The organism is Arthrobacter sp. ISL-85 (assembly GCF_018613675.1).
Taxonomy (GTDB): Bacteria; Actinomycetota; Actinomycetes; order Actinomycetales; family Micrococcaceae; genus Arthrobacter.
The window spans coordinates 57,672-115,342 of record NZ_JAGGPQ010000006.1; the positions used below are offsets into that span (position 1 = coordinate 57,672).

Sequence of the window (57,671 nt, forward strand, 5' to 3'; positions counted from 1 at the left end):
GAAGCATCACCGGAAATCTGGCAGGACGAACTCAGGCTCGCCCGCGAACTCGGGCTGCGCGTCTCCGTGCACACCGGCGCCTACGCCCGCAACGCCAAAGCAGCCGCAGTCCAGCAATACGCCGACGCAGGGCTCCTGGGACCGGACATGACCTTCGTGCACTGCAACCACCTCACCGCCCAGGAACTGAAACTCATCGCCGACAACGGAGGAACCGTTTCCCTCGGCATCCACTGCGAAATGAACTCCACCGGCGTCGGTGAAATCCCCTTCCACCGGCTGCTCCAGACTGGGATCCGCCCCTCACTCAGCGGCGACACCGAAACCAAATGCACCGGAGACATGTTCACCCAAATGCGCATGCTCTGGGCCTACCACCGCTCCACCCTCACCAGGATCGGGCCCGAACGAGCCGCGCAAGTGCCTACCGTGACGATGCGCGACATCCTGGCCTACGCCACCATCGAAGGCGCAAAAGCCATCGGCCAGGAAACCGAAATCGGCTCCCTGACCCCCGGGAAACGCGCCGACATGCTGCTCATCGACACCAACGCGCTCAACCTCGGCCCCGTCCAGGACCCAGCAGCATCCATCGTCCTCGCCGCCCACGAAGGCAACGTCCGGCACGTGCTCGTCGGAGGAACCTTCGTCAAACGCAACGGCGCCCTCACCGGGGTCAACGCCGAGGCACTGCTCCAGGAAGGACGACGTTCCCAACAGAACCTGCTCGAACGCGCTAACAGCCGCAAGTCTCTGGCCGGAATCTGAAGCCCATTGCGCAAGGAAGTCCGGAGCTGGCGTTACTTGGCGCGAGGAGACACCGTCGTAGTCCTAACCAAAGACAAGCACCACCCCCGTGTCGCTGGGAAAGTTGACGAGATCTCCGATGACGGCTCATTCCTATGGCTAATCCAGGACAACGGTGCCGGCCGTCGGCTCGTTCATCGGTTAGAGGCCTCCACAACCCTTCTCGACGCCGAAAGCCTCTCACCGCAAAGGCTAAGCCCGAAAACAGGGACTGCTCCGGGAAAGTAGGTTGGCGAACCGCTGCCTGCGAGAGGTGTTCGGACCGAAATGAAAACCCAGAGGTGCTTCATGGGTCACGCGAACCGGAGCTGAAACGAGGTCCCGCCAAACGGCGGGGACCTCGTTTCTCTATCCGGGCTTCTCTATCCGGGCTTGTTTCGTGGGTCGTTACCAAGGAGCAGCGGCATCCTTTGCGCTGATCTTGCCGTCCTCGCCGTGGATGTTCAATTCACCGCTAAGCCGGGATCTGCAGCTGGACAAAAGTTCGCCGCGCCGGGCTCAAGCTGCTCCAATCAATTACTTCTGCTTGCTGGCAAGAAGGGCCGATAATCGTGGTTCCGTCAGCAAGGAGGGACGTCGAGATCGCTAATCCGTAAGGCTTCGGCCACACGACGTCGTCGTGGGCCAGCGTCAGGTTAGGGCGGAATTCCGCTTTATTGACGGCGGCTCATGACGTTCTCATATCCCATCCTGACAGGCAGTGGGAAGAAACCGGGCTGGGGAAGCCCGGGAATACTCCAGAGAATCTGGACATGATGGGTCCGCGCGTGGCCGAGGGCGGCTACGTCCCGTGTGGTGCCTGAGATGGGGTGAGGAGAACTAGCGGGAGCTCCGCCCACCAGCCGCATTTTCCCACGTCAGGCGCCTTTGAACGTCAGGTTGGGGTGTAGGCAGTACAACGGCCATATGGCACTGCTGCCGGGTAGCCATGCGGCGGCAGGCGGGCTGCTGAGGGTGCTCCTCTTGTGCTGATTCGTCCGTGACGCTAGGGAAATGCACGCCCCCTGTGCTCTACTTCGATGAGGGCCCGGAGGTTACGAGTATGCGGTCCCCGCCCGTCTAGTTCGGCCAGGGTTAAGAGCAGGTTATCCGATATGGCGGAGTCGGGATCGGCAGTTTCGTGCAGGGCTGCCGCGACGCTGCCGTGAGGATTGCGGGTCCGGTTCCTTTTGCCCATGACAGCGGCCAGGGTAAACGAAGCTGTCCATTGCTGAGGCGCTAGTCGTGGAAGTCCCGGAGAGGTCACCCGCCCGGCGTGAGTAGGCGCTGATATTGTGCGGGCAGGGACAAGCAGGTCCGAGGCACTGACGCCGGCGCAGGGCGCAGCGATCACATGGGCAGCGATCGCGATCAATGTTTGGAACCGGGTGGCGGACGCAGCCGTTGTCCGGCTGAGCTCTGACTCCACTTGGAGGAAAGCGGAGGACCCCAGCAGTGTTCTGCAGGGGCCCTCGTTCATTTTATGGTTCAGACGCTGTCCACGGTCCTCAGTTGTGTTCCTTGAGCCAGCGAATCACGTCGTCTGCCGCGCCGCCAGACTCACCCGGCGTCAGTACCGAGTAGTGGTCCTTTCCGGGATATGAGGCGAACGAGGCCTTGGTGCCCAGGTCCTGGGCGTTCTGCACGGCCTGCTTCGTCGCCGCCATCTTGATCGAGGGGTCGCTGGTGCCCTGGAGGAGAAGCATCGGGTGGAACGCGGCCGCGCGCAACAAGCGCAAGGTCTCCAGGACGGGTCCCGAGAACGCCACGCCGTCAGCAGATGTCTGGGTGGAGTACACCCGCAATGCTGCCGCGTTGGTTGAAAAGCTGCGGGTACTGCCACGCGATGACCACGCCACCTGGGCGAAGGCAGCCCGGGAAGTTTCAGGGGCATTTGCAGCATGGTCACATCGACTCGAACCCACGCCCGGACCGCTGGCTGCGACCGCTGCGGAGCTGTCCCGCACAGCGCAGTTGCGTGCACCACGCCAGCACAGCAAACCTGTACCACTGCCGTCCATCGCGGGGACGGCCATGCTATTCATGGCAGCGTCGAGCAAGAACAAGACAGCGGCCCAAGCCGCCCTCATGCTGCAGCTAGTGAACACTGCCTTTGCCATCCACGAGATGCACCAGCAATCCGGACGCACACGGGAGGCGCAGCGCATCCGCGCCGTCGTGACCGAACAGCTGAAGCCTTTCGCTGCCACGATGCCTAAACCAGTCACGGTAGGCGCACCCGAGCAAGCCGCGTCAGAACAGATGCCGGCGCCAAAGTCCGTGGAACTTGGTCTTCGCGGCATGGCTCCCATCCGCCCAGGTTCGGCCGTGCCCACCACACCCACTCCAACGAAGAACCACCAGCACACTGGGCGCCAATCCGGCCCTGGACTCGACCGATAAAGAAGAACACCAAGTGCAAGGGGGAACACCATGAGTGAATCAGATGGAATCGATGACGTCCTGGACGGCGGAATGCGCCAGTCGCTGCTGATCGCCTCACGTGTCGCCGAAACCCTGGCCCGCCGCCGGCAGGAACTGCAACGGCAGAGGGAACAGCAGGACGCCCAGGCAGCGCATGAAGCGCAGGCCCAACTGGCCGCCCAACGCAGCGCCGCACGCGCAGCACTCTCGCCTATCGGGAAGGATCAGTGGTGGGACAAAGCGCAACCCAACGACATTGCCACCGCCCACGCTGTGGCAGAAGCCTGGAAAGACCACGACCCAGCGGCGCTGGCAGCCGCCGAACGCATTAGGCAGGAGGTCCTGACCCGCTACGGGATCGACACCCGCGACGTCGGCCCGGACATCGCATACCTGCAATCAGGCATTGAAACCATCACGGCAGAACGGGCCCGGCAAGAGGCACTGGCACTGAGTCAAGAAGAGGCCCGCAAGGCAGCCACTGAACAGGAGAAAGCCATGCAGCTGCTCGCAGCGGCCCGCGCCGAAGAACTGCGCGCCCAAGCCAAAAAGCTGGCCCCTGAAATGGAACGCCACCAGGTACCCGTGGAGTACCTTGCCAACCCCGAGCTGGCACAGGCCCTGCAGTGTGCCCACAACGCGAAAACCCCGGCGGCAGCCGCGGCCGCTGACGCGGACATCAAGGAACGGATGTTCCTCATCGGCAAGGACGGCATCAACGGACCCGACATCGACCAGCTGCGCCAAGAAACCACGGCCAACATCAACGGTGCCAACGAGTCCCATTTCAAGGATCCCGAGTTCGTCAAAGCCGCGAAGGAGATGCACGAAGCCAAACTCCTGGCTGAGGGAGGATTCCAGGGGTCGGAACGGTCGCCAATGGAGCAGCGGTACGAACGCGCAGAGAAGGAACTCTTCGCCCGCCTCGAAGGCGTCGGCCGCGAAATCGAAAACCGTGTCACCGGCAACGACAGCAGCCGGCTCAAAGACCAGGGACTGAAAGCCGAAAGCACGTCGGCCACCGACTACGGCTCAGCCGAGCGGCAGCAAGCCTTTGCGGCATCCTTGGCCGCTACCGGCGCAAGCGAAACCCAAGTTCGCGGCCGAGCCGCAGCGGAACGTAGCGAGGCCACACACCCCAGCGCTGCCGTCATCACGGGCAAAGGAGCAGTCAAAGCTAGGAAGACCCGCTCAGGAGCCGCCGTTGGCGCCGAGAGGACCAGGAATGGGCCCGCTCGATAGGACTGATGAAGAAGGGAGCCACTGTGCCAAGGCCGGCAAGACCCATAGGGGCAGCAGTGGGCGTTGAGAGGCAAGAGCGGCCCGAGCCGCTCAATCAACCGACACTAGGGGGCAGGCTAAGAAAGGGGCCTTCTGCCCTGATGACCTCTGAGAGAAAGCCGTAGATTCGCCTAACTTCGACCTCGATATGAGCGGAGGGGCTGATGGGCGGCATCCAATTGCTTGATTTCGTGGTGCCAGGAGTAGGAGCGCTGGTCCTGCTTACCAGCGCTCCTACGCGGGTCACTTGGCATGCCATCAGGACTAACCGTCGTCGCTCGAGTGTTTTACCTACTTTTACTTTCTTGGATGTTGATTCCAAAGATCAATACGAACGGTTGATCGATCCTGATTGGATTCGAAGCGCAACAGCGCGACCCCGCGCCTACAGCACTATCAGCCAAAATCTGGAGCGTTGGATCCACAGCGCTTACGCCATCGTGGCAGGACTGATTCTTCAACTGCTCGCTCCCGTGATCGGCAGAGAACGTGCGCAGAAGACGCTCCAGGACGTCGAGGCCTCTGAGGATCGTTACCCTCCGTTGGCGAACAGGGATTTTTTAGACATAGACCTCGGTCAACGTCCCCTCGCACCCAAGGCGAATCCGCTCTGGAACTATGACGAGAGTATTCTGCGACACTTCCTGCGTCGGTTAGAACATGATGAATTCCTTATACTCAACCCTGAATACCGAACACGGATGGCGTACCCACGGAGGCGCCACTCCTATACGGACCATGTTGTTCTGAAGCGAACAGCGGCGGTTATCGAACCCTTCTTCAAGTTTGGGTTTGCTTGGATCAGGGGCATAACCATCCTGGCATTCTTCGTTGATCTAGTCGTTGCTCCGCTAGTGCAAGACCCCGATCCCTTCGTTCGCAACCTGTTCAGCATCTGCAAACAGGCGTGGGGATCAGGGTTTGACGTGTTGGTCGCCCTTGCTTGGGCCAAAAGCCAAGGCGTGTCCCGCTCAGATACCAAATCCCGCAATGAAGAAAAGAGCGGCGACACAAAGGACCCCGAACCGTAACGCGGCCTCTCCATCCATGATGGGTGGGAACTCTTTGCCCGCCTTGAAGGGGTCGGCGTCGAGATTGAAAACCGTGGACCCGAGCAGGGGTAGCCGTCGGAGCTGAGAGGTCGAAAAGCGGTCTCGCCCCGCAAGATGTTTGCCCGGCTGCGGCGTACGAGCACAACCCGCACGGAGCCCATCGCGGGAGGCCCTGGCGATCAGCCACTGGGATCAGCCAGTGAGCTGATATTCTGCATCGGCCCACGTCAAACACATGTGGGCCGATGCAAGAGCTGCACTATATTGGGGGAAAGCGTGTCAGAAACAGCCATAAGCAATACCGAACAAACGTGGCCGACTTGGAAGAAGGGTGTGCAAATCGGGCTTCTCACGGCCGGCTTCCTAGCGACCTTTGGATTGCCTATCTTCCTACTCCATTTGGCGTCAGATGCCCTCCGTGACAACCGGGTGGCTGCGGATCAATACAGCGCATGGTCTTACGGACTGGTGCTACTTGGTCCTGGCTTATTCGTAACGAGCCTTCTTGCTATGGCCAGCGCTCTGCCAAAGGTATGGCGAACGCTGTCCGGGCTCCTTGCCGCAGGGTTAGCCATCTACATTTACGTGCAACTGGGGCAGCTAGGCAAGGATTTCTTCATCCCGGTTGCTCTGGGCATTGTGAGCGTCGTCTACTGCTTGCTAGCCGACGCTTTCACGCCGAATGGCCCGGACAGTCCCGAACCGGCTGCAGCGCCTGGGGAGGACAGTCCTGAGCCGGATGCAGCGCTTGGGGAGGACAGTTCTGAACCGGCTGCAAAGCCTGGGGAAGAGAGTTCTGAACCGGCTGCAAAGCCTGTGGTGGTCAGATCCGAACCGGCTGCAGCGCCTGACAAGGTGGACCGTTTCGGATAGCGGTCTCGACGCCTTAGTACGACTAGATAAGCGGATAACGCCGTTGCCGCTAGATGCGTCGGTCATGATGCACCTAGAGGGTCCCGCCAATCCGACTGGGCAAGAAATCAGGAAGGCCAACTTCTGGCGGCGGATAAGCCCCGGGAAGCGGCCGGCGCTTGACCATATAGAGCGTGAAGCGGAACGTAGGCTGCGGGGGGCTTACTCTCTTGGCTTTGACGGGGAAGATTTCTCTAGGCACTACTGATATTGCTGCGGAGAAGTACGCCAAGTGTTACCTAGATGTCGTCGCGCTCAGCAGGTTCACCGACGCATGGGCGTCGGTGAACAGGGAGAGGGCCCCATAAATGCAATTCCGGGCCGGTACCCGTTCAAACTCGATCGGGAGATGGTGTTGCTGTATCGAGGTTCATCCGTTCCAGTTCATCCAGCGTCTTTCCGGCTGCGTTCTTCCATGAAGTCCTGCCGTTTATTGATCGACCCACCAGAGTCACGCCGGCGGCAGTAGGGCTGTTGAACAAATGGTCCTTCAGTAAGGTCAGCCGGTCACTCGTAATTTCTACGACTCCTTGCTCCTGAAGCTTTCGCCGCAGATTTACGATCCAGGCCTGGCATCCGTTCGACTCCTGGGGACGGCCGTATGATCCGGCCTGCACGACCAGTCCCTCTGGGGTTAGAGTTCCCTTTCCCTCACATCCTGGACGGGTGAAGGAAAGGTAGTGCGCAGGTGAAGCGGCTGATTGCAGCGGCACGAGGTTTGACTCATGCTTTTGGAGCGGCTCCATCACAGGGAACCCGAGCGTCGTTAGGAGCACGGAAATCGTGTCCAGGTATTCGTTGCAATCAGCCTCCAGCGGGGCGGGGGTGTGCCGGTTCGATGCCCCGTTCCCGTTCATGAGCTTGAACCTATCGGACCGGAGCGATTTGTCGATGGCCTGCCATTCCATGTACCCCACATGGGTGTCGGTCCAGGTATTGGTCAATGAGACGGCGACCAAGGCCCGCTCCCAGTAGTCTTTGGTCGCAGTGTGCTGCTTCAACCGGCCGCCAACGTTTCCTGTTTGACCGATGTAACAGACCTCAGAGGCGTCCTCCGAGGCGCCGAAGAGAAAGTAGAGACCCACTTGGGATGCCTCGGGCATTTTCAGGAATTCGGTCAGTAGCGTTCGTGGGACGTCAAAGACGCGCACCGTGCGCGTTGTGATTTCAGCCATTCGGATGCCGGCTGGATCACCCTGCGGCAAATAGATCTGTATGGTTTGAGGACGGCTGATCAAGGTGGTTTCTTCTCATTTCGTATCTTGATTTAGGGGCAGCGGGGCAACCTTGTACCGCCGCCTAAGCGCGGAAACCCGTCAACTGGCTTGACGAACATCCACCCTCAGAGGCGCCATGGCAGACGGGAACCGGCTAAGGACCCAGGTGCCTTTGCACGGTCGTCAGCCCGCCTCACCGGGAAGCGTCCAATCGAAGTCACGGGGAAGGAGTTGCCCGTCGTCTGGATTGAAGGGAAGAACCCTGAAAACCCCTGCCTCAGGATCTACCACCCCTTCCGTCATCCGCATCCCGGACCACACCCCCATCATGCACAGCCCCGGATGTTGACGGGCGTGATTGACCTCATTGCGCGTAACGATGACCGAATCCCCTCTGATCTGGGTGCCTTTCGCTTCAAGATAAATCCGCTCATCACCCCTGACCGCTACGGCGTCGTAGGGACGGTTATGCCGGGTATCTGTAACCGTCCAGCCAAAGTCTCGGTAGTAACGCATCAAACGATTCTGTGCAGCATTCTCAATCGCTTTGCGGACGACGGCGTCCATCTGCAGCCCTTGGCCCACAGCACCTGGTAGATCCCACGCCTCCGGTAAGTCCGCGTCCATTAGACCGTCAACCTCAGGGTCCGCGCCATACAGGATGGAGTTCCGGCTGCCGGGGGCGTAGTCGACCCATGTTCCCATGAGGACTTCGTGAAGGGGATGTCCGTCTGGCAGGACGCGGCCTCTGAGAGCCTTCTTTGGTTTCCCGGTGGCAGTACCTGTCACGATCTCGTGATCCGGATCATTGAGTTCCGCGACCAGCACGACCCGTCCTTCGTAGTTGAGTGCAGCCCATCGCTCTCGCGCGATGCGCTTCGCGTCCAAGAACCAGTCTCCCCGATTGCTAGCCCAGAGCTGCTCCGGTGTTGCCCCGGGGTCATAGCCGTACCAATCACGGTCAAGTGGATCATCGCTCTTTGCCGTCGTTCGGTCGCTGAGCCTGATGTTGATAACCATGAATCGAGTATCGCCGATCGATGTCCGCCAACCGTGCACGGCGGCGGTGGTACCCGGCGCCTTCCGCTCGACTAACCCCGGCCGGCCTCTCGTCAGGGCATCGTTTGCCAAGACTAAGGGACACACAGTCGGCAGTTAGTTGAATCGCGCGCGTCCGACACAGCGCGTCGTCTCACCAATTTTTCTCACTTGGGTCATTCCCAACAAAAACTGGATGTGGTCTTTGATGAGCTTAGGGGAGTCGGCATTGGGAGGATCAGATAAGCCAAGGTCCAGTGCAGTGGGGGAGTGATACAAGCCTTCATCGCATCGCCGCCGGGACTCCCGTTCTTGAACTGGTTCGACCGGCAGCAGCCGGTCGGGGGGGGTAGGACACCCACCGGAAGTGACCTGGCTTCACCTGGACCAGGATGGGCAACACCAGCTGGACGGGGGCACTACCGATGGGTTCGTCGAGCAGCTCGTTGATCGAGCTCTGCCCTTGAAGTTCCCCGGACGCGTCCCTTTCCATGCTTGAACCCTAGACACGACCAACAAGGGACGGATCCAAGGACACACACGCGGGAAGGAAGCGAAGGATTCTGGCGGAATTAGGCCGTGAGTGCCCGGGACCGTCGAAACGGGCCAAGAGCGGTCCCGCCCGATAGTGTGAATTGCAGCGGAGTTAGCCCCTGAACGTTTCCTCAGCCCGAATCCCACGCGGACCCAGTCAAGGTCGTCGGAGCTATAGAGTCTGCGCTGCTAGGCCGCTGCGGGGTCCCCCTCGGGCGGCGGCTTCGTCGTTTGCGGGGTCGGGGGGTCTGGTTTGCTGGGTGGGTGGTTGCGGAGGTAGGTGAAGGGGTTGGCTGCGATTTCAGTGAGGACATCGCGGGCGTGGCGTTGGTATACCTGCCTTGCTGCTGTGACGCGGTGGCTGGCCCAAGCCTGACAGGCGTTGTGTCCCGCGGAGTTCTTTAGGCGCGGCTGTACCTGGGAGAGGGCTGCCGCGGCGTGGCAGCGGGCCTGTTCCCCGGGGGTGAGGTCGTGGGCTATCTCGGTGCCGGTGCGGGCTTCGATGTCTGCCTGGGAGGTTTCGATGAGATCCAGGAGCGTTGTGAGAGGCAGGTCATCGGCGGCGGGCAGGCGGGTAATAAGGGCTGCCCACGCAGTCTTGGTGGTCATCGTTCGTTCCTAGGCGTCGAAGTGGAGTTTGGTCGTGCGATTGCCTTCGGCAACGCCGGGGTCGAGGGCTCCGTTGGGCAGGATGTCTTCCTTGAATTCGGGAAAATCGTTTCCTGCGCCGATGGGCTTGAGCCGTGCTGGGTCGGCCCCGGCGGTCACGGCGAGGGCACAAACGGCTTGGGCGCGGGCGAGGGAGAGCTTCTCCCGGGAATCCTTGGTCCCGGCTGATGCGGTCGTTCCGGTCACGGTCACTGTCCCCCCCGGGTTGTCGTCCAACCACTTTTTCAGCTGCTCCCCGGTAGCTTGGGCTGCGCCGGGGTCGCGGAAGGTTGTGCTGTCCGGGAGGAAACCGAGTGCGCTGGCGTTATTGAACGTCTGGGTTCCTCCTGCCGTGGGGATGTGGACGGCGGGTTGGTCAGCGCGGGGGACGGGCCGGATGCTGTGCCCTCCGGCGGCACGGGTTTCGGTTGCTGCGTTGGCGGGCCCGGGGTGGAAGGATGCCTTGGCGCCCGCCGTGGTGAGGATGCTGTTGTAGATGTCCTGGTAGTTCTGCCGCTGCGGCCCGGTCAGGGCGGGCTGGGTCCCATGTTGTTCGCCGAGCCCGTACCAGTGCACAGTACGCCCGGCCAGGGCCGGCACGGCCTTGAGGGCTACGAGTTTCGCTGTCACTTCTGCCGGGACGGCGGTGGCCAGGGACACGTCGGTCAGGTCCAGGGGCGCCTGGTCCGAAAGCCCCGGGCCGATGGCCGCAATGGTCGCGTCGGGCGTGTCTGTGGTGAGCCGGCTGGCCTCTTCCAGGGCTGCGATGGGATTGTCGCCGTTGGCTTGGGCCTCGATGCCGGAGATGGTGCGGCTGACGGTGATTTTCGCGTTGTTGATGTCATTGTCCTTGCTGGCGGCTCCGACCGTGTAGACGCGCGGCGCCTGGATAACGGAGGGCTCTCCGTCTTCGCGGATGATGCTGATGGGTTTGCCTGCCTCGATGCTCTTACGGACCATGCAGGCGACCTCGGCCGGCAGAGCCGGGGCGGCATTGGAGTGCGCGGCGACAATGATGGACAGGGCCGTGGGCTGGTCGCAGTCGGTCTGGGCGCCGATGGCGGGCCCGTCACAGGCCGTGAGAGCGAACGCGGCCAGGACTCCGGTGACGGTGAGGGCTGCGGGGGTGGTGCGCATGGTGTTCCTTCTTTCCTTAGGGTTTGTGGTGCTGGTGATTTTTGTAGGGTTTCCTCCGAATCCGTGTGCGTTCGGATTGGTTTACGTAGGTCGGAACCAGCGCACGGTGTGGTCTCCCAGGAGGCTCGGGGAGGCTTCGGCGGTCCCGGCAGGGGTCGTGATTTCTTCGGTGGGAGCCGTCGTCAGAGGTGCCGGGTTGCAGAGTCCATGGCTGATGACATTGATGACCGTGCAGGGATTGTCGGCGGACAGCCGGGCAGCGCGATCCAAGGCCGCGAGGAGATTGTCTTTCTTCGTTGTTGTAGTGGAGATAGCGCGGGCGAGTGCTTCTTTCGCGTTGTTGATGCGGTGGTCATCGGGGGAGATGTGCACAGTGGTGTCCTCTTCATCTGTTAGCTGAGGCGTCTGGTGCGCCCTTGCACTGGGGAAGGGTTTCCCCTGCTTGGGCAGGTGCTGGCTGCCTTGGGTCCGGCCCGGTGGTGTCCCGGGCCGGACCTCTGGGGCTTAGGCAGCTTTTTCGTCGAGTTCGCCGTGCGCTGCTGAAGGGTCGAGCCCGTTGGCGGTGTCCGCGTGATGGTCTTGTGCAAGTGGTCCGGAACCTTCCGCAGGAAGCACCGTTGATCCGGATGCCGGGGAGGCGCTGGTGGGGGCGGCTTCTTCCGTGGTCGTGGTGCCGGGTACCGGGATGCCGGGCAGCGTTATCCCGGGGCGGGGGAGGGCAGGGGTGTGGCGTGTGCCGCTGATGGCTGCGTTCCAGGCCGGTGTGGCGCCGGGTTCGCCCAGCAGGGCGTCTTTCCCGGCCCGGTAGTCGGCGTCGGCGATTTCCAGCTGGGTTTTGAAGATCTCGGCCTGCAGCTGTTGTGCGTAGGCCAAGGCGTCCTCGTCTGCCCAGAGCCCTTGTTCGGTTCGAATCTGGTCCAGGTAGCGTTCTTCGACGGCGACCCCGACGGCGTTGGCTTCGGCCTCGATTTTCCGAAACAGGAACTGTCCGGTTGCGTCATCGATCCCGGCCGCATGGGCACGGACCTGTCGGACGATTTCAATGAGATAGTCGGCCATGCTCGGGGTCGCAATCCTAGCCAGGTGGGGCCTAGAGCGCCAGAAGCGGCTGTTGTGCGGGTCGGCGGGCTCACCGCCGAAGTGCTCATAGCCGGGTTTGGGTGGTTCGTTGGATGGACGCTGGCCAAACAGGTTGTCGAAGATGCTCATCTGGGGACTCCTTTTTCTTTCGGTGGTGTGTTGCGCTGGTACCGGTTCAGGGTTTCCCCATCCGTAGGTGCCAGTCGTCCGCTGGCACCCGGCCCCCTGCCAGCAGGGGCCACGTGCCGACGCGTTGGGTCAGACCGGCTCCTGGTCGGGGTCCACGATGCTGAGCCTGGAGGGTCGGCCCTGCTGCAACTGCTCCGGCGCCCAGGCCGTCGATCTACCGGCTAGGGATGTGCCGGGCCGGGCGGCGTCCTGGTCAAGATCGAGGTGCTCGGTCAGCTCGGCAATGACGGGAGCATCCGGGTGCCGGCGGGTAATGGCCCTGGCGTAGACGTTGATCCGGCGGTTGGTGTAACGACGGCATTCGGCGACCCGGTCCTCAAGAACCGACTGGGCAAGGACAAGACGCTCGCCGACCACGGCCAGTCGCTCCAGCGCGTCGTTGTACGTTTTCGCAGCAGCCCCGACTGCTGAGGCTGCTGCAGTGGCTGCTGCCCTGGCGGTGGCGTCGAGGCTTTCCTTTTCCCGCCTCCGCCGGGCGGCCAGTGCGACCGGATCTGCCTGCTGTTCACCCGGTCCGCGCGGCACGGCCGGGGCCGGAGGAGCGGCAGCACTTTCTCGGGCAGCCTCCTCGGCTGCAGCGGCTTCCTCCTGGGCGATGCCAATAGCCTCCTTCAGCCGGGGGATACGGGCCTGTAGTGCGACTTTTTCGGTACGCAGTGGATCCACAATGCGGTTATGCGTGATGGTCTCCAGATCCTTGGACGCCCTGTATTCGTTACGGCGGGCCACTGCCCACGGCGTCAACATCACCGTCCTTATGACCTCGTCGGTCGGTTGCGCCTGTGTAGTAGACAGGTGGCGGGAGTCCGTCCTCCCGGCCCAGTAATCCAGGATTCGCTCCCCGGGGGTATACGCGGGGGAGGGGGTCCTTTCGCGCAGGTAGAGCTCGATGTCGGTCAGGCCGGTGTTCGGTGTGGTGTTCATGGCAGTGCCTTTCTGGTGGTCAGTTCTGGTGGGTGGGTTGGGCGCCGGTCCAGCAGCGTCCGTGGAAGGTACAGGTGTAGCCGTGGGTGCAGCGGGCACAGGCGCTGGTGCCGTAGGTGGGCCATACCCCCGGGCAGCCCTCGCCTAAGGGACACGGTGTTGTGGCGGCGCCGCAGTGCCGGCAGTCCGGGCCGGGGCCGATCACTTCTTGTCCTCAGGGAAGGCCGGAGCCTGCGCCTCGGTGCCGGTGGCGCCCAAGTTTTCAGACCCGCTGTTGTCGTGATGGGAGGCGTCGGGGCGGTAATGCGTGTCCTTGTGCGGGATCAAGGTCATGAGAGTCGCAGTGGGATCTCCGATGATCTCGGCTTGAGCGACGACGGAGGTTTCCTTGGCGGCATCGCAGATCGCGAGGGTCCCGTCGTGGGCGTTTTTCCGCTCCTGCTCCAGCGTGTTGCTGATGTGGTGCACGCGGCGGGCGAGCAGGTTTCCTTGCAGGACAGACTGTGCGGTTGCGTTCGACCAGAGCTTCAAAAGGCGGGTGCGTTCGCTGAGTCCTTTGAGCATGCGGCGCAGGTCGGGATCTCCAAGGTCCTTGGCCTTGTGGATGAGCAAGATCCCCGTTGCCAGGAAAATCACCAACATCACCGCCGCGAGCCCGACATCGGAGAACAATGCGTTGCGCATGATCCTGTCGATCTCCTCGGCCGTGGCACCGTCGGGAATGTCCGGGATCTTGATCTGCGAATGAACCATCCGCATGACTGCCATCCCGACACCGATGAGAGCCCAGACACCGGCCAGCACCCACCCCCAGCGTTTGTTGGGGGCATGGTGGAGAACATGGCCGGCGAAGAAAGCGCAGGCACTGGCGACGGACACCGCCCCAACAGCGGCGAGATACGCCAGGAAGGTGACTCCGACCAGCAGTTTCAGGACATCGGCGGCGAAGATCGCATCGGTTGCCGCTCCGAGGACTGTGATGGCCACCGCGACGGTGGCGGCAATGTACCAGTCCTTCTGGGTCCAGCTGGCCAAATGGCGACGGTGGTTTCCCGGCGGCGGAATGGCGGGGACTTCCCGGGGTTCTTCAGGGCGGGGTGTGAGGGCAGTGGTGGTCATGGCAGGTGTCCTTTTCCTGTTGGGTTGGTCAGAGACCGGTCGTAGTGGTCGGTGTCGGTGTCTGGGCAGGGGTTGTTGGGGTGGCCGTGGTGGTAGGAGTCGGGGACTGCTGGCCGTTGCCTACACCGGTTGTGGGGGCCAGGAGGAGCAGTGCGAGGGCCAGTAGTGCTATCAGCAGCAGCGCCCCGCCCGTGACGAAGATGATGACGGCCCTGCGATGCGCCGCTGTCCTTCCGCGCAGGTGCGGCGGGAGGGGGCCGGGCAGCTGGTACGACAGGGTCTCAGGAGTGCTCATGGTTTGTTTCTCCTTCGTAGTTTCGTTCTGTGGCCGGTGAGGGTTTCCCCCGAGGGCTGGTCTTTCTGCTATGCCCTTGTCAGGGTTTCCCCGTCAGGGCTTCGACCCTCTCGGGCGCCGTCCCAACACTGGGCCAGCACCCGAAAGGGGCCGGCTCAGGCGGCCCGGGAAGCAGTGATCGTGGCGCGTCGGGCCTGGCGCGCCATGGCGTCCGCGGCTTCGTTCAACGGGTGCCCGTTATGTGCGCGCACCCACTTGATGTCAATGGCACGCCCGCTGCGCTCGGCGTGAATCCGGGCGGCGAGGAGCCGCATCCGCGCCTGGGCGGGGACGGCAGTGCCATTGGCGAAAGCGACTGCGCCTTGGCTGTCAGAAAGCACGAGGACATCGAGTCACTGGCGACCGCGGCGATCCCAGCCCCGGCCTTTCCAGGGATGATAGAGGCATCGGTAGCGATGACGGTCCGGTGCTCGCCGGTGAACTGGTGGAGGGCCAGCCGTGCAGCGGCGGCGCTGGCGTTAAGCGTGACGCTGTTGGCGCGGCAGGCTGCCTGAGAGGCCGTGATGGACAGCTCGGGGTCGGCGGTTGCCGTGAGTTTCAGGCGGGGGAATGATCCCTGCACTGCGGTGACTTCCCGGCGGAGTTCCTGATCATCGATGAACAGGTGGATCGCGCTGGCGTTGGAGTGCTTCAGGATGAAAGCGAGGGCGTCGATGCGGGCGGCGGCAGCGGCGTGACGTGCGTTGCCGGTAGGGCTGTATCCGCGAAACAGCTCGAGGCAGAATTTGCCATCCGGTCCGGTATAGGCCAGGGCCGCGGTTGCCATGTGTGTGGTTCCCCCGCCGCGGATCACTGCGGTGTAGGCACCGGAGCCGTCCCCAAGGCAGGGTACGGCGGGAAGGACCGGACGGACGGCCAGGGCCCGCAGGGCCCTGGCCGTCCACCGGGCAATGGCGGAAAAGGCGTCGCGGACAGCCATGGATCGCGTGGACTCCTGCATGATGGTTCCTTCCCTTGCGGGCCCCGTCCTTTTGGCGCCCGTGTACCTGTTGCAGGGTTTCCCCCGGCACTCCCGGTAAGGCAGGCGTTGTCCGAAATGGGTTTTGGCCTAACGGATGTGGTGTGGCGGTGATGTGTAAGGGGAGGGAGGCTCCGATGAGCTCGACCGCTAGATCGGGAATTATTGCTGTCGAGCAGAGATCAGCGCCGAACGACGTCCCAGCGTTTCTACCGTCCGCGGGGTTGCGGGCGTCAACATCGCCGACGTCACCCGCTATGTAAAGGAACGGGCCGAGGAGAAACGGGCTGCGGGGGGTCAGGTCGTGGCGACCTGCCCGCTACGCTCGGGCAGCCAGCGAGTCTGGCCGGCGGGGTCTGCGTCGAAGCCTCATCCTTCGCGAATGAGCGCCATTGCCGCTACCGAAGAGCCGCTCGGCGCGGGAAAAGGAACTGAATGAAGAGGTGGCCGAACTCGTCGCCGGCCGACAACATGACAGCCGAAAAGGAAGCCGCCGTCTACTGGTCAAAGTCGAGGATCTGGAACGCCAGCTAACAACTGTCGCTGAACAGCCCGAACAGTCCGGCTCGGTTGGCATGAAGCAACGGCCGAAGTCGGCAGCAGCCACTTGCGCGGCGGCCGCCCAGGCCCGCGCAACGCACTTCAGGAAGCCCATAATGAGCTACTGCAGCGCATCACCCCTGGGCAGCCTCAAAGCACTGAAGAGCCCGAGGGCTGATTCTTTAGCGGGGCCCCTTGCCAACGGACGACAGTCCTGGACCCCAGCAAAGCACGACGGGGCACCTGGGGGAATCGGCGGGGTCCGGAACGGGTTCCTTGATTCAGAGGCGGGCTCCGAGGATCGGTAGGCCGTACAATCTGGCTGCGCGGTGGAATTCAGGGTCCGGGCCGACGTTTTCAGAGGTCAGCTGAAGGAGACCATTGCGGCTGGGGGAGAGGCCCTCATCGGCCCGACGGTCCCAGTAGGCCCAGCACCTACCAGTCAGTGTTTTCGATGGGTAGCTGATTCCCAGTGGTTCTGAGCCGTCGTCCAGCACCGTTCCGCGGATGACGTGGGCGAGCAGGGTTGTCAGATCCCGGTCCTCGCCGGTGAGGGAGCCGGCTGTGAGGAGCTGCAGACGATCCGTCAGCCCAGTAGTGGTTGGTGTGAGGGCTTCAAGGGCGCGGAGAGTGGCCGGATCATCGATCTGAACCCACCACCCCTCACCAGGGAGTCGGATTTCGTACATTGATCGGTCCATTTGCCAGTCCACGGATATGGCCCACGGGACGTCCATTCCGTTCTCCTCGGCCTGCGCCCGGACACTGGCGATGTAGTCCTCGACCGTCCATCCGATGGACTCAGCGGCCTTGGCCACCGACGCGCGCTGCTGCCGGAAGCCGAGCAGCACCTCGGCGTAGGCGCACTGACGGGATTCAGCGAGATAGATCGTTGAGCCGATGCTGTCGTATCGGCCCCGGGAATCGCTGCCGGCGAGGGCGCCGATGGGCAGCGGGCCAACGAAGGAGTTCTTCCTGACCGACAACGCGCCGTAGCGGTCCTTGGCCACCCGGAACGAAATCTCCCCGGCAGCCCTCACAAGAGTCAGTCCCGTCAAGTCGCACTGGCGCACCTTGGCGGTGGTGATCATGCGGCGAAGGTGTCATTCACGAACGCTTCGGCCGCCCCTAAAACCTCCCGGGAACGCTGCTGCTGGATGTAAAGGACGGGAAGTTCCTCGTCCAGGCGCGGGTTGGCGCCCATCAACCAAGCCAACGCAACATGTTTGCCCTCGGCAAGCTCAAGCGTCTTCCAGACCCGGTGACCGAGGCGCAGGCGGGATTCGACCTCCGGCCGGGGCTCCGGGCCATCAGGCTTGGCCCAACGAAACGGAGATGTGCGGTCCTTCACCCCGGCCATCGTTTGGACGACCGTCGTGCCGACATTCTCATTTAGTTCGCGCACAAGGTCGTGAATGTTCATCCGGGTCGTCCCTACATGGATGTCATGCCGAGTCGTTGCTTCCATCCCTCCATTGTCTATGCTCTGCAAGACTAAAGCAACTAAAAAGCAACAAAAACCCTCGCATCTAATGCATTATCGCCTCTTGGACTGGCATTATCGGCGCGTCAGAACAAAGGCGTCAAAAAGTCCAGTTTTCGGTTCTACTGGCCGTGCTCATCAGTGCACGGGCTGCCGTTCTCCCCGGGGATGGGGCCCATGCGCGCAAAGCGACGCTTTCGTCACGGTCCGGACCCATCAGAACACAGGCAAAAAAGGGGGAAAGCCTGTATCAGACGTAGACACACCCTGCAGCCGGCAGGGCACCAACACGAAAGAGACGAAACCAGAGCAAGAAAAGGAGGCATGCCATGTACAGCGTCGGACCCATCGGATGGTGGATGCGCATGTGGTGGGGAGCCCAGTACTTCACCCCCGTCATCGCATAAACCCCAGAACCAGCCGGGTGCCTCGCAACTTGGGGGAGGCACCCGGCCCCCAAAGCGGCCCCGGCCGGAACCAAAGCCCCATAACCGCCGGGGCCTCGAGCACAAACCAACGAGCAGTAACAACAAAACGAAAAGGAACGAACCATGGCCAACTGCAAGAAGTGCCACCGCACCACCACCGATTGCCCCGGCTGCAACGGCGGCCGCAACACCCACGGCATCGTAGGACGCCTGACCTGCTCGAAGTGCAACAACACTGGCCAGCAATGTCCCGAACACGGAGCCCACTGGAAATAATCGTCAAAGCAGACCCGTCCGTCTCCTTGTGGCACGTCGCCCCGCCGGCGACGTGACACAAGGAGATCACAAGCCTCCAACGTCAACTGAACAATGCGAAACAGCAGCAGCGTCCTGGAAGCACTCCAACAATCCCACACGTCCTTCGTAGAAGGAGACTTCCACCATGTCCGATTGGAACGACGTCTTGAATGTCCTCGAGTACGACTCAGCCATCCAATCCTGGATCCACCTGTCCGAAGCTTCGCGCTCAGTGCAGGCCACTGTGACGACGGAAGGCCACGGCGACGTGACCATGATCATCGAAAACGGCGCTAATGAACTTTGGCTCCAACTCCTCGTCGCTATCTCAGCCAGCCCAGAAGGCCCCATCTGGGAAGCCGCTGGTTGGGCCCTTCGCCACGTCCCTGCCGTCGGTCTTATCCAATTCGGAAATGGCATCGCCATCCGCCACGGCGTCCTCCTACCTCACGCCGACATCCGCGCCATCACTGATGGCATCACCTTGACCGCAACCGCTGCGACCATCCTCTTCCTAAACACGACCAAGTAGCCCCCGAACCTTCACGGCCGGCAACGGGGCTCACGTTGCGCGGATGTGCCGACATCAGGCGACCACGCAAAACAGTCAATTACAATCGCAGCAAGCAGCACAGAAATGGGGGACGAAATGGCGCTGAGAGACGATGTTCAGCTCAGCGATGAATCGGACTCGCAGTTGCCGGAACCGCTAGGCCCGGCGAAGAGTCCGAAGGGTCGCGTCACACAGATCGACATCAGTACCTTCCGGAAAATTGCGGAACACGATCTTAGGCAGGATCGGCGGGACAAGGCACTAGCCGACATTGAGGCGGGAGATTTGGACCTGACCTTTCACGAAGCCGCTGATCTCATGGCAAGGGCGCTGGCGGAATATTTCGCCGGGCAAGGACATCCGCACGGAATCTACACCGAACTGCCGGGGGAAATCCGCATCAAGGCCACCGAGGGAAACAGGGACAAGTACGGATCAAAGGTACTTCCCTGCAATGTAGCCTTCGCGGCAACGCTCGGAAAACTACGCACTCAGCGGATCCGGGCAGGCATAAAAGAAGCTATGGCAAAGATGTCCGCCCATCGAGACGAAGCTGGCAGGCGGAAACTGCGGCAACAGTTGACCTCTTTCAACGCCAATAAGATCAACTACAACAAGATCGGCGCCGGCAACGCCTTTACCGTGGCAGACGCAATTGAACATGTGATCGACAGGGTTGCAATTGCCGCCGACCGCGGCCGCCCGCCGGCACTTGCACCGGATATCCTTTCGCGGATTGAAGCTTCCAGGGCTGCCGAGTCCTACACGGCTGATCTGGAATTCACCTCGGTCGCTGCGGCTGCTCTCCCAGCCGAAAACAGTGTGCGAATAGCAAGTCTGCACTACGATAATGCAGGGCCCCTGGAATACCTGCTGCGGTGGAGCGATTCCTTGGGGAACGGAGACTCGCAGGCCCTGCATGACGCTACGGAACTCGCCAAGCAATGCGCGAGCATGGACTACCTCAGCCTGGAGGAACTCGACCGGCTCTCCGATGATGTAGCCCAACGAATCCACCACCCCTTCGGTCTGTTTAATACTGCCGGCCAGGCGGATATGGTCACTGCCCTATATCTGTACACCGGTGAAGCCCCGCACACTGCCATCAAGCGTGCATGGGCCTACGTGAACGCGTCCGACGCTGCGCACCACCTTCAAGCAGGTAACTACGAACAGCTCGTCACATCCGTCCTGGCTTCGCTGGACAAAACGTTGAGGAAGAATGCGGTCCGCTGGATGCAAAGGGTACAAGTCCGCCCCAGTGCCGTAGACCTGCTTCGGCTCCTGAGCGCCACAGCCGCCCAGGCAGCTGTCGACCCCCAAAATGCTGTCTGGCCGGACGGCTTGATGGATGAGGTGCTTCGCCACTACGGGGTCAACGACGATGAGATTCCAATGGCAGCCGAGCTCTTGAAGGACGCCTTTTCGCTGGCGAGGCCCGAAGGTGACGAAGTGGACTGGTGGGAGCCATCACTTCAATGGAACACCGTCGGCAGCCGTATCCTGCAGCGAATCGCCACCTTTGACTACACCATGAGCGAGGCCGACCTAGAGGACCTTCGGGCTCACGCGAGCCAAACCCTGGCATTAACCCGGCTTACTGAGCTACGAAGCAACCTCGTACGCGCCGAGAGCAGTTTCCCGCAAACCATCAGGGGCAAAGAAGACCGAGGGCACTTCACCCGTCAATCCGTTGAAGCGACCAATAAATGGCTTTGGAAGCAAGGGGGGCTTCAGGCCGCCTCGTTTTTCAAGCAGGTGAAAAACGAGAAGAACGCTCTTTATGGGAAGGTACGCGGCCTCGGACAGAGTAAGGGGTCACAAAGTGACCTGGCGGTTGCAGCTCAAGCCAGACGGAATGTCGCGCACAGCCAAACATCCAGCGACTGGTTCAGTATCGCCACCGGGAGCGAGGCCGTCGCTGTGCTGCGAAAAGACCCCACCCCCGGCTCCGACCTCGGAATAAGCCGCGCTGAAGCGCGATCCGCAGCAGACCGATTGCTTAACATCCTCGGAGTGGCCGCTGGCAATCCGGCGAGTCGACCAGCGGACGGCCAAGGGATCCGGGAATGGATCGATGAACAAGTCGAGAGACTCAACGCTCTTGCAGAGGACCTCGACGACTTGATTCACCCGTCCCAATCGACGACGCTGTCCATCCTCCTGGAAGAGACGGTCCGGGCCACAAACAAGGAGGCCGGAAAATGACTACCGACCAAAAACACCTACTGAAGATAGAACCGGGTATGGACTCGTTCCGGGTGGAGTGTCTCGAGCCGGGCCCTGCTCCGACGGTCTCCGTTAGCGCAGGCGACTACATGACGGTCGAAATCGACGTAACCCGAACCATAGCCCCTGTCTCGGTCACTATCCATGACACTGAGCGCGCCGTTGTCAGTCTCTGCGACCTTTTCGGTACGGGCACGGCCCGCGAAATCCTACGTCGTGGAACCTTTAGTCGGCCCGGACAGGCGGACAACAACGCCCCACTGGCCTTCGAACCGTCCTCAGCATGGGATGGGTTACTGGCCGCCGCGTATCAAGAATGGTCGCTCTACTGGAATCCGCTGCCACTCGATGGGCCCTTGTTCGCCCTTGACACCATCGCGGCAGCTCACAGGAACTACGCGTTCGATGACTTCAAAACAGGCAGAGTCAAAGCGGCCGAGGCAATACCGGCTGCCCGTGCTCTAGAACGAATGCTTGAAGTTGACGCGATAGCTACAGCTGCCGTGGTACCTGTGCGGCTCGCCTTGGAAGCACTGCGCCACTATCCGCTACCCAAGACCCCGGAGCCCGAAACCTCTTATACGCTCCCGCTGCCTCTAACCAACGACGGAATGAAAGCCATTCTCGATGCGCCTGCTTCCACCCCTGGACGGGAATTACTGGTCATCGGATCGCCTGACTGGAGACTAACAGGACATGGTTCCGCAGCCAGCGCCGAGGACACCATCCACGTTTCAGCTCACGTTCGAAACCCCGAGGCTATTACCATCACGGTGCCCATGAAAACCACGCCTGGCACCGAATCGACATATGACGCCACCATCACCGAGCCTTACACCGGGAATCTCATTGCTCACGCCACTCTCCGCCCAGGCCCCCACGGACTCTTCCGAGGACACACCATCCCCGTACGGCCCATCCGTTTGACGGATCACGTCGATATCCGGCACCCCGAACTCTTGTCCCACCCTGAACCCAGCCCCGAGCGGCGCAGCGCGGACCGCTTAAAACGGGAGACAGCCAGAAAATACCTTGCCAGCAGACTGGTCCAGTCAACACATGAAGGAGCGGTCCACTTAACACTGGCCGAGCTCGCACTGAGCGGACGCCTCCTTGAAACTAGCAGTGAGGCCCACCTCACGACGAGCGTAGGCAGCCCCCTGTTTGAGGCCGCGGTCGATCCGCAATATGAAGGATCACCACATGGAGGAGGCAAAACCCTCGAGGAGCTTCGAGCTCCGGCCATGCCCAAGGACGCTTTCAAGCAGCTCCTTTCCCGGGACCAGTTCGTGCTAGCAGCAGCCTCCGACCAAACGGTCATGACGGGTACGGTTGAGCTCGGCGAGATCACAGGGTCTTGGAGTGTTGATTCCAGTGGCGCCGGAGCTTTGTTCCACGTTGCCATGAATGCGCCAACAAGAACGTACCCGGATCTTTCGCTGGTACGGCTGCGGGTTACGGCCAACGGGGAAACCAGCACCTACTACATTGTTTTCCACTCAACTGACGAGGACCTGCTCTTCGCCGAATTCACCACTCAACTGCCGATCCAGCGGCCCGATATCTTGCTCGATGTCACCCCCATTCAAGCGAATGATTTGGAGTCGGATGCCACCAACGACATCGTCCTCAGTATCCTTGGCTGCAAGGCGGAGGGACGCCGCGCATGGAAGCGGATGGCCGCGTCGCTCCCGAGTGATTCTGCCCCCGTGGCAGCATTGAACTCTTTGCTCAGGCCAGAATAATGACCGGGCACGAGCACGCAGCCGCCCGGCATCGTCTTGGCCGGAAACTCCTCGGCATTGATGGTGGATGGGTAGACATGTGCCGGGAAGCCCTGACGGAAGGCACCCTGGCCTCCTTGGAGGGCGACCCGAAAACATGGGACGCTTTCGAATCTGAGGTCAGCGGTCCCTTCCTGAGTTTTGCGGACGAAGACTCTTCTACGCTAGTAGGCCCCGCCCGTGCCGTTCTGAGCCTGGCGCGCGCCCTTGCCGGCGAAGAACCTGCCGGCACTGCCGTCCTGAACGCGATGGAGCGGTTTGACAAAAGCGGCCTAGGAAGTCCTTCCGGCTACCGTCCACCATTGACCACGGGCATACAGCTGGGACGAAACTGGAAACAGTCCTTGTTGAGATCGAAAAAGCCAGTCCTGATCACCCCTCCGCGGCGTTCACCTCACTGTTGGCCCGGTATCTATCGGGCGAACAACTGAAAGGAATACGAACGATCGAGGTGCCCGTCCTCTTCGACCAGATGACTGCAGGCAGTGTAGGACGACTTAGAATCGACGAAATCCGTCAAGGGCCGCCAGGAGTCCACCCATCCCCGCGATCAATGGTGTTCTTCGCTGGCGATCAAGCCTTCATCCAAGCAATGCGCGATGCTTGGGCCATTTCACCCAAGCTTCGCTCCTCGCAGCGCTCATTCATGTGGGAGTTGATCGATCAGCAGGAACGCCGCCCCTTACGGAACGTAAGCGGATCCTCCCTCGGAGCAGCTTGGTACGTCGCATTTGATGCTCTCAAGTACAAAAAATTCCTGGCGTTAAAAAGCCTGGATCCAAACTGTGCGGCAACAGGTGCCCTCGACAACACGGCTCTGGCATCGGTGACAGGCTACGACAACAAGTTTCGAGCGGCTGCCAGTAACAACTTGCGCGTGGTCTATCCCGCAGTGGATTTCGACGAAGCCGACCTCGCCGCCACCCGTTATGCCGCCACGGCAACCCCTGCCAAGGACGCCGCCGAGGCCGTGAAAGCAGTCCGGACGAGGACCAACAGACAGGGGATCGTGGTCTGGGCAATTATCACGGTTCTGGCCTCAGCGCTGATGGCAACTCTGACAACGCAACTTGAGGCCGCGAACGCCAAAAGTACAGCGGCCAACCTATTGATCAAAGCCGCTACCCTACGCAACTCAGACCCGAGAATCGCTGGGCTCTTGTCGATGGCGAGCCAGAAAATAGCACCCAGCTTGGACGCCCTAAACAGCATGCAGTCGATCGCGGATGACAATGACATGGTCGCTAAGTCCTTCCACGCCACAAACGCTGAAATCTGGAAAATTGCGGCATCAGAGGAAACTGTGATCGTGAGCACGCGGGACGGTCATGTTATCGGCTTTGACACGAAAACTACCGAACAGCTCTGGTCGCTGCCAGCCTACGCAAGCAATCTGGCAATCTCCTCTGATGGCAAGACGATGGCTCTTACCGACTACTACAACACTGTCTCCATTTATGCACTGGCAGGAGAATCTCCAACTTTGGTATACGGCCAACAGTTGACCGGTTCGAACAACGGCGGCCAGCTTGATATTCTTCAATTTTTCATCGCCAATGCAGGAACGGATGGTGGGCCTCGACTGGTCACGGTCACATCAAACGGGGTTCAGACATTCAGACTCGACGGCACGGATCACCAAAACTTCCCCTTCCGTGGCGCCGATGAACAAAGCCTCACAGCGGTAAGCGCTTCAACATGGGAATATGATTCTAAGCTCGGAGCTGGGCTGCTAATTGCGTTTAGAGAAGGTACCGTCCAGTACTGGCGCCCCCAGCAGCAACCCACCTTAAGCCCGCTTCTTACATCTGTTCGAGACTATTCCGTGGCCGTCGGGTTGAGCGCGACTCCTGACCGCATCACGACAGCGAGCCCCGACGGGCTTATGGACTGGACACGAAACGTAAGCAGTAGCCCGAGCGCCCGCCACGCAGTCAATGGCACCGTCTTCTCCATGATTTCCCTGAACCAAAGCGCATGGGACGGCACAGCAGACTATGACCTCGCAACCCTGGGAGATAACGGTCTCACCGTCTCAGGGATCAACTATTCATTTACCCTGCGACGCACGGACATCAAATATATCAGCAGCATTCCCAATTCTTCGCTGATAGCCGCAGGAACAAAGGGTGGTGAGGTACTTCTCATTGACCCCTTCAACGGAAACAAAGGAAATCTGGGGTACTGGCGGCACATCGAAGCCGTCTACCAGAACGAAGTCTTCGCTACGGTTGAATACTCAAGTGAAAATCAAGTGGAAAGATGGAGCCTTGATAGCCTGAACCAGGCTAATCCCGCAGCTGAACAAACGTATGTTTTGCCCAACAACGTCAAGTCTCGCCAGGTTATAAGTGTGGCTACAAACGGTGAAGTTCTTGCGGCGCTGACGTATGAGGGAGACATAGTTGTCTGGAACGTGAAAAGTGCCGAAGTAGTCCAGGTTTTAGTACCCGAGGAGATGAAACCGTCACAGCATGATCCTCCCGGCGTACATGCTCTCCCTGGTCCTATCTACTTCATCAACGGGGGAGGAACCCTGCTCGTACAAGGTCTCAGCACAAGTACATTCATCTCCACTGTCGACTGGAAGACAAGTGGCAGCGTGGCAAGGCTCAATGTAGCCGGGTCACCCTCTCCTGACGGACCAATCGATGCCTGGCGTGAAAATCAAATTCTTGAACTCGACCCCTCCAACGGTACGGTGCTGAGCACGGTGGCGATTGAGAGTCACTCTTCCCCTGAAGTCCTAGCCGGAAGCCATAGAATTGCACTCCTCGACAATTTGCGGAAGACGCTCACCCTCAGGTCCCAAGACGGTAAAGAGGTCGTCCATGAATTCATATTCGATTCTGGAATACAAAACGTTTCCTCGAGTCCCACAGGTGCTACATTGGCCGTCGAAACGACTGACGGCCAGTTGACACTAATTGATGCAGCAAGTTTTGACGTAATCGCTCGACTTGTCCGCTATCCGCTTGGTGAAGTGACTTGGAGTGCCGACGGAAAAAACGTGGCCCGGGGCTCTCGACTCTGGCCAGTAGAGCCGCAGTCGACTCAAGCTGAATTGTGCGGCATCGTCGGATCAGATTTTACCCCTGCCGAGTGGAAGACTTACATAGGCGACCCCACCGCCCAGGTCCCTCTTTGCCCATGAAGACCCGCTAAAGCGGGTAACCGACCCTCGATTGGGATGATCAAAATTATACGGAAGATGATGGACGCGGGTGATGTTATTTGACGATCTTTCGCACCTTGTGCTGGCTTGTATCGCTGCAATGAGAACCGTAAGGGACGGTCGAGACCTTTGGTCACTTCTTTGAACGCTCTAGCTGGATTGAGGTCAAAGATTCACCCTTAGCGGCCACAAAGTGGCAGCCGCGAGCAGAGTCCCGCGTGCCGCCTTCCATTAGCCGGTTAGGCGTGGGAACAACTGCGCATACGTGCACGTTGCAGCCTCGGAAGGGAACAATCAGCAGACAACGAGGAAATGAGAAGAACTAACGTGGCAGCCGACTATGACGAAGTCCGTCCCGACGTCAAGGAATCCCAGGAGCGCTCTCTGGAGGACGTACAGTCTGCAAAAACCCCTGATGCCCGCAGCGTCGTCACCGAACTGGACGAAGCCGACGCCCTCGACGAAGGGCAGATACCTGGCGGCGAAATCATCGCCGACGAGCTCATCGTCCAGGTGATTCCCCAAGCCGCGGACGAGTTCACCTGCTATTCCTGTTTTCTCGTCCGGCACCGGTCCCAGCTGGCGCGCGAGAGCAACGGCCATACATACTGCGTCGAATGCGAAGGCTAAGCCAAACCGTCCTAGCCAAAGCCACCAAAATTCACGCCGCTTGAGCCCCTCCCAGCGCTAGCTTTACATAAGATCCGCTATCGGCTTTCTAAATAAGCCCGAGGGGGCCCGGAGAAGGACGCCTGGCATCGTGACTGGCCCTTTTCTCTCACCTGCCAAGGCGTGACAGCGTTGTCCCCGGGCGGTGCGGAGTTTTACCCGCAGTTGCCGGCTGGCCATCACCCTTGGAGACGTGGTGCCTCCAGGGGTAGCCCGCGGCGCCCCTCCGGAGCCATGATGGCACCATGACCGATCCCCAGCGGAAGCTGTCCGCCGCCGAGCTCGCCGAAGCCGGGCTCACCGGCTGGCGCCTGACCGGCGAGGCCCTCGCCGCCACCTTCAGGACCCGGAAGTTCTCCACCGGGCTGGAGCTAGTGAACCGCATCGGCGCCTCCGCCGAGAAGGCCAACCACCACCCTGACCTCACGCTCACCTACCCCGAGGTGGGCGTCACGCTCTTGAGCCACGATGTCGGCGGGATCACCAGCCGCGACATCGACCTGGCCCGCACCATAAGCAGCCACGCTGCGGACCTCGGGGTCGCCGCCGTGGAGTGAGTCCGCGCGTGGGCAGGGGTGAAGGATTGTCGAGGCGCTAAGCGGCCTTTACGGAATCGCGATTGTCGGCCTTAGTGCTGGGACTTCTGTCGATGCGAGACATATACATCCATTTGCTCTAAAGCAGGCCATAATCCAACCTGCCACGGCGTTCTCGCCAGCGACGGGCACCGTCGCCGAATGGGCGACACCAAAGTGACGGTGCCAGCTGCCGCACTCTAGAGAGACGGTGCCTCCCCTTGACCTTCGGGGGACGTCAAGCTAACTTGCCGCCATGGACCCGGAGTCAGTGGAGCAGGCTCTCAACAGCGGTGACGTCCACGAGCTGCTCAAAGTTTGGGAAGACTTTAACCGTGGTGAGGCATCGCCTGGCATTTCCACCGGCAGCGACCAGGCGCGGGAAGCTGCAGCCCATTTTCTGACGGAGGTATCGGAAGTCGCCGCGCTGGAGGCGCTGCGAGCAAATGCCAAGGCAGTGGACCTGCTCACGGCGCGGCGCTGGTACGTCATGAAATCTGCCCGTGAGGGCGGCGCGACGTGGGCGCAGATCGGTGAAGCATTGGGGATCACCAAACAGGCAGCCCACGATTTCTACCGACGCAAGATCGAAGAGCAGGAAAAATACTTGCCGGATCTCCACGACACGGCAGCCGCCCGTGCCGTCCTGGAAGACTGACATAAGCGTCACGAGCGGGCATCAACTTGCAGCTTTGGGCTGCGAGCACAACCGCCGTAGTACACGGACACACAGCGCAACCTTAGAGTCCCCGCCCGTAACCTGTTTAAATGCCTCGTTTCGCACTGGACATCGAGTCCGTACCCCGTCCCGCCCGTTCGCAGGAACTACTGGACGCCGTGAACCACCGGGTGGTCATCGCCGACGGCGCAATGGGCACCATGCTCCAGGGCCGCGATCTCCAGCTCGACACGGACTTCCAAAACCTGGAGGGCTGCAACGAGATCCTAAACGACACCCGCCCGGACGTCATCGCTGACATCCACGACGCCTACTTCGCCACCGGCATCGACGCCGTGGAGACCAACACCTTCGGCGCCAACTGGTCCAACCTCTCCGACTACGGCATCGACGACCGTATCGAGGAGCTCGCGCGGAAGGGCGCCAGGATCGCCCGCGAACGGGCAGAAGCGGCGGAAGAGACAGACGGCCGTATGCGCTGGGTCCTCGGCTCCATGGGCCCCGGCACCAAGCTCCCCAGCCTGGGCCACACCAGCTACGACTACCTCAAGCAGACCTTCGCCCTGCAGGCAGAAGGCCTTATCGACGGAGGCGCGGACGCCTTCCTCATCGAAACCAGCCAGGACCTCCTGCAGACCAAGGCCGCGGTCAACGGCTGCAAGCAGGCCATCGTCTCCAAGGGCGTCCGCCTGCCCATCTTCGTTGAGGTGACGGTGGAGACCACCGGCACCATGCTCATGGGCTCCGAAATCGGCGCCGCGCTCACCGCCCTGGAACCGCTCGGCGTCGACGCCATCGGCCTCAACTGCGCCACCGGTCCGGACGAGATGAGCGAACACCTGCGCCACCTTTCCAAACAGTCCTCCGTCGCCATCGCCTGCATGCCCAACGCCGGCCTGCCCGTCCTCGGCGCCAACGGCGCGCACTACCCGCTCTCGCCCGCCGAACTCGCCACCTCGCACGAACAGTTTGTCCGCGAATTCGGCCTGGGCCTGGTGGGCGGCTGCTGCGGTACGACGCCGGAGCACATGGCCGCCGTCGTCGAACGTCTTGCCCCCTTCCGCACCAAAGCGGTGGTCACCACTGAGGGTAAAACAGCACCGGCAAGAGTCCCCGAAGAACGCGAAGCCGGCGTCGCCTCCCTCTACCAGCACGTGAACTTCGACCAGGAGTCCGCCTACCTGGCCATCGGCGAGCGCACCAACGCCAACGGCTCCAAGGCCTTCCGCCAGGCAATGCTCGAAGAGCGCTGGGACGACTGCGTGGACATCGCCCGCGAACAGATCCGCGTTGGCGCCCACCTGCTGGACGTCTGCATCGACTACGTGGGCCGCGACGGTGTCGCGGACATCAAGCAGATCGTCTCCCGGTTCGCCTCCGCCTCCACCCTCCCGCTGGTTATCGACTCCACCGAACCGCCCGTGCTGCAGGCCGGCCTGGAACTCATCGGCGGCCGCCCGGTGGTCAACTCGGTCAACTACGAGGACGGCGACGGCCCCAACAGCCGCTTCGCCCGCATCATGCCGCTGGTGAAGGAACACGGCACCGCTGTGATCGCCCTGACCATCGACGAACAGGGCCAGGCCCGCACCACCGAGGGCAAGGTGGCCATCGCCTCCCGCCTGGTCGACTCCCTGGTGGGCGAATGGGGCATGCGCGTCGAGGACATCATCGTCGACTGCCTCACTTTCCCTGTCGCTACCGGCCAGGAGGAGACCCGCCGGGACGGCATCGAAACCATCGAAGCCATCCGCCAGATCACCGCGAAGTACCCCGGCATCAACACCACCCTCGGCGTCTCCAACGTCTCCTTCGGCCTGAACCCGGCAGCCCGCATCGTCCTGAACTCCGTGTTCCTGCACGAGGCCGTCCAAGCAGGCCTGACAAGCGGCATCATCGACGCCGCCAAGATCGTGCCGCTCGCCTCGATCCCCGAGGATCAGCGCAAGGTGGCCTTGGACCTCGTCTGGGACCGCCGCGAATACGACGACGACGGCAACACCACCTACGACCCCCTCGCCATCATGCTGGACATGTTCGCCGGCGTCGACACCGCAGCACTCAAGGACCAGCGCGCCGCCGAACTCGCCGCACTGCCCACGGGCGCACGCCTGGAACGGCGCATCATCGACGGCGAAGGCAAGGGCCTCGAAGCAGACCTGGACCTGGCCCGCAGCGAAGGCATGACCCCGCTGGGCATCATCAACGACCACCTGCTCGAAGGCATGAAGGTGGTGGGCGAACGCTTCGGCGCCGGCGAGATGCAGCTGCCGTTCGTGCTCCAGTCCGCGGAGGTAATGAAGAACGCCGTGGCCCTGCTGGAGCCCCACATGGAGAAGGCAGATTCCTCCGGCAAGGGCACCATGGTGATCGCCACCATGCGCGGAGACGTGCATGACATCGGCAAGAACCTGGTGGACATCATCCTCACCAACAACGGCTACAAAGTGGTCAACATCGGTATCAAGCAGGGCATCGCCGAGATCATCGCCGCCGCCGAGCAGCACAACGCCGACGTGATCGGCATGTCAGGGCTGCTCGTGAAGTCCACCGTGGTGATGAAAGAAAACCTCGCGGAGCTGCAGTCCCGCGGCCTGGCGAAGAAGTGGCCGGTCATCCTGGGCGGCGCAGCCCTCACCCGCGCCTACGTGGAGCAGGACCTGGCCGAGCAGTTCGACGGCGTGGTCCGCTACGCCAAGGACGCGTTCGAGGGCCTGTCCCTCATGGAACCCCTGGTGCGCGTGGCCCGCGGGGAATCGCCGGACGACGTCGGCCTGCCGCCTTTGAAGAAGCGCATCCACAAGGGCGGCGCGAAGTTCACGGTGACCGAGCCCGAAGCCATGCCCGGCCGGTCCGACGTCGCCAGCGACAACCCCGTGCCGTCGCCCCCGTTCTGGGGCACCCGCATCGTCCGCGGCGTCTCGCTGCACGACTACTCCGCATTCCTCGACGAGCGCGCCACCTTCATGGGGCAGTGGGGCCTCAAGCCCGGCCGCGGCGAGGACGGCGCCTCCTACGAGGAACTCGTGGAACGCGAAGGCCGGCCGCGCCTGCGCTACTGGCTGGACCGCATCCTGGGCGAGGGCATGCTGGACGCCTCCGTCGCCTATGGCTACTTCCCTGTGGTCTCCGAAGGTGAGCAGGTGGTGGTGCTGCACCACGGCGAGGATCCCGACGGCGTCCTGGGCCAAGCCGGTCCGCTCGCGCCGGATGGTGGTTCAGGCGGTCCAATCGGCACAGACCGCTTGCGCTTCGACTTCCCGCGCCAGCGCCGCGACCGGCACCTGTGCCTGGCCGACTTCGTGAAGTCCCGCGAGTCCGGGCAGATCGACGTGCTGCCCGTGCAGCTGGTCACCGCCGGCTCCAGGATCGAAGAGTTCACGTCCAAGATGTTCGCGGCCAACCAGTACCGCGACTACTACGAGCTCAACGGCCTGGTCATGCAGCTCACCGAGGCGCTCGCCGAGTTCTGGCACGCCCGCATCCGCAAAGAGCTCGGCTTCGCCGCCGAGGAACCCAAGGACACGGCAGGGTACTTCAAGCTGGACTACCGCGGCGCCCGGTTCTCGCTTGGCTACCCCGCCTGCCCCGACATGGAGGACCGCCGCAAGGTCACCGAGCTGCTGAAGCCCGAGCGCATGGGCGTCATCTTGAGCGACGAGCTCATGCTGCACCCCGAACAGTCCACCGACGCGTTCGTGTTCCACCACCCGGAGGCAAAGTACTTCAAGGTGTGAGCTGGCGCCGCTTCCTCGTTGACGTGGAGGGAGCGGCGTGGCCGTCCGGCTGTGAGGCCTGCCCGCCGGGGCCGGGAACGCTGCCGGACACCGGTTTCACCCGCCGCAGCGCGGCAAGGACGGCCCGGCCCACCACGGCGATGCCGATCACCGTGGTGACGGCGCGCAGGGTGTCCCAGCCCGCCGTCGACGTCACCAGCGAGTAGAGCAGGAAGCTGCTCAAATTGGTGCCCAGCGGTGCGCCGGGAACGTACGAGATGCCGGTGCCGGCGCCCACCGCGAAGGGCCAGAACCACAGGTTCAGCAGCAGGCCGAACACGTACGACGCCACGATGCCGTAGCCGCACAACATCAAGAGTTCAGCTTTGCCGCGCACCCGGGGGAGCAGGCCTGCACCGGCGCCCACCCAGCCGCAGGCGAAAATCTGGAACGGCGTCCACGGCCCGAAGCCACCCCACAGCGCGCTGGAGACCGCGATGGTGGCCGCACCGAGCAGCAGGCCGAACCGGGCACCGAACGCACGGCCCGCAAGAATCAGCAGGATGAACACGGCCTCCACGCCGCCGACACCGGTGCTCGCCACCCGCACGGCCGAACCGACGGCAGCCAGCACCCCCAGCAGCGCCACAGTGTGTGCAGAGCGGACGGACCCGTCCAGGGAAAGTACGACGGCGACCGCAGCCACGGGTGCGATAGCCAGCGCGGCGTACGGGGTAGCGGCGGCAGCGTCCTGGGGGAGGGCCGCGGCAAGCAGGGGCCAGCAGAACGCCGCCAGGGCAGCCAGGTTGGCCAGGGTCAGGACAGCAAGCTCGGCGCCGTGCGGCAGCCGGACCCGGTGGGGCCTCCTGGTTTCCCGGGCGTCAGCATCCTCGTTCAGGGCTGCCGGTTGTGCTGCGGCTCGTGCTGGGCGGGGCGCCGGAACAAACGGTTCCGGGGCCGGTTCCGGCCCGGCTGACGGGGCCACGCCCTCACGCATCGGGAGGATCCGGGCGCCCAGGCGGTGGGCGAAGTCGAGGTCGTGCGTGGCGATCAGGACTGCCGCACCGTCCTCTGCCGCTGTGCGGAGTGCCGCCGCGACCGCCTCGCGTGCGGAAGGATCGAGCCCGCGGGTGGGCTCATCAATCAGGAGCACATCTGGGTTGTCCATAGTCTGCAGCGTGATGGCCAGGATCCTTCGCTCCCCGGCGGACAGGTCTCGGGGATGCTCGTGGCCAATGGGCATGCCCGCCGCTCCGCGCAACCGGGTAAGGCGGGCAATTGCATAACCGGGCCCAATCGCTTCGCCACCTTTGCGGCGCTGCAGCCGCCGCTCCGCCGAACGCAGCTCTCCCGCCACAGTATCCCTGGTGAAGAGGTCGTCCGAGGCATCCGGCACCAAGGTGACCCGGCCGCCGTCGTCCATTTCCAACTTGCCCGTTCCCTCACCCAGGGCAAGCGCAACCAGCAGGGACGACTTCCCGGCCCCGTTGGGTCCCACCAGCGCGACGATTTCGCTGCGGTGCAGGGCCAGGGAGGCGTCGCGGACCAGCGGTACGCCCTTCCGGTGCACCTCCAGGTGGGTAGCCGTGAGCACGGGGGCATGGCCGTGATCCGGAACGGCTGGTGTCCCGGCGGCGACTGGAGCGGTGGGGGCGGGCGCGGCACCGGGTATCAAGGCATCGCTCTCGATGGTCCACCAGGAGTCAGCCACCGGCGCCAGTGCCGCCGCCCGGTGTTCGGCAACAATGACGCACACGTCGTGTTCGCGGGCCAGAGTGCTGAGCACGGCGACGACGCGGCTGCGTGCCGTGGCGTCGAGGTCGGCCAGGGGCTCGTCAATCAGAAGCAGCTTTGGATGATCCACGACAGCGGCGGCGATGGCCACGAGCGTGGCCTCACCTGCCGAGAGGGTGCTGACGTCCCGGTCCAGCAGCGCGGACACCCCGACGCGTTCCGCAACCTCCAGCACCCGGGCCTTCGCGGCGGCGGACGGCACGCCGCGGAGCTCGAGGGCCAGGGCGATGTCGTCACGGACTCGGGAGGTGGCGAAGGCTGCGCGCGGATTCTGGAGGACGACGCCCACCAAGCGGGCCGTGTCACGAGGCGGGGCAGCAGCGCGATCCGTCGCGGCAATCCGCACGGTGCCGGAAAGCTCCCCGCCGTCCACGTGCGAAAGGAGGCCTGCGAGGCCGCGCAGGATGGTGGACTTGCCGGAGCCCGTGGGCCCGGTGATCACCGCGACAGACCCGGCCGCGGGCGAAAACGAGTCAACCCGAATGTTCGTGTCAGCGATGCGGAACTGCGCGTCGCGCACCAGGAGCGGCACACCGTCGTCGTGATGTCCGGGCTGGGAAGTCCGGCTCCCGAAACCGCGCAACTCCAGCGCCGCTGCCACCCGGCCGGCATGCTCCAAAGTGCGCTCAAGGATGGGAACCAAGGCACGGGGGCCGAAGCGTTCGCCCCGCAGCCGGAAGGCCAGGCGCACCGAGGCCACGGCGTCGGACAGCGCCGGGAGCGCGGCCCACGCCACCACCAGCATGCGGGCCACACCCTGCAGGGGGCCGCCGCGGGCCAGGCGCACGAAGCCGCGGGACACATCCACCCAGGCGTTGAGCAGGCCGAAACCGAGGATCGTTGCGGCGATGGGCAGCGCGGACAGCACCGCCGCCCACAGCCCCGGCCCGGTGACCGGGCCCAGGAACACCACGTGGGCGTACGGCGCGGGCAGCCGCATCGGCGGCAGGTCGAGCAGGACCGGGACGCCGATGCCCGCTCCGTTGAAAAGGACCCGGTAGGCGACCCGCGCCGCGATGAACACAGCAGCGAGAACAGCCGCTGCGCGCAACGGCGCGGGCCGGAAGGTCATGCTGCGGGGGCTGCCGGTTCGTTGTCCACCGTGTAGAGCAGTTCAAAGCTCTCCCCGGGGTTGAGCTTCAGGCTGTCCAGGCCTTCCTGCGCGTAAGCCCACGTGCCGGCGGCGGGCTTCACCCAGAGCGCCCAATACGAGACAGTGTTTTTGTCATCGCACGCTTCACGGGTGGTGCCACCCTTGTGCTTGATGTCGAAGTCCGCGGCGGGCACGCCGTTGACGCGGCACGCGAAGCTCGTGGGGTACTTGGCGGTGCCCTCGGTCTTGATCTTGGCCTCTTCGAGCACCTTCGCGGCGACGGTGGGTCCGTCCACGGACACGCAGGTGGAGGTGTCGGCGGCGGACTGCTTCAGGACGCCCGAATCGACGACGACCTTCACACCGGCGCAGGGGCCGGCAGAGGTTGACGCGGTGCTGGCACTCGCTGAAGCCGCAGCTGTTGACGCGGGTGCGGAGGAGCTTGGCTGGGTGGCGGCCGGCGTGGAACAGGCGGCGAGGGTAAGCAGGAGACCGGCGGCGGCGAGGGAGCCCGCGGCGGCGGTGCGGATCTTAGTCAATGTCACTTGTCAAGGGTAGGGCGTGGCCGGTCCGGAACCGATGGCGGTTCCGTTGTGTGACGCCGGTCCTCAACATGGACAGGTCGCTGGCACGCAAAAAGGTCGACGGCGGCACTCAACCGAGTGCCGCCGTCGACCCCTGGGGTGCGGTGCTACGCGGATTCTGTTGCCAGCGCCGCGTTGGCCGGTACCGCTTCCTCCGGCGCGTCGTACCGTGGATCGTTGGAGGACGGATGGGCGGCGACGGCCGCGGCGTGCTCGGCCAGCACCCCGGTTTGATGGCGGATCTTCAGGCGGTAGAGCAGGGCCCCGCCGATCACCACGGCGGCCACGAAAAACACCCCGCCCCACTGCAGGTACCACTCGAACGGCGGCACCGAGTTGTAGATCTCCGGGCGGGGCCACACCAGGTTCACCGTCATGGCGGCGCCCCACAGGACGGCGAGGATGTTCACGGGAAGGCCCCACTTGCCCATGCAGAACCCGGGCTCGGAACCGTCCGCGACGAGGGGCCACTTCCCCAGGAGGCGCTTGCGCAGCAGGGGAACCGTGACCAGGAGGTAGGACAGGTAGATCAGCACGATGCTGATGCTGGACAGGATGGTGAAGATGGCCGGCTGCATGACGTTGACCAGCAGCGGGATGACCGCCAGGACGCCGATGACGATTGCCGCCACCGTGGGAGTCCTGCGGACCGGATCCACCTTGCTGAGCTGCCGGCTGAAAGGCAGGTTGTTGTCCCGCGCCATGGCAAACATCATGCGGATGGCGGCGGCGTGCACGGCCAGGGTGCAGACCACCACGGCCACCACGATGCAGGCCAGGAAGGCCTTGCCGAACGGACCGCCCAGGACGGAGAGGACAATGTGCTGCAGGCCGCCGTCGGGGGAGCCGATCTGCGGGTCCGTGAGGTCCGGCGCGGCCAGGATACCGAACAGCAGGATTCCCCCGCCCAGCAGGAATGATGCCGTGACGGCGCGCAGGATGGCCTTGGGAGCGGTCTTCTTGGGGTCCTTGGTCTCCTCGCCCAGCGAGCTGGCGGTGTCGAAGCCGTACATGACGTAGCCGGAGGCCATGGCGCCGATCAGGAAGACGCCGAAGAAGCCCAGATCCTTGCCTTCGCCGAAGCCGTTGGTCTGGAAGAAGACCTCCGGCCCGCGGACCACGTGCCAGCCCAGCGCGAGGATCAGCAGCACGGCGGCGATCAGCTCCACGAAGACGCCGATGCTGTTGATCCGGGTCATCAGCTTCACGCCGAATGCGTTGATGAGGGTGGAGATGGTGATCATGATGGTGGCAAGGACCACGCCGTTCATGGCGAAGTCATAGGGGCCTGTGCCGTCGCCGACGAACTGGAAGCCCTCCCAGAGCTGGGGGAGGGTGATCTGCAGGGCCAGGGCCACTGAGCCCAGCGCCATGATGGAGGACAGCAGCAGCAGCCAGCCGGCCAGCCAGGATGAGGTTCCGGAGGAGAGCCGCTTGGCCCAGTTGTAGACCGAGCCGGCAACGGGGTAGCGGCCGGCCAGCTCGGCGAAACAGAGGGCCACCATCAGCTGGCCGACGAACACGATGGGCCAGGACCACGCGTACGCCGGGCCGGCCATGGAAAAACCGAAGTAGAACAGCTGGAAGACACCGGTGAGGATGGAGATGTAGCTGACGCCTGCTGCGAAGCTGGCGAATTTGCCGATGCTCCGGTCGAGGGTCTGGGTGTAGCCAAATTCGTCCATGCCGCTTGAATCAATACTCTTGCTGGGTTCCAATATGGACTCCTAGATCAGAAAGGCACGATGGGACCGGCCGCCCTGGGGTGCGGCGGAATAACGCTTGTTTGAGGGCCGGGTGGTCATGGGAACGGCGACCCGCTTGGGCCCGCAGCTCAGGCCAGGGACGTGGTGAGCTCCTTGTCTGCAGCCCCGGCACCGGCGTAATCCGCCTTGATCAGGTCGGCGCAGCGCTCGCCGATCATCATGACCGTGATGTTCGGATTGACGGTGACGTGCTCAGGCATGACGGACGCATCGGCCACCCGGAGGCCGGTGACCCCCTTGACCCGCAACCGGGCATCCAAAGGTGACATATCGTCGTCGTCCGCTCCCATCCGGACGGTGCCCACCGGGTGGTAGACCGTGTTGTGCGTCTTGCGGATGTAGTCCTGCAGTTCCTCGTCCGTCTGCGCCCCGGTTCCCGGCGAAAGCTCGCGGCCGGTCCATTCCGCCATGGCAGGCTGGGCGGCGATTTCGCGGGCCTTGCGTATGCCGGCCACCATGACCCGCATGTCGTGGCCCTCCGGGTCCGTGAAGTAGCGCGGGTCCACCATCGGCTTGTCGCGGAAGTCGCGGCTGCGCAGCCGGACCGTGCCGCGGGACCGGGCATGGGTGACGTTGGGGGTGAGGCTGAAGCCGTTCTCCGTGGTGGGGTAGCCGTGCCGCAGGGTGTTCATGTCGAACGGGACGGAGCCGTAGTGCATCATCAGGTCCGGGCGGTCCAGGCCGTCCTCCGTGGGGGTGAAGATACCAATTTCCCACCACTGGGTGGAGGTCTGGACCATGGGCTGTTTGGCCTCGAACTGCACCACGCCTTCCGGGTGGTCCTGCAGGTTCTCGCCCACACCGGGGGAATCCACCAGGACCTCGATGCCGTGCTGAGCCAGGTGCGCGGCCGGGCCGATGCCGGACAGCATGAGCAGCTTGGGGGAGTCGATGGCGCCGGTGGACACGATGACTTCCTGGTTCGCGGAGAGGCGGTGGGTGCGGCCGAACGCCCCGTCCACCACGTCGACGCCGGTGCAGCGCTTGTCCGCGTCGAACACCAGCTGGCGGGCGCGGAGGCCGGTCAGCAGGGTGAAGTTGGGGCGATCGACGATGGGGTGGATGTAGGAGACGGAGCTTGAGGCGCGGGTGCCGTCCGCGCGGCGGTTGATCTGGAAGAAGTTGGCGCCGTTGACCACGGTGGTGCCGGTGTTGAACTTTGCGCGGGGAATGCCCGACTGTTCGCACGCGTCCAGGAGGGCGACGCCGGCAGGATCCGCCGGGGGCACGTTCATCAGGTGCACGGGGCCGGAGTCGCCGTGGTGGGGTGCGTCGGGCCCGGCGTCCTGGTTGGTTTCCAGCCGCTTGTAGAGCGGCCAGGCGGCGTCGGCGTTCCAGCCGGCGGCGCCGTATTTGGACTCCCATTCGTCCAGGTCCTCGCGCGGGGCCCAGAAGGCGATGCAGGAGTTGTGGCTGGAGCAGCCACCCATCACCTTGGCGCGGGCGTGGCGCATGAAGGAGTTGCCGTTCTCCTGCGGCTCGATCGGGTAGTCCCAGTCGTAGCCGGATTCCAGCAGCTCCATCCAGCGGTCCAGCTGCAGGATCTCGGGGATATTGCGGTCATCCGGGCCCGCCTCGACGAGGGCCACGGTGACGTCCGGATCCTCGCTCAGCCGTGCGGCCACTGCGGCACCCGCGGACCCGCCGCCGATGACGACGTAGTCGAACGCCGGGTCCGTGACGTCGTCGATGTTGTCGTAGTGCATCTAGTTCTCCTTGCCGTGGTCAGCAAACCAGCCGGTGACCTGCGGGCTGGTGTTCTGGTAGATGTGCTTGGCTTCCTGGTACTCGGCCAGGCCGGTGGGGCCCAGCTCTCGGCCGACGCCGGACTGGCCGAAGCCGCCCCACTCGGCCTGGGGGAGGTAGGGGTGGTAGTCGTTGATCCAAATGGTGCCGTGCCGCAGCCGGGATGCCACGCGCTGCGCCTTGCCGGCATCCTGGGTCCAGACGGCACCGGCCAGGCCGTAAATGGTGTCGTTCGCCGTGGCCACGGCCTCATCCTCGGTGCGGAAGGTTTCCACCGTCACCACCGGGCCGAATGCCTCGTCGGTGACCACGGACATGCCGCGTTGCACCTCGTCCAGGATGGTGGGCTGGTAGTAGAAGCCGGCGTCGTACTTTCCGCCCTGCGGTGCCGCGCCGCCGGTGCGGAGCCGGGCGCCCTCCTGGATGCCGCGCTGGACGTAGGCATGCACCTTGTCCCGGTGCGCTGCGGAGATTAGGGGTCCGGTTTCGGCGTCGTCGTCGAAGGGGCCGCCCAGCCGGATGTTTTGGGCCCGGCGGACCAGTTCGTCCACGAAGCGGTCGGCGATGGATTCCTCCACCAGCAGCCGGGCGCCGGCGGAGCAGACCTGGCCGGAGTGCACGAAGGCGCCGTTGAGGGCGTTGTCCACGGCGGCGTCGAGGTCCGCGTCGGCGAACACCACGTTGGGGTTCTTTCCGCCGAGCTCCAGCGCCACCTTCTTGACGGTTCCGGCGGCGGCCGCGGCGATGCGCTTGCCGGTTTCCAGGCCGCCGGTAAAGGAGACAAGATCGACGTCGGGGTGTTCCGAGAGCGGGGCGCCCGCCTGCGCGCCGGCGCCGGTGACGAGGTTGGCGACGCCGTCGGGCAGGCCGAGGTCCTGCAGCAGTTGCATGGCCAGGATGCTGGTGGAGGGCGTCAGCTCGGAGGGCTTGAGGACGAAGGTGCAGCCGGCGGCCAGCGCGGGGGCGATCTTCCACGCGGCCTGGAGGAGCGGGTAATTCCACGGGGTGATGAGGCCGCAGACACCTACGGGTTCATAGACGATCCTGCTCACGACGGCGGCGTCCCCGGCATCCACCACCCGGCCCGCCTGCTGCCCGGCGAGCCTGCCAAAGTACTCGAAGCAGGCGGCGATGTCATCCATGTCGATGCGGCTTTCCAACATCCGCTTGCCGGTGTCCAGCGACTCCGCCCGGGCAAACTTTTCCCGGCGTTCCCGGAGCCCGGCGGCGACCTTCAGGAGGAAAGCCCCGCGCTCCGGGGCCGGCACGCTGGACCAGACGCCGGAATCAAAGGCTTCACGGGCGGCGGCGATGGCGCGTTCGGCGTCTTCCCGGCCTGCCTCGGACACCGTGGCCACCAGCTCCCCGTCAGCCGGGTTCCGGATTTCGCGCACAGCGCCGGACGCAGCCGGCTCCCACCTGCCGTTGATGAACAGGGAAGAGGCTGGCTTGGTTTCAGTGCGTTGGACGGCTTCCTGGGCCGGTGTGGCGTAAGTCATAGGAAGGACAGTAACGCACCTTGAACAAGTGTTCAATACTTTTTTTGAACACTTGTTCAATGCCCCTTATGCCGCTACGGTTGCCTTGCAACGTCGGGTTTCAGGGCTGGGTGAGCTCCGGGCGGCCGCCGTTTTCGTCCGCGCGCGGGCCCTCGGCCGGAGCGAACGCGATCTGCTCCGTGCGCGCGATGCTTCGCTGGATGGAGGCCTTGTCCACCCCGAGCAGCGCCGTCAGCCACATGCCGTTCTGGATGACCACGATGTCAGACGCCCGCTCCCTGCAGGCCTCCCAAGGCAGCCCGGGATTGGCGCTGGACACCAGGGCGGCGAGTCCGTCAATATACCTGTCGAAGGCGGCGGCGTTGATCTGCGCATAGTCCTCGTCCGCCTGGGCCAGGGCCCAGAGGTGCAGGCGCAGGGACAGGTAGCGCGTGGTCAGCAGGTCGGCTCCGGCCACCCGGCGGAGGGCCCGGCGCAGCTGTTCATCGGGGGCCACTGAATGGTCGGGGGCGACGAGGAGAAGGTCATGCTCATCCACGCGGCGCAGGGCAGCGCGGATCAGGGTGGTCTTGTCGTCGTAGTAGTAGTTGACCAGGCCCAGCGCCACGCCGGCCTCGCGGGCCACGGCGCGCATGCTCACGCCCGAAATCCCGTGGCGGGACAGCAGGTCCATTGCCGCTTCGAGGATGCGGGTCTGCCTGTCCACTTGTTCGCCGGAATTCACGGCACTGATCCCCATCTGGCCAGACTATTGCCTAACACTGCACGTTCCTAACGCGGCCCTAACGCGGCGTCGGCACGCTCTCCCCGCAATCGGATGGGCCCGCTGACAGTGTTTGAAGCCTTCTTCAGCAGGGCACGGGAGTTGTACACCGGGATTGATCAGTACAGCTTGGAGAACGATGGAAAGCGCAACCCTTATTGCCCTCTTATTTGCGGGAGCCATGGGCAGCGCCAGGAGCGCACAGCCCAACGCCCCGCAAATCATCACGAAGCCGGGGCGGAAGACTCTTGCGTGGCTGGCCTTCAGGAGCAGGACCGCCACTTTACTGCACCGGCTGGCGTGGGCGGTTGAACCGGACCCGCGCTGACCACTTTACAAATGGGACGCGCAGGTTCCTTGGCGCGGCCTGTATAACGCCAGCGCCAGGGAACCTGCGTGTCACGTTCGGTTTTGCGGATCCAAAACGCCAGGGGCGCCTACTTCTTGGGCAGGCCCGCCGGGTTCAGTTCGGACTTCTGGATGGCCTCCGAGGAGAGGCCCCAGCGGTCCAGGATCTTTGCGTAGGTGCCGTCCTCAATCAGGTGGTTCAGGGCCGCCTGGGCCGCGACCGCCAGGCCGTTGCCCTTCTTGGTGGTGAACGCGATCTGCGCTGTCAGCGGCCAGCCGCCGTTAAGAGTGCCCACCTGCTTCGTCTTCCCGTCCTGCGCCGCCTTGTAGGCCGCGGCCGCGTTGGGTCCGAAGGTCAGGTCCGCACGGCCTGATTGAAGTGCCAGGCTCGAGGCCGAGTCGTCGTCGTAATACTGGAACTCCACCGGCGCCAAACCGTTTCTCTTGTTCTCCTCGTCCCAGCGCACCAAGATGGCTTCCTGGTTGGTGCCGGAGCCCACGATGATCTTCTTGCCGGCCACGTCCTTGGCTTCCTTGATCTCCCCGACGCTGGAAGCGCTCTTGGCGTAGAAGCCCAGCAGGTCGTTGCGGTAGGTGGCGAAGTCGAACTTCTCCTTGCGCGCCTCTGTGACCGTCACGTTGGACAGTACAGCCTCGTACTTGGAGGATTCGATGCCCAGCGGCCAGTCAGCCCACGCCACGGGCAGGACCTCGACCTGGAGCCCCAGGGACTCGCCCACTGCGTAGGCAATATCCACCTCGCTGCCGATCAGGGTCTTGTTGTCCGTAGCGAACAGACTGAGCGGGGCGGCGCCGCCGGTGGTCACCACAGTGAGCTTGCCGTCGGCCTTGATGGCCTCGGGGACCAATGCGGCCGCTGCGGGGTCGGCAGTGACTTTGAAGCGGTCCTGCTCCGGGGACAGGTTGAAGGTCCTGCCGGCGGAGTTGGTGGCGGACGACGACGGTGCTGTCGCCGCCGAGGCGCCGGGGTCGGAGCAGGCAGCCAGTCCCAGCAGCGCTGAGACGGCAAGGGCCACGACGGCGGCCGGCTTGGTTTTGATGGCCATGATTCCTCCTGGGAAAGGGGCGGGAGATGCAACGGAATGCGCGCGTTGCAGCAACTATCCGGCAGCCCCGGAGGGGGAATCAAAGGCACGCGAAACCCTGGGATACAAGGAGTAATCGCAGTTAACCCGACGACTGCGGCGGTCACATTCGTCCTGCGTGCAGCGGAGAACGCGGATAGGGCTTGTCACGTATTCAGCAGAAAGCGAGTACTCGGGCAAAAAAGACAAGTGGTGATTACGCGTGTTCTACCCCTATGCAGGAATCTACGGTTGGGCTATGAGGCGGCCAGAGTGGGCCGCTGAAATGGTCTCAACAGGAGCTCGCATGCGCACTTCCCCGTCCCCCTCTGTTCGTACCCGCCGATTGGCTGCCGCTATTGTCCTGCCAGGGCTGCTTGCCACCAGCATGGTGTTGGTTCAGCCGGCGGTTGCAGCGACAACGCCCACCACCGGCATGTGTAACGGGGTGGTCAACCAGCTGTCGCACCGCGGCGCCGTCCAGGAGAACCTCCTGAAGGCCGCAGCCAAGAAGAACGCCGACGCGATCGCTGCTATGCAGGCGGACAAGGCGAAGCTGCAAACCTCCGCAGACTCGCTCACGTCCCAGGTTGCCGCGGCACAGAAGGCGTTGGATGATCTCACCTCGCAGGAGACGCAGCTGGACAGCCAGGTAGCAGCAGCACAGACAGACCTAGACAACCTGACTGCAGACCAAAAGACCCTGACATCCCAGGTGGACGCCGCGAAGGCTTCCCTCACCGACCTGCAGACCCAGCAGGCAGGCGTTGTCACTGAACTGGCGCCTCTGCAGGCTGACCTGGCAACGGCCCAGGCTGAGTCCGCGGGCCTTCAGGCGCAGGCGGAACAGCTGGCAGCAGACCTGGTGGCCAACAGTGGGGCGATCGCAGCAGCCCAGACAGAGCTTCGCGCCCTGCAGCAGGCGGCGGACACGGCATCAGGTAATCTCGCAGCCAAAAAGGCGGAGATCCAGCAGGCTCAGGACCAGCTGACGGCCCTGACAGCCCAGGCGCAGCAAGCCGCCGGCGCAGTTGACGCTGCGCAGCAGGCCGTCAGTGAGGCCGAGGCACGGCTCGCCAGCCTGCAGCAGAGCGCAGCCACCGCGGCAACGGACCTGCAGGCCCAGCAGGACAAGGTTGACGCCGCCAAGGCGACGCTGTCCACGCTGCAGGGGACTGCCGCGGCCGCCGATGCAGCCGTCGCCGCGAAGAAAGACCAGATCGCCACGGCACAGGCCGAGCTGACGGCCCTGCAGTCCACGGCCTCCACCGCCCGTTCGGCGCTCGACGCAAAAAACGCCGACATCGCGGCAGCCCAGGCAGCTTTGGTGACCCTCCAGGCCAACGTCGGCGCGGCCGCCAAGGCGGTCAGCGATAACAGCGCCAAGATCGCTTCCGACAACGCGGATATCACCAACCTCCAGGGCCAAATTTCCACGCTGAACACTCAGATTGCCGCTAAGCAGGCCGAGATCACGAAGGCTCAAAGCGAGCTCGCCGCCCTGCAAAAGCAAAAGTCAGATTTGCAGACCGAGATTAACTCGCTGACTACGCAGATCGCGGAAATCAACGGAAACTCCCAAAAGAAGCGTGATCTTCAGGCGCAGCTGGCAACCAAGCAATCACAGCTGGCGACGGTAAACAACCAAATCACCGACAAGAACACGCAAATTTCAGGGCTGCAGGGTGACCTGGCTACCCTCCAGAAGCAGGTAGATTCGCTGAATGCGCAGCTGCTCGCCAAGCAGACGGAAAGCAGTAACCTGCAGCAGAACGCTGTGCCACTGCAGGCATCTTTCGACGCCGCCAACGCGGCGGTCACTGCGAAGCAAGGCGATATCGCCACCCTCACGGGCCAGGTCCCCGCGCTGCAGGACGCCGTAAAACTTGCCGATGCGGCAGTTGCCACCAAGCAGACGGAGCTCACCATCCTGCAGGGCCAGCTGCCGGCGCTGGAGCAGGCAGCGAAGGACGCGGCCGACGCGGTAACGGCCCAGCAGCAGGTGGTGGCGGACCTCGAAGATGCCCTGCCGACCCTCGAGGGCAATGTGAAGCAGGCCCAGCAGGCCATCACGGACCAGCAGGCGATTCTCGACGGCTTGAACGGCACCTTGACGCAGGCGAATGATGCGCTGGCAGCAGCCAAGAAAGCAGTAGACGACAGGAACGCAGAGCTTTCCGCGCTGCAGGGGCAGATCAGCGGACTGCAGGCCACCCTTGATACCGCGAACAGTGCCGTTGCCTCGAAGACCGGTGAGATCGCCTCGCTCAACCAGATCGGCAACGACCTGGCGGCCCGGATCACGGACCTAAATGACCAGATCTCTTCGGCTGAAGCCAACGTCCTTTCTCTTCAGGAGAGGGTGAGGCCCCTGTTGGACCAGCTCAACGGCCTCAACGGCGAAATCAGTGCGGCGGAAGCAAAACTGACATCCCTGCAATCGCAGCTGACTACCGTCGACAACCAGCTGACCTCCGCCCAGGATACTCTTCGGACCCTCCAGGCCAAGAAGGGGAACAATACGGACGCGATTAAGGCGCAGAAGCTGATTGTGAGCGGTCTGCAAATGCAGTTGGCGGACCTCCAGAAGCAGATTACGGCAAGCGATCCCAGCATCGCGAACGGCGGCTGCGCCGTATGATGCACGAAGCATAGAGACCGGCGCCCAGCAACGTCTGATGACAGAAGGGACCAGTTCAGCCGAACTGGTCCCTTCTGCATGCGGGTCTTGGAGGTTACCCCAGCGCCGCGAGTACTTCCTTGGCTACGTCCTCGCTGGACTGCGGGTTCTGCCCGGTGATGAGGTTGCCGTCCCGCACCACGTTGGAGGTCCAGGCCGCGGCGTTCTCAATCACCGCGCCCTTCTCCTTGAGCGCGTCCTCAACCAGCCAGGGCGTGTTCTCTCCGGTGCCGCCGCCAAGTTCTTCCTCATTGGTGAACACCGTGAGGCGCCTTCCCTTGAAAGCAAACCCGCCGTCGTCGTCCGTTGCGCTCAACAGCCCAGCGGGCCCGTGGCAGAACGGCGCAATGATCTTTCCGCTGCGGTTCGCTGCCACCAGCAGGCGGCCCAGGTCGGCGTCTTTGTAGAGGTCGGCCATGGGGCCGTGGCCGCCGGGCATCACCACGGCGTCATAACCGGCAATGTCGACGTCGGCAACGACCAGCGGGTGCGCCAGCTCGCCGTCGATCTTTGCGATGTAGTCGCGGAAGCCCTGCGCCCGGTCCTCGCCGCCCGCAGACTCTGCCGCCAGGCTGACCTGGTCAACGGTGGGCTTGCGTCCACCCGGGGTTGCGATGTGGACCGTGTGCCCGGCGTCGGTCAGGGTCTGGTGGGACACCACCAGTTCCTCTGCCCAGTAGCCGGTGGGGTGTTCAGTGCCGTCCTTCATGGTGAGGGAATCCGCGGCCGATACGACCATCAGGATGTTTGCCATGGTGTTTCTCCTGTCTGTGCTGACGTGAGTATCTGGAAGCCGCTTGTTACTTGCCGGCTGCTTCAAGCTCAGCGTAGGTGTCGTCGTCGAGCGTGACGCCGGCGGCGGCCATGTTCTCTTCGAGGTGCTGCACGGAGCCGGTGCCCGGGATGGGCATCATCACGGGCGAACGGCGCAGCAGCCAGGCCAGGGCAACTTGGGAAGTGGTGGCGCCCACGCGCTTGGCGGCCTCGTCCAGCGGTCCGCCCGGCTGAGCGAGCTCGCCCGCGGAAATCGGTGCCCACGGGATGAAGCCGATGCCGTTTTCCTCGGAATACCGCAGCACGTCCTCGGAGCTGCGGTCGGTCAGGTTGTAGCGGTTCTGGACCGTGGACACCGTGAAGTGCTTCCCCGCGGCTTCCAGTTCTTCGACGCTTACCTGGGACAGGCCCAGGGCACGGACCTTGCCTTCGTCCTGGAGCTCACGCAGCACGCCGAACTGCTCCTCGGCGTCCACCTTGGGATCGATCCGGTGCAGCTGCAGCAGGTCCAGGGTGTCCACCTTCAGCTTGCGCAGGCTCAGCTCCGTCTGCTGGCGCAGGTATTCCGGCCGGCCGACGGGGATCCACTTGTTGGGCCCGGTGCGGGTGAAGCCCACCTTGGTGGCAATCTTCAGCCCCTCCTTGTACGGGTGCAGGGCCTCGGCGATGATTTCCTCGCTGATGTTGGGGCCATAGGAGTCGGCGGTGTCGATAAAGTCCACCCCGAGTTCGACGGCGCGGCGCACCACGGCCACGGCGGCCTGGCGGTCCGAGGGCTCACCCCAGACACCGTCACCGACGATGCGCATGGCCCCAAAACCGAGCCGGTGCACGGTTCCCAGGTCCTTGAGGTCGATAGTTGCGGACAGTTCCAGCTGGTTCGTTGAATCATGGCTCATAGGGGTGGCAACATCATCAGTATGCTGAGTATTCCTCAGATCACAGAAATAACCCGGACTCCGCCGTCGTTATGCATGAAGTGCCCGCCGCGACCCGGCCGGCAACTCTTACGAAACGTTCCTGAAAGGCCGCACCCGACGTGACTCTTCCCCTCTCCATTCTTGACCTGGCAACCATCGGCAAAGGCCAGACGGCGGCGGAGAGCTTCGCAGGCAGCGTTGCCATGGCGCAAAGCGCCGAGAAGCTGGGCTACCGGCGCGTATGGTACGCCGAGCACCACAACATGTCCTCCATCGCCTCTTCAGCCACCAGCGTGCTGATCGCCCACGTGGCCGCCCACACCGAGAGCATCCGGCTGGGCGCCGGCGGCATCATGCTGCCCAACCACTCCCCGCTGACCATCGCCGAACAGTTCGGCACCCTGGAAACCCTGCACCCGGGCCGGATCGACCTGGGCCTGGGCCGGGCGCCGGGCAGCGACCAGAACACCATGCGCGCTCTGCGCCGTGACCCCATGTCCGCGGACAGCTTCCCGCAGGACGTCCTGGAACTGCAGGGCTACCTGACGGGCCCCACCCGCATCCAGGGCGTCGAAGCCACCCCGGGCAAGGGAACCAACGTTCCCCTGTACATCCTGGGCTCCTCCCTGTTTGGCGCCCGCCTGGCCGCGCAGCTGGGCCTGCCCTACGCCTTCGCCTCGCACTTTGCCCCCGCGGCCCTGCAGGAAGCGGTGGCCATTTACCGCCGCGAGTTCAAGCCCTCCGCCCAGCTGGACGCCCCGCACGTCATCGCCGGCGTCAACGTCATCGCCGCCGATTCCGCCTCCGAAGCGCAGGCCATGTTCCAGGCCACCAAGCGCGCCCGCGTCTCGCTGTTCTTCGGCGGCGGTACCCGGGAATTCACCGACGACGAGGCGGACATGATCCTGGACTCGCCGCAGGGACGGCACATGGCACAAATGATGACCTACTCCGCGGTGGGGACCCCCGACGTCGTCATTGACTACCTGGACAGCTTTGGCAAGCACGCCGACGCCGACGAACTGATCGTGGCGCACCAGAGCAACGGCACCGAGGCGCGCCTGCGGTCCGTCGAGCTGCTGGCCCAGGCCGCCGGACTGGCGCGGGTCTGACATGGCCAACGCAAAAGACGGCGTAGGGTTCCGGTCCGAGCGCGGGCCCATCCTCATTGCCCTGATGCTGTCCACGGGACTCGTGGCCATCGACTCCACCATCGTGGCCACTGCGGTGCCGTCGATCGTCCGGGACGTGGGCGGGTTCGCGTCCTTCCCCTGGCTTTTCTCCGCCTACCTGCTGGCGCAGGCGGTGTCCGTCCCGATCTACGGCAAACTCTCGGACATGGCGGGCCGCAAGCCCATCATCCTCACCGGCATCGGCCTGTTCCTGCTCGGCTCCGTGCTCTGCGGCGTGGCCTGGAGCATGCCGTCCCTGATCGCCTTCCGCGCACTGCAGGGACTCGGCGCGGGTGCGGTGCTGCCCGTGGCCGTGACCATCGCCGGCGACATCTACACCCTGCAGGAGCGCGCCAAGGTCCAGGGCTACCTGGCCAGCGTCTGGGCCATCTCCTCCGTGGTGGGCCCCAGCCTGGGCGGCATCTTCTCCGCCCTGGGCATCTGGCGCGGCATCTTCCTGGTCAACGTGCCGCTCTGCCTGCTGGCCGGGTGGATGCTGATCCGCACCCTGCACGAAAACGTGGAACGCGCCCCGCACAAGGTGGACTACGCCGGCGCCGTCCTTTTGGCCGGATCGCTTGGCCTGCTGATCCTCGGCGCCCTCCAGGGCGGCCAGGCCTGGGCATGGAACTCGCCCATCAGTATTGGCGTGTTCGTGGTCGGGGCAGTGCTGCTGGCTGCATTCCTGCTGGTGGAGCGGCGGGCAGCGGAGCCCATCCTCCCCGCCTGGGTGGTGTCCCGCCGCCTGCTGGCCACCACCGCGCTGGTGTCTTTCGGCGTTGGCGCCATGATGATCGGGTTGACCTCATACGTGCCCACCTTCCTGGAAGGCGCGCTGTCCTCCTCGCCGCTGGTCGCCGGCCTGGCGCTCGCAGCCCTGACCCTCGGCTGGCCGCTCAGCGCCTCGCAGGCCGGGAAGTTCTACCTGCGGATCGGGTTCAAGTCCACCGCCTTGATCGGCATTGCCATTGCCGTGCTGGGCCTGCTGATCCTGTCGTTGACGGCACCCTCGCCCAACGTGGCGCTGATCGCGGTCAGCTGCTTCGTCGTCGGGCTCGGCCTGGGCCTGCTGGCCACCCCCACCTTGATCTCCGCCCAGTCCAGCGTGCCCTGGCATGAACGTGGTGTGGTCACCAGCACCAATATGTTTGCCCGGTCCATCGGCAGTGCCCTGGGTGTGGCCGTGTTCGGCGCCGTTGCCAACTCCATTTACGGCGGCAGCAGCGGTGGCGACGCCGAACCCTCTACTGTTATCTCGGCGTCCGGGGCTGTCTTCCTGGCCGCGCTGGTGGCCGGGCTGCTGACCGTTGCAGCGGTTCTGGTTATGCCCGCGGTGAAGGCCGAAGACGCCGGCCAGTCCGATGCTGAGGCAGCGCCAAGCAGTGCGGAAGGCAGCCCAACTAGAGGGACCCGCGGCTAGCGGGCCGCCCGGAAGATCGACGGTGCGGGGCGGGTCCCGGTGGCAAGGTCGGCCAGGATCCGCCCGATGACCGGCGTGAACTTGAAGCCGTGCCCGGAGAATCCCGCGCCGATCACCACCGGCCCTATCCGGTCCAGGATGAAGTCCTCATCCGGGGTGGTGGTGTAGGTGCAGCTGACGGCCTCAAACGAATCAGGGTCGACGCCGGGCAGCCACTGCCGGGCGTATTCCTGCAGGGCGGCGAGCTGGACCGGCTCCGGCAGGAAATCCCTTTTGTCCGGGTCCACCACCGGGCCCACCCCGTGCCAGCCGGCCTTGATGCCTTCGTCGGGGGTCTGCATCCCGTAAACGGGGGAGTACCAGCCTTGGTAGTCCGGTCCCGGGTAGTGGTTGAATCCCGGCCATACCGCCCCGGTGTCCGCTACGCGGAAGTGCGCCGGCTGTTCCTGCGTGACCGTCAGCTTCGGGATCCGCAATGCCGGGTTCCTCCCTGTGGTGCCGCCGCCAACGCCGCCCAACAGCTTCTCCGTCCAGCCGCCGGCGGTCACCACGGCCTGGGCTGCGGTGACCACCTCCGTGCCCGCAGCAGATTCGAGCGCCAGCCGCACGCCGTCGTCGAACACCTCGAAGCCCACCACCTTGGTGTGGTGCCTGATCTCGGCGCCCCGGGCGGCGGCGAGGCGCTGGAAGGCCGGCAGCGCGGCCTCCGGGTTCAGCTGGCCGCCGTCGGGCATATGTGCAGGACCTGCTGGTCGAAACGGATCCCGCGCCAGCGTTCGCCCGCCTCGGCGAGGTGCAGGAATTCCGCGCGGATGCCGGCATCCGCAAGGGCCGCGGCGATTTTCTGGAGGTCACCGCCCGGGCCGTGGTTGACCACGCCGGTGCGCGCCAGCAGCTGCACGCCGCTTTCCTGCTCCAGTTCGTCCCACAGGGCCAGTGACTCTGCCAGCATGGCCACGTAGTCCGGCTGGTGGTAGCCCGGGTTCAGGTTTCGGGTGGCACCGTGGGAGGCGCCGATCTTGTGCCCGGGCCCGAATTGCTCCACCAGTGTCACCTGCCGGCCGCGGCGGGACAGTGCCCAGGCCGCGGCGGATCCCATGGCCCCGCCGCCGATCACCACGGTGTCCAGCACAGTATTCATCAGCCCTCCAAGGTGCGGTTTTTGCGGTCAACAGTCATGCCAGCAAAAGCGCGACGCCGATCATCGCCGGCACTGCCACCACGGTAGTGATCAGCACGGTGTCCTTGGCCACGGTGAGCCCCGTCTGGTATCTGCTGGCCGCCACGAACACATTCTGCGCGGTTGGCAGGGAGGACGTGACCACCACTGCAAACAGCGCGTGGCCGTCCATGCCCAGCGCAAAGCGGGCAAAAACATAGGCCAGGGCGGGCTGGACAGCGAGCTTGAAGCCGCTCGCGAGCAGGGTGTCCACGCGGCGGCCGGCAGAGGCCTGTAGCGGGCGCGTGCCGTTCAGGCTCATTCCAAACGCGATCAGCATGGCCGGTATTGCTGCGCCGCCAATGAGGTGGATCGGCTCCATGACCAGCGCCGGAACCTGGAAGCCGGTGCCTGCCACCAACAGGCCCAGGCCGGAGCCGACGATCATGGGGTTGCGCAGGATCATCAACCCAAACCCCAGGACGGTGGTGCGGTGCGCGCTGGTGATTGAGTCCAGGATCATGAGGAACATCGGGGTGAAGAACGCGAGTTGGAAGATCAGCAGCGGGGCCACATAGCTGGCGTCGCCCAGGACATATACCGCAATGGGAATACCTAGGTTCGCCGAATTCGCCAGCGACGCAGACATGGCGGACATCAACGATTCGGGAAGGGCACGCTTCAGCCAGAACCTTGCCAGCGTGAAGAACAGGGCGGCGGTGGCGATGGCGGCCACCGCCGTGACCAGGAGCGGTTGGGCGAAGACTTCCTGCAGGCGGGCTTTGCTGAGGGTTTCAAAGAGCAGCGCCGGGCTGGCGACGAAGAAGGTGAGGCCGCTGAGGACGGGCCGGGCATTGTCGCCGAGGATCCGCCGCTTTCCAACGAACCATCCCACCAGGATGATGCACCAGACCACGAAGAATCCCGCCAGCACCCCTAGCAAGGATCAGCCGTTCGGGCGCGGCGGAGGCAGGTACCGGGACACACGCTCCGGTTACAGGGTGGCGTTGTTAAGCGCGAAAGGAGGGCGCGTCATGCCGGGAGTGAGGCCCTCTGCGGGATCGTTGCCCAGCTGGATGATCCGGTTGTCCTGGTTCACGTGGACCACTCGCGGTTGGTAGGCCCTTGCCTCTTCGGTGGTCATCTCGGCGTAGGTAATCAGGATGACAATGTCGTTCTCGTGCATGAGGTGCGCCGCTGCACCGTTGATGCCGATCACGCCGGACCCGCGCTCACCTGCGATGGTGTAGGTTTCAAGCCTTGCGCCGTTGGTGACGTCCACAATGGACACCAGCTCGCCGGGCAGTATGTCGGCGGCCTCGAGCAGGTCGAGGTCAACGGTGACCGAGCCGACGTAGTGCAGGTCGGCGTGCGTGACGGTGGCCCGGTGGATTTTGGACTTGAACATTGTGCGATTCATAACGGCTCCAGTCTAGACCTGCGGCCCCTTACCTGCAGTGACGCACGAAACACGTGACCTCTTCTGCACAGTGCCGCAGGGTCGCCCGTCGCCGTCCCTCGCCACTGCGGCGGCGGCCGCGGCGAGGGTTTCCCGGGCGGCCAGGATCGCCGGGCGGTGGGCGCTTGAGCGGCGGACCGAGGTGAAGATGGTGCGGTGCGGCTTGCCGGGAAGTTCCAGCAGCCGGGCGGTGGTGCCGCGGCCGGTCCACACGAGGTCCGGCATCAGGGCAACGGCGTTGCCGGACTCGATCAGGCGGGCCTGCGCCTGCAGGTCTGCGGTTTCGAAGCGGACATCCGGCTCGAAGCCCGCGCTGCGGCATGCCTGTTCCGCCCAGTGGCGTGATGCAGCACCCCGCGGTTCCATGACCCACGCAAGGCCCGCCGTGTCCTCGATCCCGCTGATGGCGGGCCCGCCGTCGGACGCCGGGGGAACGGCCAGCCGGATGGCATCGGTGGTCAGCTTCACCCGGTCCAGCTCCGGGTAGCGCGGCGCCGCGTGCCCGGGGTACTGCTCCGCGATCACCAGGTCGAAGTCCCGCGCCCATGTTTCGTGCAGCGCCGTCTCCGGCTCGCGCTGGACCATTTCGATCCGGACCTCCGGGTAGGTGGCGGCCATGCGGGTCAACGTGTCCGGCATCAGGGCGAGCGCCGCCGACTGGAAAACCGCTATACGCACCGTTCCCGTGACCGTGGTCAGGGAGGCAGCCAGGTCCGCCTCCGCATGCTCCAGGGTTTCCAGCAGCTGCGCCGTGTGAGCCACCAGGACCTCAGCCTGTGGCGTCAGCTGGACCCGCCGCCCCGTCTTCCGGAGCAGCTCCACGCCCACTTCCTTCTCCAGGAGGGCCAGCTGCTGCGAGACCGACGACGGGCTGTACTGCAGTGCCTCCGCCACCTCTGCAAGCGTCCCCCGGATGCTCAATTCGCGGAGCAGCCGGAGGCGGCGAACATCGAGCATGGCGAATTCCTAACTGAAACTAACGAATATAGGTTAGAAGTAGCCACTTTATCTAACGCAATCGGCCGAGCATACTGTTGGAACCGAGTTACCCCCGTCACAGCCATGGTTCTTGGCGTGCCGCGGCGGGGTCGCACCCCCAACCAGGAGTTCCCGATGAGCAGTAAAGATTTGAGCCAATCGATCATGAGGCGCAAGCCGATCGATGACATCGAAGAAGAGAACAAGCACAGCGGACTGTTCAAGTCCCTCGGGCTGTGGCAGCTCACCGCCATTGGCGTTGGCGGGATCATCGGCGTCGGCATCTTCTCCCTTGCGGGACTGGTGGCCGCCGGCAGTGAAGGCAACCCGGGAGTGGGGCCCGCGGTGCTGATTTCCTTCCTGATCGCAGGCCTCGCTTCAGCGGCGGCGGCCTTGTCCTATGCGGAGTTCGCGGGCATGATCCCGCGCGCAGGCTCTGCCTACACCTATGGCTACGTGGCACTCGGCGAGGTGATCGGCTGGTTCATCGGCTGGGACCTGCTGCTGGAATACATCGCGATCGTCGCGGTGGTGGCCATCGGCATCTCCGGCTATCTGGACGCCTTCCTCGCCGGCATCGGCGTCCACCTGCCGAGCTGGATGACCTCCACGTTTGACGAAGGCAAGGGCGGCATCATCAACGTCCCCGCCATCCTGGTCTGCCTCCTGGTCACCTGGATCCTGTCCCGCGGCACCAAGGCGTTCGGCCGGTTCGAACTGGCGGCCGTGGCCATCAAGGTGGTCCTGATCCTCTTCATCATCGGGCTGGGCGTGTTCTACATCGACACCAAGAACTACAACCCGTTCATGCCCAGCGGCTTCGGCCCTGTCGTGGCGGGCTCCGCCACCGTGTTCTTCGCCGTCTTCGGTTATGATGCCATGAGCACCGCCGCCGAGGAAGCCAAAGACGGCAAGAAGCACATGCCCAAGGCCATCGTGCTCTCGCTCATCATCGCCATGCTGCTCTACGTGGCTGCCACGCTCGTCCTGACCGGCATGCAGAACTACAAGGACATCGACCCCAAGGCAGGCTTCGCCTCCGCCTTCACATCGGTGGGCCTGCCCGTTATTGCCACCATCATCTCGGTGTTCGCCGTCCTGTCCATCCTCACCGTGATGCTCACCTTCCTGCTCGGCGTGACCCGCGTCTGGTTCTCCATGAGCCGCGACGGCCTGCTCCCCGGCTGGTTCGCCAAGACGGACCACCGCGGCACCCCGCAGCGCGTCACCTGGATCGGCGGCGTCGCATCGGCCTTCCTCGCCGGCGTCTTCCCCATCAAGGCGGTCGCGGACCTGACCAACATCGGCATCCTGGCCGCGTTCGTCGTCGTCTGCCTGTCCGTGATCATCTTCCGCTACAAGCGGCCCGACGCGCCCCGCACGTTCCGCCTGCCCCTGATGCCCGTGATCCCGGCGTTCGGCGTCCTGGCCTCGGCCTTCCTGATGCTGCAGCTGCATTGGGAAACCTGGCTGCGGTTCGTGGTGTGGCTGATCATCGGCTTGGTGATCTACTTCAGCTATGGACGTAAGCATTCGCTGATGAATCCCAACAGCCCCCGGCACCAGGAGCTCGTCGAGCTGCACCGCCCGCTGACCTGACCCTCCCTCCAACGCCCGCTCACATTTGGCGGCTCTTCCTGAAACGCCCGCTCACATTTGGCGGCTTTTCCTGAAACGCCCGCTCACGTTTGGCCGCTTTTCCTGAAACGCCCGCTCACTTACGGTGTGGACAGCGAACCCTCCTGCACGTCACGCGCAGGAGGGTTCGCTGGTTAACCACTAAAGGTGAGCGGGCGTTTGGGTTTTGGGTGTCAAAGGTGAGCGGGCGTTGGGGTCTTAGGGGCGGTATGTGAGCGGGGGTTTGGGGGTGGGTAAAAGCGTTGGTTTTTCTAACCAGTATTGGTCGGAAAAGATCGCTTTATCTTATGTGAGTTGAAGCTCATACTGGTGGAAAGACCTCCCAGAACACCAGAAAGATCGGGAAAACCATGACCCATGTTGCAATGGAACCGGCAGTCGCCAAAGCGGCCACCCCGCAGACGGTCGACGTCGACGTCCCCCAGGCAAAGGCCCTCGCCCATGAGGCGGTCGCCTTGGTCCGGCGCTGGCTCACCGAGGCCGCGAAGGTTCCGGTGGATGCCTCCGCAGAGCAGTTGGCCGGCGTCCTGAAGGACCCCAACGGCCTGGACTTCACGGTGGGCTTCGTGGACGGCGTGGTCCGTCCCGAGGACCTCAACGTCGCCGCCCGGAACCTCGCGAAGCTGGCCCCCAAGGTCCCCGCGTTCCTGCCCTGGTACATGCGCAGCGCCGTTGCACTGGGCGGCACCATGGCCCCCGTCCTGCCGCAGGTGGTCATCCCCGTGGCCCGCAAGGTCCTCCGTGAAATGGTGGGCCACCTGATCGTGGACGCCACCGACGCCAAGCTGGGCCCCGCCATCGCCAAGATCAGGAAGGATGGCATCAAGCTCAACGTCAACCTCCTGGGCGAGGCTGTCCTGGGCGAGCACGAGGCGTCCCGCCGCCTCGAAGGGACGCACACCCTGCTGGCGCGCCCCGACGTCGACTACGTCTCCATCAAGGTCTCCTCAACCGTGGCCCCGCACTCCGCCTGGGCCTTCGACGAAGCCGTGGAACACGTCGTCGAAAAGCTCACGCCGCTCTTCCGGCGCGCTGCCTCCTTCGCTGCGGGCGGCAGGAAGGCCAAATTCATCAACCTGGACATGGAGGAGTACAAGGACCTGGACATGACCATCGCGGTCTTCACCAGCATCCTGGACCAGCCCGAGTTCAAGGACCTTGAGGCCGGCATCGTGCTCCAGGCCTACCTCCCGGACGCCCTGTCCGCCATGATCCGGCTGCAGGACTGGGCCGCCGAACGCCGCGCCAACGGCGGCGCCGGCATCAAAGTCCGTGTGGTGAAGGGCGCCAACCTGCCCATGGAGCAGGTGGAAGCCTCGCTGCACGACTGGCCGCTGGCCACCTGGGGCAGCAAGCAGGACTCGGACACCAGCTACAAGCGGGTCATCAACTACGCGCTGCACCCGGACCGGATCAGGAACGTCCGGATCGGCGTGGCCGGCCACAACCTGTTTGACATCGCCTTCGCCTGGCTCCTGGCCAAGCAGCGCGGCGTGGAATCCGGCATCGAGTTCGAGATGCTGCTGGGCATGGCGCAGGGCCAGGCCGAGGCAGTGAAGAAGGACGTCGGCTCCCTGCTCCTTTACACGCCCGTGGTGCACCCGTCCGAGTTCGACGTCGCCATCGCCTACCTGATCCGCCGCCTGGAAGAGGGCGCCAGCCAGGAAAACTTCATGTCGGCAGTCTTCGAGCTCAGCGAGAACGAAGGGCTGTTCGAGCGCGAGAAGCAGCGCTTCCTCTCCTCGCTGGAGGCCCTGGACAACACCGTTCCGCTGCCCAACCGCAGGCAGGACCGCAGCCTTCCCGCCGAGGCCATGCCACACACCGGGTTCAGGAACACCCCGGACACGGACCCCGCGCTGCCGGCCAACCGCACCTGGGGCCGTGCCATCCTTGGGCGGGTACCGTCCTCCACCCTGGGCAACGCCTCGGTGAAGGCCGCATCCATCAATGACGAGGAAACGCTCAACGCCGCCATCGCCAACGCTGTGGAGAAGGGCAAGGCCTGGGGTGGGCTGTCCGGCAACGAGCGCGCCGAGATCCTGCACCGCGCCGGCGAAATCCTGGAAGCCCGCCGCGAGGACCTCCTCGAAGTCATGGCCAGCGAGACCGGCAAGACCATCGACCAAGGCGATCCCGAGGTCAGCGAAGCCGTGGACTTCGCCCACTACTACGCGGAGTCCGCCCGCAAGCTGGACACGGTCGACGGCGCCACGTTCGTCCCAGCCAAGCTCACCGTTGTCACGCCGCCCTGGAACTTCCCGGTCGCCATCCCGGCAGGGTCCACCCTCGCGGCACTCGCCGCCGGCTCCGCCGTCGTAATCAAACCCGCCAAGCAGGCCGCCCGCAGCGGCGCCGTCATGGTGGAGGCACTGTGGGAGGCCGGCGTGCCCAAGGGCGTGCTGACCATGGTGCAGCTGGGGGAGCGGGAGCTCGGCACGCAGCTCATCAGCCACCCTGCCGTGGACCGCGTGATCCTCACCGGCGGCTACGAAACCGCCGAACTGTTCCGGTCCTTCCGCAAGGACCTGCCGCTGCTGGCCGAAACCAGCGGCAAGAACGCCATCATCGTCACCCCCAGCGCCGACCTGGACCTCGCCGCCAAGGACGTGGCCTACTCCGCGTTCGGCCACGCCGGCCAGAAGTGCTCCGCTGCCTCGCTGGTGATCCTGGTGGGCTCCGTGGCTACGTCCAAGCGGTTCCACAACCAGCTGATCGACGCCGTCACCTCCCTCAAGGTGGGCTGCCCGCAGGACCCCACGAGCCAGATGGGCCCCATCATCGAGCCCGCCAACGGCAAGCTCCTCAATGCCCTCACCACCCTGGGCGACGGCGAGAGCTGGGCCGTGGAACCGAGGAAGCTGGACGACAGCGGGCGGCTCTGGAGCCCGGGCGTGCGCCACGGCGTCAAGCGCGGTTCCTACTTCCACCTGACGGAGTTCTTCGGCCCTGTCCTGGGCGTGATGACCGCGGACACCCTGGAAGAGGCCATCGCCATCCAGAACCAGATC

At 63.9% G+C, this 57,671-nt stretch carries 44 protein-coding genes and 1 pseudogene (2 of these 45 cut by a window edge); 18 read left to right on the forward strand and 27 right to left on the reverse strand.

Translation table 11 applies throughout. The features are described from left to right. Positions 1-768, forward strand: partial view of an amidohydrolase family protein gene (locus J7I84_RS05190; protein WP_214941538.1) — the 3' portion only. The gene continues 630 nt to the left of window position 1, outside the view; the window shows 768 of its 1,398 coding nt (coding positions 631-1,398); its start codon lies off the left edge, out of view; the stop codon is at positions 766-768. Positions 769-2,294: 1,526 nt separating this feature from the next. Here the strand turns inward: J7I84_RS05190 and J7I84_RS05195 are convergent. Beyond that, positions 2,295-2,492, reverse strand: coding sequence for a S9 family peptidase (locus J7I84_RS05195; protein ID WP_214941541.1), 198 nt, complete (start codon positions 2,490-2,492; stop codon positions 2,295-2,297). Here J7I84_RS05195 and J7I84_RS05200 point away from each other — a divergent pair. The 4 genes from J7I84_RS05200 (at position 2,473) to J7I84_RS05215 (ending at position 6,416) form a co-directional block, all read left to right on the forward strand. After that, the gene (locus tag J7I84_RS05200) at positions 2,473-3,189 is read left to right on the forward strand and encodes a hypothetical protein (protein WP_251046155.1); all 717 of its coding nucleotides are present in this window, start codon (positions 2,473-2,475) and stop codon (positions 3,187-3,189) included. The genes J7I84_RS05195 and J7I84_RS05200 overlap by 20 nt on opposite strands. A 30-nt stretch (positions 3,190-3,219) precedes the next feature. Next, entirely contained in the window at positions 3,220-4,452 is a 1,233-nt protein-coding gene (locus J7I84_RS05205; RefSeq protein ID WP_214941544.1) for a hypothetical protein, read from the forward strand. 203 nt (positions 4,453-4,655) lie between these two features. After that, positions 4,656-5,522, forward strand: a complete 867-nt coding sequence (locus J7I84_RS05210) for a hypothetical protein (RefSeq protein WP_214941547.1) — start codon at positions 4,656-4,658, stop codon at positions 5,520-5,522. 297 nt (positions 5,523-5,819) lie between these two features. Beyond that, entirely contained in the window at positions 5,820-6,416 is a 597-nt protein-coding gene (locus J7I84_RS05215) for a hypothetical protein (protein WP_214941551.1), read from the forward strand. Positions 6,417-6,787: 371 nt separating this feature from the next. On the opposite strand, the gene J7I84_RS05220 is transcribed toward J7I84_RS05215, so the two are convergent. The 13 genes from J7I84_RS05220 to J7I84_RS05275 form a co-directional block, all read right to left on the reverse strand. Then, positions 6,788-7,693 carry a GIY-YIG nuclease family protein gene (locus tag J7I84_RS05220; protein ID WP_214941554.1) on the reverse strand — a complete coding sequence of 302 codons (906 nt, stop codon included), beginning with the start codon at positions 7,691-7,693 and terminating at the stop codon, positions 6,788-6,790. A 162-nt stretch (positions 7,694-7,855) separates the two neighbouring features. Then, positions 7,856-8,692: a DUF3883 domain-containing protein gene (locus J7I84_RS05225; RefSeq protein ID WP_214941559.1), complete on the reverse strand. Its 837-nt coding sequence runs from the start codon at positions 8,690-8,692 to the stop codon at positions 7,856-7,858. A gap of 741 nt (positions 8,693-9,433) precedes the next feature. Continuing rightward, the gene (locus J7I84_RS05230) at positions 9,434-9,853 is read right to left on the reverse strand and encodes a hypothetical protein (protein ID WP_214941562.1); all 420 of its coding nucleotides are present in this window, start codon (positions 9,851-9,853) and stop codon (positions 9,434-9,436) included. Between the two features lie 9 nt (positions 9,854-9,862). Further along, entirely contained in the window at positions 9,863-11,029 is a 1,167-nt protein-coding gene (locus J7I84_RS05235) for an OmpA family protein (RefSeq protein WP_214941565.1), read from the reverse strand. An 81-nt stretch (positions 11,030-11,110) separates the two neighbouring features. Then, positions 11,111-11,401 (reverse strand): hypothetical protein, encoded by a 291-nt coding sequence (locus J7I84_RS05240; protein WP_214941568.1) that lies wholly within the window; start codon positions 11,399-11,401, stop codon positions 11,111-11,113. A gap of 132 nt (positions 11,402-11,533) precedes the next feature. Beyond that, the gene (locus tag J7I84_RS05245) at positions 11,534-12,238 is read right to left on the reverse strand and encodes a hypothetical protein (RefSeq protein ID WP_214941570.1); all 705 of its coding nucleotides are present in this window, start codon (positions 12,236-12,238) and stop codon (positions 11,534-11,536) included. Between the two features lie 129 nt (positions 12,239-12,367). Further along, positions 12,368-13,222, reverse strand: a complete 855-nt coding sequence (locus tag J7I84_RS05250) for a hypothetical protein (RefSeq protein WP_214941573.1) — start codon at positions 13,220-13,222, stop codon at positions 12,368-12,370. 201 nt (positions 13,223-13,423) lie between these two features. Further along, a complete protein-coding gene (locus J7I84_RS05255) occupies positions 13,424-14,341 on the reverse strand; it encodes a hypothetical protein (RefSeq protein WP_214941576.1) in 918 nt (305 codons plus the stop codon). 28 nt (positions 14,342-14,369) lie between these two features. Next, positions 14,370-14,636, reverse strand: a complete 267-nt coding sequence (locus J7I84_RS05260; protein WP_214941578.1) for a hypothetical protein — start codon at positions 14,634-14,636, stop codon at positions 14,370-14,372. Between the two features lie 155 nt (positions 14,637-14,791). Continuing rightward, positions 14,792-14,902, reverse strand: a complete 111-nt coding sequence (locus J7I84_RS21995) for a hypothetical protein (RefSeq protein ID WP_396020037.1) — start codon at positions 14,900-14,902, stop codon at positions 14,792-14,794. Next, positions 14,860-15,636 (reverse strand): hypothetical protein, encoded by a 777-nt coding sequence (locus J7I84_RS21445; RefSeq protein ID WP_251046156.1) that lies wholly within the window; start codon positions 15,634-15,636, stop codon positions 14,860-14,862. Before J7I84_RS21445 ends, J7I84_RS21995 begins: the two co-directional genes overlap by 43 nt. Positions 15,637-16,475: 839 nt before the next feature. Continuing rightward, entirely contained in the window at positions 16,476-17,285 is an 810-nt protein-coding gene (locus J7I84_RS05270; RefSeq protein WP_214941584.1) for an RES domain-containing protein, read from the reverse strand. Then, entirely contained in the window at positions 17,282-17,662 is a 381-nt protein-coding gene (locus J7I84_RS05275; RefSeq protein WP_214941587.1) for a hypothetical protein, read from the reverse strand. The genes J7I84_RS05270 and J7I84_RS05275 overlap by 4 nt, the downstream gene beginning before the upstream one ends. An 885-nt stretch (positions 17,663-18,547) precedes the next feature. Here J7I84_RS05275 and J7I84_RS05280 point away from each other — a divergent pair. From J7I84_RS05280 to metH, 8 genes are all read left to right on the forward strand, one after another. Beyond that, the gene (locus J7I84_RS05280) at positions 18,548-18,934 is read left to right on the forward strand and encodes a hypothetical protein (RefSeq protein ID WP_214941588.1); all 387 of its coding nucleotides are present in this window, start codon (positions 18,548-18,550) and stop codon (positions 18,932-18,934) included. 105 nt (positions 18,935-19,039) lie between these two features. Continuing rightward, positions 19,040-21,163 (forward strand): hypothetical protein, encoded by a 2,124-nt coding sequence (locus J7I84_RS05285; protein ID WP_214941591.1) that lies wholly within the window; start codon positions 19,040-19,042, stop codon positions 21,161-21,163. Then, on the forward strand, positions 21,160-22,929 hold the full coding sequence (locus J7I84_RS05290) for a hypothetical protein (RefSeq protein ID WP_214941593.1): 1,770 nt from the start codon (positions 21,160-21,162) through the stop codon (positions 22,927-22,929). Before J7I84_RS05285 ends, J7I84_RS05290 begins: the two co-directional genes overlap by 4 nt. A gap of 592 nt (positions 22,930-23,521) precedes the next feature. Next, positions 23,522-26,122 (forward strand): PQQ-binding-like beta-propeller repeat protein, encoded by a 2,601-nt coding sequence (locus tag J7I84_RS05295; RefSeq protein WP_214941596.1) that lies wholly within the window; start codon positions 23,522-23,524, stop codon positions 26,120-26,122. 348 nt (positions 26,123-26,470) lie between these two features. Next, positions 26,471-26,773 (forward strand): DUF4193 domain-containing protein, encoded by a 303-nt coding sequence (locus tag J7I84_RS05300; protein ID WP_214941827.1) that lies wholly within the window; start codon positions 26,471-26,473, stop codon positions 26,771-26,773. Between the two features lie 284 nt (positions 26,774-27,057). Then, positions 27,058-27,369, forward strand: coding sequence for a 4a-hydroxytetrahydrobiopterin dehydratase (locus tag J7I84_RS05305; RefSeq protein WP_214941599.1), 312 nt, complete (start codon positions 27,058-27,060; stop codon positions 27,367-27,369). 289 nt (positions 27,370-27,658) lie between these two features. Further along, complete coding sequence (locus tag J7I84_RS05310; RefSeq protein ID WP_214941602.1) at positions 27,659-28,045, forward strand: hypothetical protein; 387 nt, start codon at positions 27,659-27,661, stop codon at positions 28,043-28,045. Positions 28,046-28,155: 110 nt separating this feature from the next. Then, the gene (metH, locus tag J7I84_RS05315) at positions 28,156-31,803 is read left to right on the forward strand and encodes a methionine synthase (protein WP_214941605.1); all 3,648 of its coding nucleotides are present in this window, start codon (positions 28,156-28,158) and stop codon (positions 31,801-31,803) included. Here the strand turns inward: metH and J7I84_RS05320 are convergent. The 7 genes from J7I84_RS05320 to J7I84_RS05350 all read right to left on the reverse strand — a co-directional run bounded on the left by J7I84_RS05320 (position 31,793) and on the right by J7I84_RS05350 (position 42,442). Beyond that, positions 31,793-34,648: an ATP-binding cassette domain-containing protein gene (locus J7I84_RS05320; RefSeq protein WP_214941608.1), complete on the reverse strand. Its 2,856-nt coding sequence runs from the start codon at positions 34,646-34,648 to the stop codon at positions 31,793-31,795. The two genes, metH and J7I84_RS05320, sit on opposite strands and share 11 nt — an antisense overlap. Further along, entirely contained in the window at positions 34,645-35,208 is a 564-nt protein-coding gene (locus tag J7I84_RS05325) for a hypothetical protein (protein WP_214941830.1), read from the reverse strand. The genes J7I84_RS05320 and J7I84_RS05325 overlap by 4 nt, the downstream gene beginning before the upstream one ends. Positions 35,209-35,360: 152 nt before the next feature. Beyond that, positions 35,361-36,938, reverse strand: coding sequence for an APC family permease (locus J7I84_RS05330; protein WP_251046158.1), 1,578 nt, complete (start codon positions 36,936-36,938; stop codon positions 35,361-35,363). 149 nt (positions 36,939-37,087) lie between these two features. Next, positions 37,088-38,725 carry a GMC family oxidoreductase gene (locus tag J7I84_RS05335; protein WP_214941614.1) on the reverse strand — a complete coding sequence of 546 codons (1,638 nt, stop codon included), beginning with the start codon at positions 38,723-38,725 and terminating at the stop codon, positions 37,088-37,090. After that, complete coding sequence (locus J7I84_RS05340; protein ID WP_214941617.1) at positions 38,726-40,264, reverse strand: aldehyde dehydrogenase family protein; 1,539 nt, start codon at positions 40,262-40,264, stop codon at positions 38,726-38,728. A 100-nt stretch (positions 40,265-40,364) separates the two neighbouring features. Continuing rightward, positions 40,365-41,003, reverse strand: coding sequence for a TetR/AcrR family transcriptional regulator (locus J7I84_RS05345; RefSeq protein WP_214941620.1), 639 nt, complete (start codon positions 41,001-41,003; stop codon positions 40,365-40,367). A 461-nt stretch (positions 41,004-41,464) separates the two neighbouring features. Continuing rightward, a complete protein-coding gene (locus tag J7I84_RS05350; RefSeq protein ID WP_214941623.1) occupies positions 41,465-42,442 on the reverse strand; it encodes an ABC transporter substrate-binding protein in 978 nt (325 codons plus the stop codon). A 325-nt stretch (positions 42,443-42,767) separates the two neighbouring features. Here J7I84_RS05350 and J7I84_RS05355 point away from each other — a divergent pair, with 325 nt between their 5' ends. Then, positions 42,768-45,101 (forward strand): chromosome segregation ATPase, encoded by a 2,334-nt coding sequence (locus J7I84_RS05355; RefSeq protein WP_214941626.1) that lies wholly within the window; start codon positions 42,768-42,770, stop codon positions 45,099-45,101. Between the two features lie 94 nt (positions 45,102-45,195). Here the strand turns inward: J7I84_RS05355 and J7I84_RS05360 are convergent, their stop codons facing one another. Next, on the reverse strand, positions 45,196-45,894 hold the full coding sequence (locus tag J7I84_RS05360; protein ID WP_214941629.1) for a type 1 glutamine amidotransferase domain-containing protein: 699 nt from the start codon (positions 45,892-45,894) through the stop codon (positions 45,196-45,198). A 46-nt stretch (positions 45,895-45,940) separates the two neighbouring features. After that, positions 45,941-46,813, reverse strand: coding sequence for an aldo/keto reductase (locus tag J7I84_RS05365; protein ID WP_214941633.1), 873 nt, complete (start codon positions 46,811-46,813; stop codon positions 45,941-45,943). 140 nt (positions 46,814-46,953) lie between these two features. Here J7I84_RS05365 and J7I84_RS05370 point away from each other — a divergent pair, with 140 nt between their 5' ends. Both J7I84_RS05370 and J7I84_RS05375 read left to right on the forward strand, forming a co-directional pair. Further along, positions 46,954-47,946 carry an LLM class flavin-dependent oxidoreductase gene (locus J7I84_RS05370; protein WP_214941636.1) on the forward strand — a complete coding sequence of 331 codons (993 nt, stop codon included), beginning with the start codon at positions 46,954-46,956 and terminating at the stop codon, positions 47,944-47,946. A 1-nt stretch (position 47,947) separates the two neighbouring features. Next, on the forward strand, positions 47,948-49,426 hold the full coding sequence (locus tag J7I84_RS05375; protein ID WP_214941640.1) for an MFS transporter: 1,479 nt from the start codon (positions 47,948-47,950) through the stop codon (positions 49,424-49,426). On the opposite strand, the pseudogene J7I84_RS05380 reads toward J7I84_RS05375, so the two are convergent. From J7I84_RS05380 to J7I84_RS05395, 4 genes and pseudogenes are all read right to left on the reverse strand, one after another. Continuing rightward, positions 49,423-50,567: pseudogene (locus J7I84_RS05380) on the reverse strand (FAD-dependent oxidoreductase). The gene J7I84_RS05375 and the pseudogene J7I84_RS05380 sit on opposite strands and share 4 nt — an antisense overlap. A 34-nt stretch (positions 50,568-50,601) precedes the next feature. Then, entirely contained in the window at positions 50,602-51,528 is a 927-nt protein-coding gene (locus J7I84_RS05385; protein ID WP_214941643.1) for an AEC family transporter, read from the reverse strand. Positions 51,529-51,579: 51 nt separating this feature from the next. Next, complete coding sequence (panD, locus tag J7I84_RS05390; RefSeq protein ID WP_214941646.1) at positions 51,580-52,005, reverse strand: aspartate 1-decarboxylase; 426 nt, start codon at positions 52,003-52,005, stop codon at positions 51,580-51,582. Between the two features lie 12 nt (positions 52,006-52,017). Further along, complete coding sequence (locus tag J7I84_RS05395) at positions 52,018-53,001, reverse strand: LysR family transcriptional regulator (protein WP_214941648.1); 984 nt, start codon at positions 52,999-53,001, stop codon at positions 52,018-52,020. Between the two features lie 156 nt (positions 53,002-53,157). On the opposite strand from J7I84_RS05395, the gene J7I84_RS05400 reads away from it, so the two are divergent. Both J7I84_RS05400 and J7I84_RS05405 read left to right on the forward strand, forming a co-directional pair. Continuing rightward, entirely contained in the window at positions 53,158-54,621 is a 1,464-nt protein-coding gene (locus J7I84_RS05400; RefSeq protein WP_214941651.1) for an amino acid permease, read from the forward strand. 389 nt (positions 54,622-55,010) lie between these two features. After that, positions 55,011-57,671, forward strand: the 5' portion of a protein-coding gene (locus J7I84_RS05405; RefSeq protein WP_214941654.1) for a bifunctional proline dehydrogenase/L-glutamate gamma-semialdehyde dehydrogenase. It continues 846 nt past the right edge of the window; only the first 2,661 of its 3,507 coding nucleotides appear in the window; the start codon lies at positions 55,011-55,013; the stop codon falls past the right edge of the window.

Coding starts and splice junctions, on each gene's coding strand:
- J7I84_RS05195 (WP_214941541.1), bottom strand. CDS start 2,492: ATGCTTCTCCTCCAGGGCACCAGCGACCCCTCGATCAAGATGGCGGCG.
- J7I84_RS05205 (WP_214941544.1), top strand. CDS start 3,220: ATGAGTGAATCAGATGGAATCGATGACGTCCTGGACGGCGGAATGCGC.
- J7I84_RS05210 (WP_214941547.1), top strand. CDS start 4,656: ATGGGCGGCATCCAATTGCTTGATTTCGTGGTGCCAGGAGTAGGAGCG.
- J7I84_RS05225 (WP_214941559.1), bottom strand. CDS start 8,692: ATGGTTATCAACATCAGGCTCAGCGACCGAACGACGGCAAAGAGCGAT.
- J7I84_RS05230 (WP_214941562.1), bottom strand. CDS start 9,853: ATGACCACCAAGACTGCGTGGGCAGCCCTTATTACCCGCCTGCCCGCC.
- J7I84_RS05235 (WP_214941565.1), bottom strand. CDS start 11,029: ATGCGCACCACCCCCGCAGCCCTCACCGTCACCGGAGTCCTGGCCGCG.
- J7I84_RS05245 (WP_214941570.1), bottom strand. CDS start 12,238: ATGAGCATCTTCGACAACCTGTTTGGCCAGCGTCCATCCAACGAACCA.
- J7I84_RS05250 (WP_214941573.1), bottom strand. CDS start 13,222: ATGAACACCACACCGAACACCGGCCTGACCGACATCGAGCTCTACCTG.
- J7I84_RS05255 (WP_214941576.1), bottom strand. CDS start 14,341: ATGACCACCACTGCCCTCACACCCCGCCCTGAAGAACCCCGGGAAGTC.
- J7I84_RS05260 (WP_214941578.1), bottom strand. CDS start 14,636: ATGAGCACTCCTGAGACCCTGTCGTACCAGCTGCCCGGCCCCCTCCCG.
- J7I84_RS21445 (WP_251046156.1), bottom strand. CDS start 15,636: ATGCAGGAGTCCACGCGATCCATGGCTGTCCGCGACGCCTTTTCCGCC.
- J7I84_RS05270 (WP_214941584.1), bottom strand. CDS start 17,285: ATGATCACCACCGCCAAGGTGCGCCAGTGCGACTTGACGGGACTGACT.
- J7I84_RS05275 (WP_214941587.1), bottom strand. CDS start 17,662: ATGGAAGCAACGACTCGGCATGACATCCATGTAGGGACGACCCGGATG.
- J7I84_RS05280 (WP_214941588.1), top strand. CDS start 18,548: ATGTCCGATTGGAACGACGTCTTGAATGTCCTCGAGTACGACTCAGCC.
- J7I84_RS05285 (WP_214941591.1), top strand. CDS start 19,040: ATGGGGGACGAAATGGCGCTGAGAGACGATGTTCAGCTCAGCGATGAA.
- J7I84_RS05290 (WP_214941593.1), top strand. CDS start 21,160: ATGACTACCGACCAAAAACACCTACTGAAGATAGAACCGGGTATGGAC.
- J7I84_RS05295 (WP_214941596.1), top strand. CDS start 23,522: ATGGTGTTCTTCGCTGGCGATCAAGCCTTCATCCAAGCAATGCGCGAT.
- J7I84_RS05305 (WP_214941599.1), top strand. CDS start 27,058: ATGACCGATCCCCAGCGGAAGCTGTCCGCCGCCGAGCTCGCCGAAGCC.
- metH (WP_214941605.1), top strand. CDS start 28,156: ATGCCTCGTTTCGCACTGGACATCGAGTCCGTACCCCGTCCCGCCCGT.
- J7I84_RS05320 (WP_214941608.1), bottom strand. CDS start 34,648: ATGACCTTCCGGCCCGCGCCGTTGCGCGCAGCGGCTGTTCTCGCTGCT.
- J7I84_RS05330 (WP_251046158.1), bottom strand. CDS start 36,938: ATGGACGAATTTGGCTACACCCAGACCCTCGACCGGAGCATCGGCAAA.
- J7I84_RS05335 (WP_214941614.1), bottom strand. CDS start 38,725: ATGCACTACGACAACATCGACGACGTCACGGACCCGGCGTTCGACTAC.
- J7I84_RS05340 (WP_214941617.1), bottom strand. CDS start 40,264: ATGACTTACGCCACACCGGCCCAGGAAGCCGTCCAACGCACTGAAACC.
- J7I84_RS05345 (WP_214941620.1), bottom strand. CDS start 41,003: ATGGGGATCAGTGCCGTGAATTCCGGCGAACAAGTGGACAGGCAGACC.
- J7I84_RS05350 (WP_214941623.1), bottom strand. CDS start 42,442: ATGGCCATCAAAACCAAGCCGGCCGCCGTCGTGGCCCTTGCCGTCTCA.
- J7I84_RS05355 (WP_214941626.1), top strand. CDS start 42,768: ATGCGCACTTCCCCGTCCCCCTCTGTTCGTACCCGCCGATTGGCTGCC.
- J7I84_RS05360 (WP_214941629.1), bottom strand. CDS start 45,894: ATGGCAAACATCCTGATGGTCGTATCGGCCGCGGATTCCCTCACCATG.
- J7I84_RS05365 (WP_214941633.1), bottom strand. CDS start 46,813: ATGAGCCATGATTCAACGAACCAGCTGGAACTGTCCGCAACTATCGAC.
- J7I84_RS05375 (WP_214941640.1), top strand. CDS start 47,948: ATGGCCAACGCAAAAGACGGCGTAGGGTTCCGGTCCGAGCGCGGGCCC.
- panD (WP_214941646.1), bottom strand. CDS start 52,005: ATGAATCGCACAATGTTCAAGTCCAAAATCCACCGGGCCACCGTCACG.
- J7I84_RS05395 (WP_214941648.1), bottom strand. CDS start 53,001: ATGCTCGATGTTCGCCGCCTCCGGCTGCTCCGCGAATTGAGCATCCGG.
- J7I84_RS05400 (WP_214941651.1), top strand. CDS start 53,158: ATGAGCAGTAAAGATTTGAGCCAATCGATCATGAGGCGCAAGCCGATC.